Below are 57671 nucleotides of genomic sequence, written 5' to 3'. Positions count from 1 at the left end.
AAAGGTTAGTGGTCAAGCAAGGGAACGATTATTAAGAGGTAAGGAGCAAGATGAGATGAATGAAGTGACTATCAACGAAATACGGTCAGCCCTGCACGGGGCTCTTGCTGCAGCGTTTCCTCACATTACTATTCATAGTGAGGGGATCAATCAGCAACTGAATCCACCCTATTTCTTGATTAAGCTGCTGCGGTCAAGCCATCAGCAGGAGTTAGGTCGCCGCTATCGCCGTAAGTTTCCATTTGATGTACAGTACATCAGTTTGGCAGGGAATGCCGCAGAGATGTATCAAATGGCAGAGCATCTTACAAGTGCTCTTCAAACGATTAACGTATTAGGTCGTTCAGTTCCCGCAATAGGCATGCAATTCGAATTGATAGACGGTGTGTTGCATTTCTTTGTAGATTTTCAACTACTCATCTGGGCGAAGTCGCCAACAATTCCATTGATGAAAACGCAAAATTTAGAGGAGGGCATTATCTATGATTAAAAAAGAAGTTGAAGTACCGGTTTTTACGAAGTCTCAAATTATTGATTCGAATCAATTTTCTCCGAATAAAAAGGACGTGCTCCATGCAGTCCTGAAAGATGATAGCTCGTATACAGTTGAACAAGCAGAAAAATTAATCAACGAATTTGTGAAAAGGAAGGTGATGTAAGATGGCTGGAGGCGTATGGAGTATGCAAAATAAGGTGAGACCTGGCTCGTATATCAATTTTAAAGGTGAGTCGCTATCTGCTGATGGTGGCGGTACTCGGGGTATTGTTAGTTTGCCACTATTGCTTTCTTGGGGAGCTTCAAAGCAGATTGTAACGATTGAATCCGAAGCTGAAGCTTCTAAGAAACTGGGTTATCCATTAACGGCCCCTCAATTGCTAGCGGTTAAGGAAGTGTTGAAGCGGGCTAAGACATTGTTGTTGTATCGCCTTAATGTAGGAACAAAAGCAACTGCAACTGCTGGAGGCATAACGTTATCAGCAAAGTATGGCGGTGTAAGAGGTAATGCTTTGGCAGTTAAGATCACCGCAAATGTGGATGAACCGGGTACATTCGACGTGTCAACGATTCTAGAAGGTATTGAAGTAGATCGGCAAAACGTTGTCAATATCGCAGGTTTGAAAGGGAATAACTGGGTTGAATTTTCTGGAACGGGTGCGCTAGTTGCATCGGCTGGTATTCCACTCGTGGGTGGAACAGATGGTGTTACAACCGCTCAAGATTATCTTGACTATTTAGCAGTTGTTGAAGTACAAGACGTCAATACGATCGGTCTAATGGTAACAGATGCAGCAACGAAGGAAGTGTTTGCTTCCTTCTGCCGTCGCCAGCGCGAATCTGAAGGCAAGAAAGTTCAGGTTGTTATGGAGAACTACCCAACAGCAGATTATGAGGGCGTCATTAGTGTCAAAAATGGTGTCGTTTTATCTGACGGATCGATTCTTACAGCTGCTCAGTCAGTGGCGTGGGTAGCAGGCGCAACAGCTAGTGCCGCTATGAATAAATCTCTGACGTATGATGCTTATGATGGAGCGGTAGATGTGACGCCGAAATATACGAACAGTCAAATTGAAACAGCTCTCAAAAATGGCGAGTTCGTATTTACTGGAGTCGCAGGTCGTGCAGTCGTTGAACAGGATATTAATTCATTGCATACATTCAGTCCGCAAAAGGGCAAGGGATTTGCCAAAAACCGTGTTCTTCGCGTATTGGACGGTATTAATAATGATTTTGGACGAATTTTCCGTGACTTTTATCTCGGTAAAGTCAGCAACAATGATGACGGTCGTAACTTACTGAAAAGTGAATATGTTACTTATTTGAAAAATCTGCAAAACATCGAGGCTATTCAAAATTTTGATTTGCAGAAAGATATTAAAGTAGCACCAGGCGATGGAATTGATGCGGTAATCTCTGAGGTTTATGTGCAGCCAGTAGACAGTATGGAAAAACTATATATGACCATTGCGGTCGGATAAGGGAGTGAATGCTATGTTTTTTAATGAAAATGATGCAATTAGTGGGAAGCAAGCCAAAGCTTTTGTGAAAATGGGTACGAGGATTGAGGAGCTTTTTTACGCAAAGTCGTTAGAAGCAACGATTGAAAAAAATAAAATTGATGTTCCTATTCTTGGTAAAACGAATGTTGCCAAGCGATCATCTGGTTGGACGGGCACAGGGACGCTTAAAGTTTATTATGTAACTTCCATGTTCCGTCAGCTAATGTATGAATACGTTAGCACTGGTCGGGACTTTTATTTTGATCTTGAAGTAATTAATGAAGACCCGCAATCAGGAACAGGTAAGCAAACGATCGTACTTAAAGGATGTAATTTGGATAGTGTTAGCGCAGTACAATTCGATGCCACGTCAGACGATATGATGGAAGAAGAATTGCCATTTACGTTTACAGACTATGAGGTTTCAGGCCAATTTAACCCGCTAACGGGTAATTAATAGGAGGAATTACGATGAGTGATTTAAGTTTATTTTTTGCACAAAACGTAACATCAGAAGTAACAGAGGAAATTGCTGTGTCGAATCGTTTTCGTAAAAAAGATGGAGCTACAGTACTATGGAAGATTCGTAGTATGACCGAAGGTGAGAATGAGGAGTGCCGTAAAGCCTCTACTCGCAGAGTAAAAGGTAGAAACGGGCAATATACACAAGAAACGAGCACAGAAGATTATTTGGCCTTATTAGTAACAACAAGTGTTGTTCATCCCGATCTTAAAAATGTTGAGTTGCAAAAATCTTATGGTGTGATGGGAGCAGAGACATTGCTTCGCAAAATGCTTCTGCCAGGCGAATATGCAGAACTTGTACAAAACGTACAGAGAATCAATGGGTTTGATCAAGATATGAACGAGCTGGTACAGGAAGTAAAAAACTAATAGAGGAGGGCGATGGCGCAACGAATTATGCCTACTACGCCCTCCATGAGCTCCACATTTTGCCTCATGAACTTATGGAGATGGGGCGGAGAGAGCGTGCAGCAATCTATGCAATGATTGAAACACGTGTCGAGCGGGAGCGAAAAGATCAACAGAAAAGAAAGAGAAAATAGTAATGGAATTGGAGAAAGCGCCCTTTGGGCGCTTTTTTTCAACTCAGAGTATGGGAGGTGAACGCATGTCTACCGTCGCGTCAGCATTAACCATGTTTGATTCATTTGTAGATCCACTGCAGAAAGTGATTAATAGAATAAATAAAGCTAAAGGTTCCATGGAGAACTTTAAGCGAGTTCTAAAATCGCCAATTAGTATGAAAGCAGACGTATCTAGTGTTACAGAAGCGATTGATGGCGTAAAAAAACAGATTGCAAATCTCGACCCTACCATAAAGATTCAAGTCGTGTTTGATACAGCTGCGATTACTCAGTCACTATCTAGCATTAAATCACAGATTAGTTCTGGGTTGGGATCTGCTACTGTCAAAGCATCGCTTGATGCATCTTCAGCTACAAGCAGTGCCAAGGGATTAAAGGGTAAATTAGAGAAGGCGGCAGGAAACCTGTCAATACCTGTTAAGTTGAAACCACTGAATCTGGCTGAGCTCAATATAATTATAAAAGTAGCCGCGATTGTGCAAGTAGCTGCAAAGTCATTATCTAATGTCAAATCACATATCAGTTCTGGACTAGGATCTGTTGCCGTCAAAGCAACGCTTAATGCGGCTTTAGCAATAAGTAGTGCTAAAGGATTAAGGAAGAAGTTGGAGAAGGCGGCTGGCAGCCTATCAATATCTGCTAAGTTGAAGCCATTGAAACTGTCTGAACTCAATATAATAGTAAAAGTAGCCGCTATTTTGCAAGTAGCCACAAAGTCATTATCTAGTATGAAATCCCAGATCAGCTCTGGATTGGGATCAGTGTCTATAAAGACAAAGCTTAATCCAGCTTCAGCTATAAGCAGTGCAAAGGGATTAAAGGAGAAATTGGAGAAGGCAGCGGGCAGTCTGTCGTTACCTGCTAAGTTGAAACCACTGAATCTGGCACATCTTAGTATCATTGGGAAGGTCGCTGTAGTTGTAAAAGTAGCCGCAATCGTGCAAGTAGCTGCAATTGTACGTGTTATCGTTTATGCGGCTGAAGCTAATAGGCAGGTTTATGCACTTGTTTCAAAATTTCAGTCCTTATCTATTGGTATTTTGGTCAATGTTGAAGTCCAAGGAGCACTTCAAATACAAGATCAGATTAAAAGCGATCAAGATGATATAAACGATAATCTCGATAGCAGCAGTTCACTTACTGACAAATGGATTAGTAAGCTTAAGGGAGTGGGGGCAGCAATTGGCAGTGCAATTTTAGGGTTTCTAGACCTTAAAGAGATAATGAAGCAAACTGATGCTTATATGTCCAATCATACAAAGGTTGCATTCATTGCTGATAAGAGCAAAGGTGAGACGACTAATGGGTTGCAGGAAAATATCTTTGCAGCAGCAGAAAGATCAAGCAGTGATTATACAGCTACGACAAAAAATGTAGCAAAGTTCTCAAATACTGCGGGAGATAAATTTAATGGAAATAACGAAATAATCGCTTTCACGGAGCTAATGCAGAAATCGTTAAAAATTTCTGGTGCAGACTCTACTGATCAGGATGCTGGCATGGCGAATATCATCAAAATAATGGCTTCTGGTAAAATGCAGGCAGAAGATTTTAAGTCGATTAATGAAAGCTCACCCGTGCTTGCGGACGCCATTGTTAAGTTTACCGGCAAGAGCAAAAAAGAATTATCAGACAAATCCACTTCCGGCACGGTCACATCCGATACGATTAGAAAAGCGTTATTTAGTGCAAAGGATGACATTAACGAAAAGTTTAGCAAAGCACCAAAGAGTTTTGAAGAAGTCGTTGTAAGTTTTAACAATAATGCGATGATGGCATTTGGTCCGGTGTTCGAGAAGATCAGCGCATTGCTTAACTCGCCGGGAGGAACAGCTCTAATCGACGGTATCATTAGCGGTATTGAACTAGCAGGTATGGTGGCGACTGGGCTAGTGGATGCGTTGATAGGAATTGGTGAAATATTTGTGCTGTTGTATACAGCGGCGGAGCCCTTTTTGGCTATGGTAGGCGGTGCATTGATGTTGTGGGCAACTACAATGATACCTCGTTTATATTCACAATTATCAATGCTAATTGTTAGGTTGTGGCTAATGGTTCAACCAATATTAGCTACTGCAGTAGCTTGGCTTGTTGCAAACTGGCCTATTCTATTAATTGGAGCAGCTATTGGATTTCTTATCTATTGCCTTTACAAATGGCAAGATACAACAACTGAAGTAATCGGAATTATAGGTGGGATATTTGGCGTAATGTTTGCATCCCTCTATAATCAGTTCGCTTATTTTGCAAATTTCGTCTTGTCTATTGCGGAGTTTTTCGCCAATCTATGGCGTGATCCAGTATATGCAGTGAAGAAGTTAATGCTCGATATGGCTATTAATGTGATGAGTCATCTCCAAAATCTTGCAAAAGGAATCGAAACCGTACTAAACAAGATTACAGGAGCAGAGATCAATATAACTGGCGGATTTGGAAATGTTCTAAAGAAGCTTGAGGATGAAAGGGACAACTTAAAATCTAAAGAAGATGTTGTTAAACTAACACGCTTCGAGCTAAAGGATACCGGTTCTGCCTTCGATAAGGGTCAAAAAACGGGTGAAACAGTAGGGAAATTACTTGGGGACAATCTTCACCAAGGTGTAGACATGGTGAAAAATATGTTTGACAAGAAAAGTCTTGTCGAAAATTCTCCGCTAGATGCGGGGAAATCGATGTTAGGGGAAACACCAGATATTAATAAAGTAAATGAAGTAGGCCAAATAAACGAAAAGGTTGATATTAGCAGTGAGGATCTCAAAATGATGCGAGAGCTTGCAGAGATGAAAAATATTCAGAACTTCGTTTCTCTAACTCCAACCGTTTCTGTTACGACAGGTGACATCAAAAGCGGTGATGATGCTAATACGATCGTTGCTCGTATTGAAAGTATGCTTACTGAGCAAATTGCATCGTCTGCACAGGGGGTATACGGCTAATGACGGATTATGGCATATGGTTAAGTTGGAATAATCAGACGGAAGCGATTAAGCTACCTGTATTGCCTCCTGAAATCAGTGTAAGCGGTAGTGGTGATGGAGATGAGCACGAGGTTTATGGATTAGGGAAAATCAATGTGATTAAATCGCCAGGACTGTCTGAATACGTCATTGACAGCTTTCTTCCTGCTCTGGGTCATGTTGGACCATGGGTTAATACTTCAGTCGATTACGAACCTAAGCATTACATCGTTTACGAACCTAAGCATTACATCGATTACATCCAAAAGTGGCGTCAAACACTCCAACCTATTCGCTTTATCTATACGGGTGGGGGCCTTGAGATCAACACTCCGGCAAGTATTGAATCTTTTGAATGGAAAGAAGTTGCAGGTGCACCCGGTGATATTATGATAAGTCTGAAGCTTAAGGAGTATCGTTTTTTTAAAGCTCAGCGAGTTAAGGTTGTTAGTTCGAATAAGTCTACTGGGCTTATAAAAGAAGAGCAACGAGCGAATGAGCGTCTAACACCTACTACCTATACGTTAGTTGCAGGAGATAATTTGTGGAAAGTTGCAGCTAAGGTGTATGGTAACTCAAATCGGTGGCCAGAGCTTCAAAAAGCAAACGGAATTAGCAATGCTGATTTAAAACGCTTGCGGATTGGTATGGTGTTGAAAGTGCCGGGAGGTAAAGCGAATGCTTGAAATTTTAATGGATAATAAAAACGGAAACATGTGGGACGTCTCGGAAATTGCGAGCGGCTTAACTTGGTCAACGACTCGAATCGGAAGACCAGCCAGTATTGATCTAACACTTCTTCATAATGGCATGTATCAGGCTAAGGAATTTGACATTAATAACGGAGATATTATTCGTGTTAAATATGATGGGGTAAATGTTTTTTACGGGTATATATTCTCTGTTAAGAGCAATCAGGACGACATTGTAACCATTAAAGCTTATGATCAAATTCGTTATCTGCTAGTCAAGGACACTTATATTTTCAAAGAGACTACAGCTTCGTCAATCATCAAAAAAATTGCAGAAGATTTCAAATTGAAAATTGGCAGAATTGATGATACGGGCTACCTCATACCATCGATGGTTGAAGATGGGCAGACTCTGCTTGATATCATTGATAAAGCGCTCACTCATACACTTATCAATTCACAGAAAAATTACGTGTTTTTCGATGATTTTGGAGCTCTGAGTCTGAGGTTAGTGAATGACTTTGTTTCTGGCTTTTATATCGGCGATAAGAGCCTATTAACTGGTTATGACTACGAACGTGATATTGAGTCAGATACATTTAACCAAATAAAGTTATACAGGGACAATAAAAAAACGGGAAAAAGAGACATTTACCAGACTCAGGATAGTGCCAATATTGCTCGATGGGGTCTATTGCAGCTTTATGAAAGTGTAGATGAAAATATGAATGATGCTCAAATAAATGAAAAGTTAACCCAGCTCGCCGAGTTGAAGAATAAAGAAACCAAGTCTTTAAAGTTAGAAGCAATCGGCGATATTCGTATTCGGGCGGGCACCTACTTGCACGTCATTATCGGATCGTTAGGAATTAAGCAGCCAATGCTGGTGGAAGATGTTAAGCATCGATTTAATGGTGCTGATCACAAAATGACTCTGACATTGAAGGTGATATAATGCTCGAAGTAATCAAGCAGGCTGCCGCTGCAGCAGTTGGGGCAGGAGCTCCAGTAACTATTATGTTTGGAGTAGTAACTAAATGGGATCCGCTCGAAGTAACCGTCGATCAACGGTTTACACTCGATGCGGATTTTTTAATTGTGCCAGAGTCACTTACTAAGTACGAAATTGATTTGCAGCATACTCATAAGTACACCGACAGCAGTGGTAGCGGCTCAGCAGCTAGAGTTACCGAACCTGCCTTGAACGAGAAGCCTATCATAGTTCGAAAGGGTCTCGATAAAGGAGATAAACTAATTTTGCTGCGCATGCAGGGAGGACAGAAATATTTAATCCTCGATAGGATGGTGGCAACATGATACCAACAGGTGCTCAGTTGCCTTTAGAGGGTGCTGTTGAGCAGCAACCATCACACACATGGAAAATAGACTTTGAGAACGGTCGGGTACTAGGTGTAATCGATGATCTCCAAGCGATCCAACAAGCAGCAATAAAAATACTGCATACGGAAAGGTATGATCATACCACTTATAGTTTCGACTATGGCATTGAACTAAGATCGTTGCTCGGACAAAGTCCATCCTTCGTGCGAGCGGATTTACTAAGGCGTATTGAGGAAGCGCTCCTCCAAGATGAGCGCATTCGTAGTATTGCAAATCTATCTATCGAAGGGACAGGCGACCAGATGCATGTAACGTTTTCAGTGATTACTGATTTCGGCAGCTTCGATATGGAGCGGGAGGTGAATTTGAATGTATGAAGCACATACGTATGAAGTCATATTGAAACGCATGCTTGATAGAATCTCTAACGATTTGGATAAGCGTGAAGGCAGTGTCATCTATGATGCGCTAGCTCCTGCTGCTGCTGAATTGGCACAGATGTATGGAGAATTAGAAGTCAACTTGAGTCTGTCATTTGCGGATACAGCATCCGGTGAGTACTTGGAACGGAGAACTGCTGAGTTTGGTATTAGGCGTAAGTTGGCTACCAAAGCACGTCGTAAAGGAATGTTTTTTGGGACTAATAATACTACCGTTCATGTTCCTCTTGGTAGTAGGTTTTCAGGGGCATCACTAACCTATGTTGTCATTGATCGGCTTAGTGATGGTCATTATATGCTAGAGAGTGAGGCAACTGGAAGTGTAGGTAATCAAGGTTTCGGTAATTTGTTACCGCTTGGATTTGTGCATGGTCTTGAGCGTGCTGAGCTTGCTGAGATAGTCATACCCGGCGAAGATGATGAGACAGATACGGCGCTTCGTGAACGATATCTTGATTCGCTTGCCGAACAAGCTTTTGGCGGAAATGCAGCTGATTATCGTACGAAGATAGGTGAGCTTGCTGGTGTTGGTGCAGTGAAAGTGACTCCTGCCTGGAATGGTGGCGGCACAGTTAAATGTACGCTAATTAGTGCAGAGTTTTCAGTACCTGACCCATTATTGATATCGGAAGTACAGGCTAAGGTCGATCCAATCGGGAGTCAAGGCAAGGGATTGGGTATCGCACCTATTGGACATCACGTAACGATAACTGGTGCAATAGGCACTACCATAAATGTTCAGACTACATTAACTCTTGCTAATGGTGTAACTGTAGGACAAGTTCGGGAGGAAATTCAGAGTGCTATCGCTGCCTATCTGCTGACTTTGCGGCAATCATGGAAGGATATAAGTCAGCACATTGTTCGCATTAACCAAATTGAAACTCGAATATTAGCTGTATCAGGAATAGTAGATACTGCTGGGACAACCATTAATGGCTCGTCTTCGAATTTGACGTTGGAGCAGGATGCTATCCCGATATTAGGGACGGTGACGTTGCATGTCGGTTAAATTAATCGAGGAGTATCTACCGAATTTCTATGGTGGAATACGAGAGTTTATAGAGCTACTTAGCGCTGAGGATGTTGAGTTTGAATGGTTATCGACTTCCGTGCAGCAAATCCTTGACGATCAGTTTATCGAGACTTCCAGCGAGCAAGCGGTTAAGCGCAGGGAAATCATGTATAAGATACGTTCTGATCCATCAATAGAATCGCTGGAAACTAGACGTAGCAGGCTGCTTGCTCGAACTCGCAGTCGAATTCCTTTTTCAGCAGAAACACTTGAGCTAATAGCAGAAGCCTATACACATCGACCAGTAAAAGTATCTGTGGATAGTTACAGCATCGTATTCGACTTTGATTCAGCATTTATTGAGGATCCGAGCTTCTTGGAGCAAGTGGAAAAAATCATTCCCGCTCACATGCTGCTCAATCAACGAGGGTATTGGGAGTATCCGAGTAATATTGATGTTGTTGGTCAATACACCGTTCAAAATTATCCGTTCCAAGCATTTGCATCACAGACAACGTACTGTGGGACACTTTACAACGGTCCGATGGTCGTCACGATTCCTCCGAATCCTGTGTATGACAACGGCGGGATTGAGACGATAAGCTCATACGAAACAAAACACCAAGCACCGTATGCTATTTCGGGGCTTGTTTATGCTGGGACGAGTGGCGTTGCTATACCGCATATTAAATCGAGATGATAAAGAGTTTGTAGTAGGTATAGGAGAAGAATCTAAGTGGGTAGTATGGTGTGACATTGGTCTACTAATTCAAATATAGGGGAGAGGGGGGAGTAGGTTAATGGCGATTACAGCAGCAGGGCATCAAAAAATGAAAGATTGGCTGAAGAATCAATTGTCTCATGGAACATACGTATTAAACGGCACGACACACGACATGCCCATTCACACTATCAGTTTAACTGGTGATGTCATAACCATACAATTTTATTTGGATGATCGTGTTTCGGGAAGTATTACACGCTTTCGGGTAATAGACACATCTGGTGCAATATGGGATGACCAGCCTGACAGCATCAGCAAGCCAGCTGTTAACGGTTTACTTGTTACATTTAAATATACCCTTCGACGGGTCTAGGAGGATTGAGTAATGCAATATAACAAAACGGAATGGAAAGATCATATTGTTGATAACCAAGGTAATGTGGTTCAGCAGGGCACTCCTTTAAGTGCGGGGAACCTGAACAATATGGAGAAAGGTATAGCAGATGCGCACCAGCAAATGAATAATCAACAGCAAAATATCAATCGTAAGGTGAACTTAATCACAACTGACCAGGCATCTGGTGCTAACGTAGAGGTGAAGGGACGGACGCTTGTTAATTTGATTAATAATGCCGGAACTTGGCAAGAAAATGGTACAACGCACACTCAAAATGGACTTACTGAAATGAAAACTGTTTTAAATAAAGCGGGCAACGGAACATCGTTTAGAACACTTTTTATTAATCCTAATAAACATTATCTACTAATGGCAGACATGAAAAATGAAACTGCTATTCAAATGTATTTTTATATTGATGGCGGTGGCGTGATTTCGCAATATGGTGGTCCAGGTACTGACAAGAAATCTGTTTTTGAACCTATTAATGCTAAAATAAGTCCGGCTGAACTCAAAGGCTCAGATCATATTAATATACATGTCCATGTACAGGGATCTATAGGGCAATTTGGATTTATTGACAACCTACGTGTATACGAAATATCAGCTTCAGATTACGCGAAAATTAATGTTGATCCTGAACACAAGGGTGCCATGCTTGCTGAGAAGTATCCATATGTTGACGGAGTGCAGCATTTGCAGGGCGTGAGTTTCCGAAAGAGGGGAAAGAATTTATTACCACCTTTTACGGAATGGGGGTATGTTCACCCAAACGCAAAAATTATGGGACCTTATAAACTGACTACAGAAGCAACGAAAGACAATCAAAATAGCGATATCGGTGTTAATGCCCTACCTAATACAGTCTATTCGTTTTCAGGTGAGTCTTCCCACTTTGATGCTAACTACGTCATAGCTGAAAGCGACGTTGATGGGAAATGGATAAGGCAATTTAATGTAGGACTTTCATCATCATTTACTACTGGATCAACAACACATTATCTTAGAGTTATTGCAGTTACGCCATTTGCGGGAAGTTTTACTTTTACAAATCCGCAACTTGAGCTTGGATCAGTTGTTACACCATTCGCACCGCAAAATAACGACTATATCAACGTACCGACTATACTAGCCAGCAATGTAGACCGTAGTATAGCGGACGGTTACGATAGCGGATCGGGGCAAGTGTTTAAGCGTTGGCGGACGGGCGTGAAGTTAGACGGAATGCTTCCATGGAGCTTAGCCAATGGATTTATTGGATATAAATCTCTTTTTTTACCAATAAGCAAACTACCTGTGAATCCAATGTCGACAGTAGTTCATGGAGACGGCTCAACTTCTGCCATTAGATTTGACGGAAAAATAGTACCTAACGGTGATACAAACCGTTTTGCTGATAAACAATATATCCATGGTATTGACAAAAATTTTTATCTCTCCATCTCTAACGCTGATTCGGGTTGGTCGGATGCCCTTAATCCTTCCTCAAACGCGGTCAATGCAATCCTGAACGGATGGAAAGCGACTGCCAATAACGGAAGCGTTTATACCTCGTGGATATCTATCTTAACCGGGCTAGCACCGCCAACGAATACGGAAGCCTACGTATCCACTAACAAAGCCCCGAATTGGGACGCTTGGGCAACGCTAGATTACATGCTAGCCACACCAATCATTGAGCAACTAGTTGGGGATATCGGAGCGATTACCTTTCACACGGGCGGTAATATGGTTGAGTTACTGGAAGGTGTAGTTGTTCGCGAGTTGGCAAATCCTGTGTACTACCCAGAATATAAAATGCAAGTAATCAATTGTATAATCGACTCTGGAAGCTTTTTAAAAAACAAAACAACAAAATTTCTAGCAGTTTATCGAAACGGAGAACTTGATGATAAGTGGCACACCGTTTACGGGGTTGGAGGGAACGGGGGTGCTTATACTGAAATTAAGATGGCAGACTACGATCCTAAAGCAAAATATAGCGTAACCTATGAAGTCCTTGACAAACACACCTATACGGCTAGCGCTATCGATGCAACATTGACCTATCAATCATCAATTGGCGGTGCCTTCGCGCAAGCTGTGCAAGATATAGCTGAAATAAAATCTCATGATGGCGTACAAGACTGGATATTAGCGCAATACGCAGCAAGATTATTAGCATTGGAGGTGGTGTAGTATGCAACCAACATTACAAACGGTTGTAGAGTATTTAAATTCAAAGGGTATTGACGTACTCCCACAAAAAAGTACACATCAAATTAACATGGAGATGGCCACGATGCTATTAACTCTAGTGATGTCGGAAGTTGACTATTTGCGGAAACGAATTGAAACACTTGAGAAAGGAGGTGTTCCGCATGCTTAATGAAATTTACCTTGGTATGTATCGGACAGCAGTTGAATCAGGTCGTTTGCTTATTGAATTTGTACCAGTGCCATATCGAGCAGCGTTAATTGCAGAGAAAAATCCACCTGTAACTCCATCTGAGTAAAAAAAGAAGTTGAAAAATCTAGTAAGCCCCGCCAAATCGGCGGGGCTTTTATTATGGGAGGAGAATGCATGCAGCTATCAACCATTATGATGCTTATAACTGCAACTGGCATTGTTAGTACGATTACATTGGGTTGGATTGGACTTAATCGAGCGATCAAATTTAGCACAAAGTCTGACGCTGGCAATGATGCCGTTTTAAAAACCGACGTTGATTATATTAAACGCGGTGTTGATGATATGCGACTGGAGCAACGTATGCAAGGACAACGTTTTGAAGCATTGTCTGGACAAGTTATTCGTCTGGAAGAGTCGGTTAAACAAGCGCATAAAAGAATTAACAGACTTGACGGCAGTAAAGACGACATCTAAATTTGAGGAGTGATCCACTTGGATTGGAACGTTATTTATCAACTAATTGATGCAAAATTATTAATCGTTGTGGCTGTATGTTGGGTGAGCGGCTTTATCCTCAAGCAAACACCTAACGTGCCTAATTGGTCAATCGTATATCTGGTTACAGCAATAGCGTTATTTCTCACCATTTGGCTTATTGGGTGGAAAGCCGAGGCGATTATACAGGGGGTTCTTGCGGGAGCTTTTGCAGTATATGGCCACCAAATTGTCAAACAAGTAAAAGCGAGGGCTGAAGATGACTAATCAGTATAAAATAAACCACATTCCTCGATCTACACCATGTAATCGACGCCCGGGTATTGTCATGAAGGCCGAGACGCTTACGATTCATAACACAGGCAATCCAAAGAGCAATGCTGCTAACGAACGCGCTTGGTTAACAAACCCGAGCAATGCTCGAACAGCATCCTATCATATCGTTGTTGATGAGCACGAGGCTATAGAATGCTTACCTCTTAGCGAAGTTGGTTGGCATGCGGGGGATGGACATGGACCAGGCAATCGAAAATCTATCGGTATTGAAATTTGCGAGAGTGGTAATTATGCAAAGACTGTCGAGAGAGCTATCGAACTAATTGCTTCTATGCTCAAAGAGCGTGGTTGGGGTGTGGATCGGCTGCGCCGTCATTATGATTGGTCAGGAAAATTATGTCCTAGGCTGATGTATGATGAAGGCAAGTGGACAAGCTGGGAAATGTTCATTAACCAAGTAAGGGAAAAGCTACAGTTAAAGCCCAAACCATCTAATGATGAGATTAAAATTGTTGTTAACGGGAAAATGCTCGATCAGAAGGGTACGTTAAAAAACGGCGTAACAAGTGTACCAATTAGAGTACTCGCAGAGGCTTTCGGTGCGGAAGTTACGTGGAATGGGGACCAAAGAACAGTTCATATAAAGAATTGATTCGAGAAATATTTGTACAAAAAGAAAACGGGGCTGTCTACTTAACAGGGTGCATTTCACCTTTGTGACAGCCCTTCTACTTATTTGAATTCAGATCGTGCCTCTTCAAAAGCAACCATTAATGCCTCAGAATCATCCTCTGATGAGAAAGCCCAACTCATTTTATCCTCCACGATATATACAATAACCTCTTTGTTGTTGTCATCCCTTATTAAAGTAAGTGTATCGGCCTTCTTGTTGTCTTTAGGTTCAATCGTCTCAATTACTTTCGGGTTTACAAATTTCTGATCACTGGATAAAACGGCTGTAACTAGCTGGTATGCGGCTTTACTATGCGGATGAATGTTTTCCTCAATATATTTCTTCTTAGTTTCTACATCTGATCCGTTAATAAAGACCGTAACGTGCTCAAGCGCAAGTTTCTCAGCAGTGTCAAACTTTTCCATAGCATCTGCAGATTGTTCTGCTGCAGCATTTGTTGTAGTGGATGTCGTATTTGCAGAATCGACTGTTTCATAAGAGTTGCTGCAGCCTGATGCCAGTGTCAATGCTAACAATGACGCTAAAATAAGATTTTTTTCAAATTAATTTCTCTCCTATTTTCTTCGATATTTTATTTCTTTTATGACTACATATCCTAAATAGTTCCAAAATAATTATATATTATCCGACATTATTTTTGCAAACATACTAAATTTCGCCATCTAACGCATGTCGATTAATGCTCGCTGGAATTCGCATTTTTATGCATAGAAACTGTAAAGATGCTATACGTAGTGCGGGTTCTTGACGGGTGTGCTATACTCTTTTAGGTACTGTAATCAATCCAGCAACCTCATTAAAAGGGTGAACAATAATGAATAAATATTATTTTGATCATGCTGCTACAACACCTATGCATCCTGAGGTCATCAAGACGATGGTAGAGCTGATGCAAGGTCCCGGCGGCAATGGCTCCAGTATTCACGCGTACGGACGAGCAGCTAAAGGGGAGCTCAGTCGTGCGCGTGATCTTATTTCGGGAGCGATTAGCTGTAGTTCTACAGAATTGATGTTCACTTCTGGAGGTACAGAGAGTGACAATACTGCTTTAATCGGAGCGGCTAGGGCACAACGAAAAAGTGGAAAATCGCATATTATTACTGCTGCTACGGAGCATCATGCTGTTCTGCATACTTGCGAATATTTAAAGGACAATGAAGGATTCTCTCTCACAGTTCTCCCCGTTGATCGAGAAGGCAGAGTAAATCCTGAGCAAGTGAAAGAAGCGATGAGACCTGAGACAGCACTTGTGAGCATTATGCACGGCAATAATGAAGTGGGAACAATTCAACCTATTGAAGAAATTGGGGAAATTGTTCACGCTGGCAATGCATTATTTCATGTTGATGCAGTTCAAACGTTGGCCTATACGAACTATCGTTTGCGAGAGCTTCCAGTCGATTTGATGAGCTTTTCTGCGCACAAAATTAACGGCCCACAAGGTGTTGGGGCATTATATATAGCTGCTGGAACGCCATTTGAATCATTGCAGCATGGTGGATTGCAAGAACGAAAACGTCGTGCTGGGACCGAAAATGTGGCAGGAATTGTTGGTTTTGCGAAAGCCGTTGACATTTATGTGAACGAACGCGAAAATAAGCAACATTTTATGAATTCACTTCGTAAGAGATGGGTAGAGTTGCTTAATGAAGCTATACCGGATGTCGAGCTGGTTGTGAATGGTCATAATACCCATAGTTTGCCTCATATCGTGAATATCAGCTTCATTGGTGTACATACGGAGTCGATGTTGATGAATTTAGATATGGCGGGAATTGCAGCGGCCAGTGGATCAGCATGCACGTCAGGGTCATTGGAGAGATCACATGTACTTCGTGCAATGAATTTGTCACAAGAAAGACTGGATTCAGCTGTAAGATTTAGCTTTGGTTTGGGGAATACTTTGGAGGAACTAGAAGAAGCTGCTCCGATTGTTGCTCGTATCGTGAGTCGCCTTCGCAATAAGAAGTAGGAGGACTCCATCCAAGGTGATCAAACTCCAAGGGCTAATAGGTCTACCAGTTATCGTAATTCGTTCCGGCAAACATGTCGGTACAGTGAAGGATGCCTGGTTTGATGAGCATTGGGGCTTAAACGGACTTATTCTCGAATATGCGAAGTGGTTTGCAACTTCTATACGAGTCGTGCAATGGAGTGAAATCCTGAGCTGCGGTGAGGATGCGATCATAATTGCTAGTGAAGAAGCCGTAATAGCCATGAAGCCGAAGCAAATAGGACGAGCTTTTTATACTGGAATAGTAAAGTTAAAGGATTTTCCAGTTGTCACGGTTCAAGGAATACAACTTGGTTTGCTGTCAGATGTTTATATTTACCCATTTCAGGGTACACAAATAGTAGGCTATGAGCTTACTGACGGTTTTGTTTCGGATCTGATGGAGGGCCGTAAATGGCTGAAAGCGCCGAGTGATCCGGATATGGTATTGCTCGGGGAAGACGCGATTATTGTTCCTGCTGTCAGTGAAGCGGAATTGGAGCCTGTCGCAGCTTCCAATTTCACAGAATAGGGAGAAATGTATGATGATGAGATGTCCGAACTGTAATTCAAAAGATATCGGAAAAATTGGTTCCCATCAGTTTTATTGCTGGGGTTGTTTCATAGAACTGTCGGTCAATGGAGAAAAAATGTCCGTTTACCAAGTGGAAGAGGACGGCACGCTTAGCTCGCTGGATGATCTCTTTTTTGAAGATGAATTTCCAACAGAAGCACATATGAACTGACGAGCCACAACTTGATAAAATAATTCAAAGACGACCTTGTGTCGTCTTTTTTTGTTTGGATTTTCAATAAGCTCTGAAAGTTTTTTATTATTTTTGAGGATTTTTATTAGTATTCATTATTGTTTCGATTATGGTCACAAATAAAAATTAGTAAATCTTAATAACTACTAGATAATATTACCATGATTCGTATATACTATTTTTTGGACTATCAACAATTAATAGAGTCACAATTTGAAAGAAGGTGTCGAATAAAGATGAATTTGAAATGGACAAGTAAGCTGGCCTTTTTAGTTATGTTGCTAAGTATTCTTGTTGTGCCGGCTGTACAAGCAGCAGGTCTATCATTAGTTGTGAATGGAAAGACGTTGGAAGTAGATTCTCCACCTATTAAAGTAAATGGTTATGTAATGGTGCCGCTTCAATTTATTGAAGAGGCTTTCGGAGCAGACATTAAATGGAACGGTACTGATAAAACAGCTACTGTATCTTGGGATGAACTTACGCTATTGTTCACAGTTGGTAAGAAAACGGTGAAGTTGACTCAAGATGAGAAAATAACTGAAGTTCAAATAGATCAATCCCCATTATTAAAAAATGGGCGGATAATGGTTCCGGTACGTTTCATTGCAGAAACGTTTGGTGCTGTTGTTGAATGGGATAAGACAAAACAAACGGTAATTATTATAAGCAGTGAGGAAGGTCCAGCAGGACCACAAGGTCAAAAAGGGGAAACAGGTCCTCAAGGACCAAAAGGTGACACTGGCCCTCAAGGTCCATCGGGATCATCAGGTAGTTCTGGATCGACTGGCTCGAAGGGTGACAAAGGAGATACGGGTGCAACAGGTGCGAAAGGTGACAAGGGAGACCCAGGTGAAAAAGGCAAGGACGGTGTAGCAGGGAAGGATGGAGCAACAGGTCCAGCAGGCAAGGACGGTATCGATGGTAAGAATGGTGCAACAGGTCCAGCAGGCAAGGACGGTATCGATGGTAAGAATGGTGCAACAGGTCCAGCAGGCAAGGACGGTATCGATGGTAAGAATGGTGCAACAGGTTCAGCAGGCCCAGCAGGCAAGGACGGTATCAATGGTAAAAATGGTACGACAGGTCCAGCAGGCAAGGACGGTAATGATGGTAAGAATGGTGCGACAGGTCCAGCAGGTAAGGACGGTATCGATGGTAAGAATGGTGTAACAGGTTCAGCAGGTCCAGCAGGCAAGGATGGTAACGATGGTGCAACAGGTCTAGCAGGCCCAGCAGGTCCAGTAGGCCCAGCAGGCCCACAAGGACCTCAAGGTATTCAAGGTCCACAAGCGTCAACAATTATTCCGTTCGCTTCGGGTGATCCAATTAGTCTGACAACCATTAATGGAGGACTATCTGGGCAGTATGCTGCTTTAGGTTTTGGGAATTCAGTTAGTGGTCTGCAAAAGAACGGTAATGGAGTTTTCGACATTACATCGCAAAAAAACTTTGCATTTACTGCACCTAAAAATGGTGTTATAAGATCGTTGTCAGCATTTTTTAGTACTTATACGGCTCAAGCTTTATTGGGTACTTCGGTATCCATCAATGTAGAACTATATCAGGCAACTTCAACCAACTTGTTTACCCCGGTATCTGGTACTTTGCTAACATTATTCCCACAGCTAACAGGCATTGTCTCAATTGGTGCAATGTCCGAAGGTACTTTGAATAACCTCAACATTCCAGTAACGGCAGGCACTCGTTACATGCTCGTTTTTTCTGCAACTTCAACCGGATTACAATTAAATAATTCGATTAATGGTTATGCTAGTGCTGGTATTGAAATTACGCTCTAGTAAATAAATCACGTCCAAGCATTGTACACTGCTTGGACGTTTTTTTATATGTGAAAGAAGGATGATTGGGTAAACTTGTACATATACTGAACTAGCAGTGCATTGACTTTGCAAGAGCAGGATATAGGCATGAGCAAGGTGAAGGTGGATGTTCGGAGGTGCAAGGAATGGAACGTTTTACGAAAAGCCGATTTTTTGTGTGGCTTATCTATTTCATTTTGAGTCTTATCGCGATTTATTTTTTGATGCAGCTTAAGCCTTTAATTGTTACCATATATGATTTTCTCAAAGCGGTGTTGGCACCTTTTATTATTGCTATGATTATTTCCTATGTGCTTAATCCGATCGTAACTTTGCTCCATGAGAGAAGGGTGCCAAGGACGATTGCTGTATTGCTCATTTATGCTGTTTTTTGTGGTGCTATTACGGTGTTATTGGTCAATTTAATTCCGATGTTTGTCAATCAAGTGCAGGAACTGAATCGCCATATTCCAGAACTGTCTATGAAGGCACAGAACTTGGTTACTGATATTAATAACACCTCATTCCTGCCAGAGAGCTTTCGGGATGGTGTTGATAAGGCATTAATCGGATTGGAGAAGAAGGTATCTGAAGCGTTGTTCGACTTCGTAAACAATATTGGCAAGGTACTTAGTTTCGTGTTCATTGCCTTTATTATTCCGTTCCTTGCATTCTACATTCTGAAGGACTTTGATGTGTTCGAGCGAACGGTTATTACTTACGTGCCTAAGTCGCATCGCAAAAACACAGTGAGATTAATGAAGGATATTGACCACGCACTGGGAAGTTACATACGGGGTCAATTTCTCGTTTGTCTTATCGTTGGTGTGTTAGCCTACTGCGGATATTTGCTCATAGGAATGCCTTATGCATTACTTCTTGCTGGCATTGTTGCGATTACGAACGTTATTCCCTATATGGGTCCATTCTTTGGAGCAGCGCCTGCTCTTCTTATGGCTTCCACTGTTTCGCTAAAAATGATGATATTAGTAGCAGTTGTTAATACAGCATGCCAAATACTCGAAGGCAACGTTATTTCACCTCAAGTCGTAGGAAGGACGCTCCATATGCATCCTTTGCTCATCATCTTTGCATTGTTGGTAGGTGGAGAAATTGCGGGCATCGTAGGCATGATTCTTGCTGTTCCTATTTTTGCAGCTTGCAAAGTAATCGTGCAGCATATGTTTGCTTATTACGTCCGCCGAAAGATCATTTGACAGCCCTGTGGACGGTAGATATAATTTGAACATATATGTACACAAATCGTTGACGAAATGAAGTAAGCCATTGCCCGTCAGCCAGAGAGAGTGCTCCTTCGCTTTACAGCCGTGTAGCGGTAAGCGATGGTTGAAAGAGTGCTCATGGCGAAGAATGGCCGAAAGCTCTTTTCGGAGTGTGAATGAACTTCACCGGTTAGGCCCGTTATCGTCTAAATAAGGAGATTGCGTTATTTTGTGCGTAATAACCAGGGTGGTACCGCGAAACTAATTCGTCCCTGTCTATGACAGGGGCTTTTTTCTGTATTTTAGACCAAATCAATTTAACTTTGGAGGAGATTACGTATGAAAGCTAGTGAAATTAGATCAAAATGGCTGGCGTTTTTTGAGGAAAAGGGTCACAAAATTGAACCAAGCGCGTCACTTGTCCCACATAACGATCCATCTTTGCTTTGGATCAATGCAGGAATGGCACCCCTTAAACCGTATTTTGATGGACGTGTTATACCTGAAAATCCAAGAATTACAAACTCGCAAAAGTGTATCCGTACAAACGATATTGAAAACGTCGGCAAAACGCGCAGACATCATACATTTTTTGAAATGTTGGGCAACTTCTCCATTGGCGATTATTTCAAAGAGGAAGTTATTTCATGGGCATGGGAATTTCTAACGGACAAAAAGTGGATTGGCTTCGATCCTGAACGGCTGTCGGTAACAGTCTATACAGAGGATGAAGAAGCTTACCGTTATTGGAATGAGAAGATTGGTGTACCTGCGGAACGTATTTATAAGCTTGAGGAAAATTTCTGGGATATTGGCGAAGGTCCTTGCGGCCCTTGTACTGAAATTTTTTATGATCGTGGCGAAAAGTACGGTGATTTATCCGATCCTGAATGCTGGCCTGGTGGCGAGAACGAACGCTTCCTAGAAGTATGGAATCTTGTATTCTCCCAGTTTAATCATAATAAAGACGGCAGTTACACACCGCTACCAAACAAAAATATTGATACAGGTGCTGGACTGGAGCGCTTCGCATCCATTATTCAGGACGTAGATTCCAACTTCGATACGGATTTGTTCCGTCCGCTTATCGATCGTACTTGTGAGATTGCTGGTGTAACATACAAAACGAATGAAGAGCATGATGTTGCTCTTAAAGTTATTGCTGACCATGTACGTACGGTTGCTTTCTCTGTTGGTGACGGCGTTATGCCATCTAATGAGGGACGTGGCTATATTATTCGAAGATTGCTTCGTCGTGCTGTGCGTTACGGAAAAATGTTAGGTGTGGATCGTCCGTTCTTGTTCGAGCTAACTCCAGTTGTAGGCGAAGTAATGGGCAGCTACTATCCTGAGGTTGTGGAGAAACAGGAGTTTATCGAGCGCGTAATTCGTACGGAGGAAGAGCGTTTCCATGAGACATTGTCTGACGGATTGATTCTTTTGTCTGAGTTGGTGAAGCAAGCAAGTGGAGCTGGTGTTACTTCAATTAACGGCGAAGATGCATTTAAACTTTATGATACGTTCGGATTCCCGTTTGATCTAACAGAAGACTTTGCTGCGGAACATGGAATGAGTGTTGATCGTGAAGGTTTTGATGCAGCGATGGAAGCTCAGCGTGATCGTGCTCGTGCAGCTCGTCAAGATACAGGCAGCATGAAGGTGCAAGGCGGTCCACTAGCTACTTTTACGGATAAAAGTGAATTTGTTGGCTATAATGAATTGGTATCTGAGTCAAAAATTATTGCAGTTATGTTAGATGAAGCATTAGTTGACATTGCAGGTCTTGGCAGTCAAGTAGCGATTATTCTCGATCGGACACCTTTCTATGCAGAAAGCGGCGGTCAAATCGGTGATAAAGGTACGATAGTTGGAGATGGATTCGAACTTCAAGTTGAAGACGTAACAAAAGCACCACATGGTCAAAGTGTTCATCATGCAATTGTTGTATCCGGAACGGTAACCTCGGGCGGAACTGTAACAGCTTCGGTTGCAAGATCAATTCGTGAAGATATTATTAAAAATCATACAGCGACGCATTTGTTGCATAAAGCACTTAAAGAAACGCTTGGTGATCATGTTAATCAGGCTGGTTCGCTCGTTGAAGGCGAACGTCTACGGTTTGACTTCTCTCACTTTGGCGGTATCACTGCAGAAGAACTAGCTACAATCGAGCGTAAAGTAAATGAGCAAATTTGGATCGGCACAGATGTGAATATTTCGAATAATTCCTTAGCTGAAGCTAAAGCTATGGGAGCGATGGCTCTTTTTGGTGAGAAATATGGCGATGTTGTACGCGTAGTACGTGTAGGAGATTACAGCCTTGAGCTGTGTGGTGGTTGTCACGTAGGCAACACATCACAGATCGGACTGTTTAAGTTATTATCTGAGAGTGGTATTGGCTCTGGCGTACGCCGGATCGAAGCTGTTACCGGTAAACATGCATATACGTATTATGAAGATCAAGTAGAGCTTCTAAAGCATTCTGCTGCGTTGCTTAAATCAAATGTGACTGAAGTGCCTAAACGTATCGAAGCAATCTTCGGACAAGTAAAAGAACTTTCACGTGAAAATGAATCGCTACAAGCTAAGTTAAGTCGCATTGAAGCAGGTTCGCTAGATTCGCAGGCAATTAAAGTCGGTGACATTACAATACTTTGTGCAAAAGTTAATGCTCCTTCAATGGATGCTCTTCGTGGAATCGTCGATGAGCTAAAGTTGAAACTTGGCTCTAGTATTATCGTATTAGGTGCAATACAGGACGACAAAGTGAATCTTGCTGCAGCAGTGTCAGCAGATCTAGTGAAGAAAGGCTTCCATGCAGGCAACATTATTAAGGAAGCTGCAGTCGTATGTGGTGGCAATGGCGGCGGAAGACCAGATATGGCACAAGCTGGCGGTAAAGATATTACTAAGCTTGATGAAGCGCTCAAACTTGTAGAAGAACTGGTTGTGAGTAGGGCTAATGTGATATGATAGTGCTAGGCAACATTTTTTTGGATGTGTTTTAGAAAGCGAGGTGCTGTTGATGAGTTCTATGGACCAAACAATGAAGTTTAACGTGAAGGCTGAGGGGGTGGAGGCTTCTTCGGGAGATATTCTTCTACAAGTGCATGAGGCACTTCTGGAGAAAGAATATAACCCAATTAACCAGATCGTTGGGTATTTGCTGTCCGGTGACCCCGCGTATATTCCGCGGCACAACAATGCCAGAAGCTTAATTCGCAAGAAAGAACGAGACGAATTGATTGAAGAGTTGGTCCGGTTTTACTTGCAACATAAGAACCAGTAATGTAGGGAGCCAAGCAGTAAATGAGAGTAATGGGATTAGATTACGGAGATCGCAACATTGGAGTGGCAGTTAGTGATGCTTTCCGATGGACGGCTCAAGGGCTTACTGTCGTTGAGAAGAGACGTGACGGCGGGGAGCTTGATCGAATCGCTGAACTCGTAAAGGAACATGAGGTTTCCGAGATCGTTATTGGTTTACCGAAAAACATGAATGGCACCATCGGCCCGCGAGGTGAAATTAGTATCGCAGTTGCCGAACAAATCAGGCAGAAGTTAGATATACCTGTTCACCTTTGGGATGAAAGGCTGACAACGGTAGCTGCCGAGCGAACGCTCTTAGAAGCGGACGTCAGCCGGAGGAAGAGAAAGCTAGTGATAGACAAAATGGCGGCAACGTTCATTTTGCAAAATTATCTCGATTCTAAAACGAAAAGGTGAGGGAAACGATGACAAAGGAAGATTTGCAATATGAAGAGCCGGAAATTATTTATATTCCGGATGAAGAAGGTAATGAAGAGGAATTCGAAGTCATCATGAAATTTGAAGTGGATGATTCGGATAAAAAATATATGATGGTAGTACCTCTTATCGGAGCAGACGACGAGGAAGATGAAGTTTATGCATTCCGTTATGAGGAAGAAGGCGACGATCTTAAGCTTTATACGATCGAAGATGAAGAAGAGTGGAATATGGTCGAGGAGACGTTTAATACGCTTCTTGGCGAATTGGAGGAGCAAGAGTAATGTCTGAAAGCTCTAACATTCCAAAGAGACAAAGTCACTTGAAAGAAGCGTTCGGCAATGATGTTGAACTCATTTCCGAAGAAGGTGTTACCGAATTGTTCAGCATCAAAGACGAGTTTCAAATTGGCGATGTTCTTTATGCAGCGCTTCAAAACGAAGCAATGCGTGGAGAAGATGAGGTAGAGCTCTTCCGAGTTATTCTTGGTGGAAGCGAACCCCAGCTTGAAACGATCGAAGATGATGAAGAGTGGGAAGCTGCTTCGGAAGCGTATGATGACCTGCTTTTCGCCAATGACGAGAGACCTTAGTATGAATACCCGTAACGAGATTTAAGGCATACTTTCTTAATAGTTGAACCAAGAGGGCGGCTTACAACCGCTCTTTTTCACGGAAACTTTCAGAAGAGGGTGTAGAGGGTTGGATAAGTCAGAAGAGAAGTTGGAAAATAATGAAAAAAAGAAACGCAAAAGAACTCAAGTTGGCCCGAAACGTTGGAAAATAACGATGTGGGTTATTATTAGTCTGCTCAGCATTATGGCGATTGTTGCCGGAAGCGGGGCTTATTATGTTTGGAGTAAATTACAGCCAACGCCAAAGGGCGAAGTTACGCAAGTAACGATAAAACGAGGGATGTCTGCTAATTCTGTAGCTGACACACTTGAGGAAAATGGGATTATCAAAAATGCATTTGTGTTCAGCTATTATTTGCAATTAAAGGACGAAGGTTCACGTTTTCAAGCAGGGTTGTATGAACTTGCGCCGGGTATGGATAAATCGGATATAATCGCCAAACTAAATGCTGGAGAAACAGTCGAAGCTGAGACGATCAAATTTACGATTCCTGAAGGCTTTACCCTTTTGCAAATAGCAGACAAGCTTGCTGCCGATGGCATTGTCGACAAAGCTAAGTTTCTTGAGCTTGCTGAAAGTGATCGAGTATGGGGAGATGCGGAATCTGTTCGTGCTGTAGCGGATCAAAAAAACTTGCATAAACGATTAGAGGGGTACTTATTCCCTGAAACATACCAGCTCAAAAAAGAAAGTACAGAAGAAGAGATCATTACTCGAATGTTAGTGGAAACGGATCGAAAACTCGGAACTTTGCCTGATGACTGGCAAAATGTTTTAGAAGCGTCCGGTAAATCACTTCATCAAATATTAACGATTGCCTCACTTGTTGAACGTGAAGTTGTCGTTGACGAGGAGCGTGCACTAGTTGCAGGCGTTATTATGAACCGATTAGCAGAACCAATGCGACTTCAAATCGACGCAACTGTACAGTATGCGCTTGATACACCAAAAGAGCGACTATTCCATAAGGATTTAGAAATTGATAGTCCTTATAATACGTATAAAGTAGATGGATTGCCACCTGGACCGATTGCAAGCCCAAGCTTAGCATCGATTGAAGCGGCGCTATTTCCCGAAAAAACAGATTATTTGTATTATGTGACGAAAAAAGACGGCACGCAAACACATCTATTTGCAAAAACGTATAAAGAACATCTTCGCAATATAGAAAAAAGCAACCAATCCGCTCAATAACAGCATGAGGTAGTTATAAGTCAAATTATGAGGGAGAACAACTATGTCGTACAAGCCCGAATTGCTCACGACCGCTGCGTCTATCGAGGAACTGGAGCGTTTAATAGCTGCAGGTGCTGATGCGTTTGTTATCGGTGAAGCTCGTTATGCATCACGTCAAGCAGGACAATTTACGCTGGAGATGATTCAAGCAGCGGTTCTGCTTGCGAAGCCGAAGGGCGTTCGCATCTATGTTGCAATCAATAATCTTATTGATCATGCGGCGCTAGAAGGAATGCCGGAATATATAGCTGCACTTCATCAAGCAGGTGTTGATGCAATCGTATTTGGTGATCCCGCTGTGCTAATGGCAGCAAAAACATCTGCGCCTGGTATGGCATTACACTGGAATGCCGAAATGACATCTACGAATTATGTAACTGCTGAATATTGGGCACGTAGAGGAGCTACTAGATACGTCATTGCACGTGAGCTCAACATGGAGCAGATCGAGGATACGAAAAGTAAATCCAAGCTGGAGCTTCAAGTACAAGTTCATGGTATGACGAATATTTACCACTCCAAACGTTCGCTAGTAAATAATTATTTCGAGCATCAAGGCGAATCTGAGCACTCTGTAGATGTTGATCAAAAGCGTGGTCTATATATTATGGAGGCCGAGAGACCGGAAGAGCGTTATCCAATCTATGAGGATGCTAATGGAACCCATATTATGAGCTCAGATGATGTATGTATGCTGGAAAATCTGCATGAGCTTATGGTAATTTCTGTTGATAGCTTAAAAATAGAAGGAATAATGAAGTCAATCGATTATAATGAAACTGTTGTAAAAGCTTATCGAACTGTCATTGACGCCTATTTGGCTGATCCAGAAGGTTATTCCTTCCAAGATGAATGGCTCGATCCGATTAGAAAGATTCAAGACCCTAAGAGAGAACTAAGCTACGGCTTCTTTTATAAAGAACAAGTCTATTAATCAATTGTGTGCAGGAGGTGTTTGCAGGTATGACTAGTACAACAAAATCTGCGCCACGCTATACAGGTAAGCGGAATCGATTGGACCGACCTGAACTACTAGCTCCAGCTGGTACTCTGGAGAAACTGAAATTTGCAGTACACTATGGTGCTGATGCAGTTTATATTGGTGGACAAAAGTATGGTCTTCGTTCAAACGCTGGTAATTTCAGCTTTGAGGAGATGAAAGAAGCTGTTGAATTTGCTAATCGTTATGGCGCCAAAGTATTCGTTGCAACGAATATATACGCACATAATGAAGATATTAGCGGCTTGGAGGACTATTTGAGAAGTCTTCAAGAGGCTGGTATTTCTGCTATCATTGCTGCTGATCCGGTTATTATAGAGACGTCACAACGTGTTGCGCCGAAGGTTGAGGTTCATCTAAGCACGCAACAGTCTACGATGAACTGGCAGGCTGTGCAATTTTGGAAAAATGAGGGTTTGCCGCGGGTAGTTCTAGCGCGCGAAACGAGCTTCGCAGATATTGCCGAAATCAAGAAACATGTTGATATTGAAATAGAAGCATTTATCCATGGTGCAATGTGTTCATCTTATTCTGGACGTTGCGTATTGTCTAACCACTTTACTGATCGTGATTCTAACCGTGGCGGCTGTTGCCAGTCTTGTCGATGGAAATATGATTTGTTTGTGGACGATGCGCCTATGTACGAGCAAGGTGAAGATCAATTCACAATGGGTTCCAAAGATTTATGTATGATTGAATATTTGCCTGAACTAATTGAGGTTGGCGTTGACAGCTTCAAGATCGAAGGTCGAATGAAAAGTATTCATTACGTTGCGACGGTTGTTAATGTGTATCGTCAAGCGATCGATGCTTATTTCGCTGATCCAGAACATTTCGAAGTGAAACAGGAATGGATTGATGAGATGAACAAAGCAGCGAATCGTCCGCTTAATACAGGCTTTTTCGTTGATACACCAGGCGTGGAAGATCATATTTATGAAGAAGAAGAAAAAGCTGCTCCTTATGATTTTGCTGGTATCGTGCTTGATTACAATGAAAAAACTGGATTCGCTACATTGGAACAACGCAACAACTTTAAAGTTGGTCAAGAAGTAGAGTTTGTTGGCCCAGGCGGCACGTTCTTTAAGCAGACGGTTACTGAGTTAACAGATATGGATGGGCAAGTGCTTGATGTAGCAAGGCATCCACTTCAACATGTACTTCTTCGTACATTAAAGCCAGTTAAAGCTATGGATATGATGCGTAAACGTATTCGCTAATAAACGATAATATAGGGCAGTCTTAGAGGTCTGAAAAGGATCTTGGAGACTGCCCTTTTTATTTTGCGCTTATGATTAAAGTAGCATAAATTAATCGTACTATATTTTTTAAAGTAAGAATTGACAACCTGACTCTAATATCAAATAATAGAATTATTCAATTATCCAAAATTCGACATGCTTCGCTAACGCTAGAGGATGCATATTTGATCTACCAAATCAAAGGCGGTGTTATCCATCATGGCTAATAAATACAAGGGAATATTGAAATTGTTCTCAAGAAAGAAAGTAGGTGGATCTAGTGATGGGGACAAGCACTCTATCGCCGAAGGATCGACCAAAGGACAAACGGGTATTAAGCTGTTTTTGAGTGCAGCTAAGAAAGCAAAACATATATGGAGAGAATCCAACGTTTCAAACCCGTTGAAATCAGTTGGTATGAAGCTGTTCATCGTTATATTTGGAAGTATAATAGCTTGTGTATTGACTGTGGGATTATTGGCGTATTACGAAGCTAGAACAATGGTAGAGAAAAAAGTATCAGAAGCTAGTTTGCAAACAATTAATCAAGTTGCCAGCAATCTCGACGTAATATTTAAAACATATGAGGACTTATCTCTTCAGTTATTAGCTGATAAGGAATTTCACAGTTTAGTTAGAGATATTACCGATGTGGACGATTATGTGAGGTTCGAAGCTACAAGAAATCTGAATGAAAAGATTCAGGGATATACAATTGGCAATAATACAATCGAAGGTATGTTGCTCATTCCTTTGAGGGAAGGACTGCATGTCGTATCTTCGGGCTCAGCATTGAAAACAAGAGCTGAAGCATTGGCCAAAACCGATTGGTTCCAAAAAACAATTGAATTAGACGGAAAAGTAAATTGGATAGCACCCCATGCAAACGGAATATCCATGGAAAGCAGTACGCCTACAATGGCTTTAAGCCGGTTACTGAAAAATGGGGTTTCTAGTGATGCTTCTTATGTATTAATAATGGAAATGGAAGCGGAAGTTATAAGTAATAGATACAGTGAAGTTAAATTAGGCGAACATAGTGAAGTATCGATTATTGGCTCAAACGGGAATTACATACTTGCCAATGATTTATCGATGATTGGGATGCCGGCAAAAGTAAATTTACCAACTACGGGTGTTGAAGCTGAAAGTGGATCACCAACGTTAAAAACGACAGATGGTGTAGAGGTGCTGGCTGGTTATAAAAAACTTGCATCAATGGATTGGAAGCTCGTTGGGACGATTCCAGTAGAAGAGTTAGTTAGAGATGCCGAAGCTATTCGTGAATTGACGTGGCTTACTGCAATAATAGCTGCGATTATTGCAATTGGAATAGGAATGTTAGTTATCTTTGCAATTGCAAGACCATTGGTTAAGATCCGCAATCTTATGAATGAAGGAGCGGAAGGAAATTTAACGATTCGCTCGACGATGCAGGGACGTAAGGATGAAATTGGTGAATTAAGTGTTAGCTTTAATCGAATGATGGAGCAGATTACTGCACTAGCCATTCAGACGACGCGTTCCGCAGATGATGTTTTGTTGACTGCAGCTAATTTAACTGATGCATCAAGGAAAACTTCCATTTCTGCAAAAGACATTGCAATTGCAACCGAAGAAATTGCAAGTGGAGCTACGAATTTGGCGATGGAAGCGGAGAAAGGCAATATTTTTACAGTACATATAAATGAACAAATGAAAAAGGTTTTAGATGCAAACCAAGATATGATTCTATCAGCAGCAGAAGTTGAAAAAGCGAGTGTTCAGGGTGCTTCCTATATGGGAGTTCTTATTGAGAATACAGGTATGACCGAAGATATGACTCGTGCGATGGTTGAAAAGGTAGATGCACTTAAAGAAAGCACTGGATCAATCGTGAAAATATTGGATGTTTTAAACAGTCTAACGAAGCAAACAAATATTTTATCGCTGAACGCAGCGATAGAAGCCGCGCGAGCAGGAGCTGCTGGTAAAGGGTTTATGGTCGTCGCAGATGAGATTAGAAAGCTGGCTGATCAATCAAGGCAATCTATTGATGTTGTAGCAAACATAACAAAAAAGATTAGCAATGAAATTGATGAAACGGTTCGTGTATTATCAGATGCTTACCCTATGTTCCAAAAGCAAATAAGCTCTGTTAAAGAAGCTAACGGTATATTTGTTAGTGTTCAGAGCCAGATGGGGCAATTTGTCCAAAAGCTTGATGGAGTAACGAATTCTGTAAGCGACTTGGAACAATCTCAAACGATACTTTCAGCTGCAATGACTAATGTGAGCTCGGTAGCTGAGGAGGCTTCGGCAACTTCGGAGGAAGTGGCTTCTCTTAGCAGTGAACAACTAAACATTAGTGAAAGCCTAGTTGATTTGTCCCAGAAACTAGATGCCGTATCGCAGGGGCTTAAACAATCACTAGCTCAATTCAAGATCCAATAGTAGTACTTTATAATGAAAAGAACTAGTTCATATGAATTAGTTCTTTTTTTTCATTTTCCTATTATGAAATCGATGAAAGTGGTCGATAAAATTAGAAGCTTGGTTCTATTTTGAATAGAATATGCCTGAATTACAATATTGCAGATATTATACTAGAAGGGGTGTCTTGCATCATGTTAGATTCTAAGAATCTATCAGGGGGAAACAAAGGTAAGAAGCAACCGAATAAGCAACTATTGAAATTATTACAGGTTGGAAAAAAGTTTTTGACAGCAGTAAAGGGTTTGGCAGCAGGACTTAAAGGAACTAAGTTGTCGTGGCCTTCTAAATCAGTTGGATTAAAACTATTTCTTATTATTTCCGTAAGTATTATCGGATGTGTCCTTACAGTAGGTCTCATATCGTATTCTCAGGCAAAAAATATTGTAGAAGAAAATGTTTCTGAAGCAAGCTACCAAACGGTTAAGCAGGTTACACAAAATCTAAATAATGGATTCGGAAACTATAAAAACTTATCGTTACAACTCATTATTGATACTGATATTCAGACAAACCTAGGCATACTTGCAAGATCAAAAGATAGTTATGAGACATTGCAAGCAACACGTGGCGTATCTTCTAGACTTTCTAACTACATTATCGGGAATAGCACAGTTAACGGAATTGCGCTTATCCCATTAAAAGCAGATGGAGCTATTCTAACAGGAGGCGCCGCATCTGGACCTGCTGCTGCCAAACTTAAAGAGTTGCCATGGTTCAAAGAAGTATCCGAAATGGAAGGCGATGAAATGTGGCTGGAACATCAAGAGGAAGGTTTACTTGTTCCAACAGCCAGTTACTCTTTTGGATTAGCAAGACTAATAAAAACACAAGGGAGTAAAGATGACGTTTACATAATGGTAATCGAAATATCGATGGATGCGATTAAAAAAAGATATGAGGATGTGAATTTAGGCAAAGGAAGTACATTATCAATTGTTAATAATTCTGGTAACTATGTCGTTGCACACGATGTGGATCTAATTGGAAAGCCAAGTAATGTAGCTTTACCTACTGAAGGTGATGAGGGGAAAACTGGACGTTTGAAACTAAACACGGATAAGGGAGTACCTGTACTGGCTGCTTATCATACATTTGAGTGGATGGATTGGAAATTTGTCGCTACGCTCCCTGTAGATACGCTGGATGAAGACGTTAGTGTCATTGGAAGTGTAACGATGATAATAGTATTGCTTTCAGGTATTATCGCGATTGCTATTAGTATTGTTGTTATTAAAACAGTTGCAAATCCTTTAGTCATGCTGCGTAATTTAATGGTAAAAGGGGCAAGCGGCAATCTGACTGTTAGATCACCAATAAATAAGCGGGCGGATGAAATTGGTCAACTCTCCGATAGTTTTAATGAAATGATGACGCAAATAACGAATCTTGCAAAGCAGACGACTCTTTCGGCAGATGAAGTTTTGTTAACTGCAACAGATTTGACTGATGCATCTAAGAAAACGGCAATTGCAGCAAAAGAAATATCTGTAGCAACCGAAGAGATTGCAAACGGTGCAACAAGTCTTGCTGTTGAAGCCGAAAAGGGCAGCGACTTGACTAATCAAATGAATAGTCAGATGAAAGAAGTTATTTCGTCAAATGGGCAAATGACACAATCCGCTATTGAAGTTGAGAACGCGAGTAAGCAAGGAACAGCGTATATGAATCAACTTATTCAGAAAACAGGGATGGCAGAAGATAAAACACGTGCGATGGTAGAGAAGGTAGATGCTCTTAAAGAAAGCACGGGTTCGATTGTGAAAATATTGGACGTACTAAATAATTTGACGAAGCAAACCAATATTCTTTCACTTAATGCGACAATAGAAGCAGCAAGAGCGGGAGCAGCAGGCAAAAGCTTTATGGTCGTTGCAGACGAAATTCGCAAGCTTGCTGATCAATCTAGACAATCGATCGATGTAGTTGGACAAATTACAGCTAAAATTCAAGGAGAGATTGAGGAGACCGTTGGAGTCATGTCCGATGCTTATCCTATATTCCAAGATCAGATTACATCCGTCAAAGAAGCAAATCAGATTTTCTTATCTGTCCAAGGTCAGATGAGCCAATTCGTTGAAAGTCTTGAACTTACGACACGATCAATTGGAGATCTTGATAGGTCACAGTCAGTATTATCAGATGCTATGACAAGTGTCAGCGCTGTTGCAGAACAATCTTCAGCCACTTCGGAAGAGGTTGCTTCTCTCAGCAGCGAGCAACTTAGCATAAGCGACGGCTTAGTGAAGCTTTCTGATAAGCTGGATTCTGTATCAAGAGGATTAAAGGAATCATTATCGAAATTCCAGATTAATGAATAAAGACAATGGAGCTGCTTTCCCTAGGGAAAGCAGCTTTTTTCATTTTGATAGGAGAAAGATCCCCTATAGGCTATGTTTGTGAAGCAGATTATTTTGGCAACACTAGTGTAATAGTATGTTATCCGTATTGGACGAATAAAAAAGCGAAGAATTAACTTAAATCACATAAAAAAGAGCTTAGTAAGGATGTGCAAGGAGTGATCAAACGAGCCTTATTAGCAGGTATTTTCATTAGCTTAATTATGATTTTTTTTATAGGCAGATTAGCGTGGTTACAATTACTTCCCGGAACAGTAACCTCTACAGCCCCAGTTGCTCATGTAAGGGATAATTGGAAGCGATTAGCTGTTACACAACGGCAGCGCAGCTTAGTGCTGGATACGGGCAGAGGAGATTTTGTTGACCGTTACGGTAAACCGATAACTGGTGAAACCTATATGACAGCAGCAGTGTTTCCTATACGCTTTGATATGCGCGGTTCGGATGATGGATTAGCTGCTCTTGCTAAACTGTTGAATGTTTCAAAAAGTGAACTTATCAGTCGTTTGAATGCTATCAGTGAGCCAGAGTTTTGGCACGAGGATAATAATGAAAATCCTATCCGCCTATCAGCCCAAAAAGCAGAACAAATAAATGAGCTTGGGATCGAAGGTATTCGTGTATTGCCTTATAGAAATCGTTATTTACCCGGTTTTGAAGCTAAACATATGATCGGTTTTACAAGTCAACATCCTGAATGGCTCAAAGAAATGCATAGCGATGATCTTACTTTTGGGAAAAGAAAGCTTACTGAGCAGGTGGGTGGAACGGGGTTAGAAAAATCGTTGGATCATTTGCTTCATGGGATAGGAGAAACGTCTGTTTCGTATTTTTTGGATGGGCGAAATTCACCTATGCATGGGCTAGACTTGCGTGTCGTCCAACCTTCTAATCATTATTATCCATTACAAATTGTAACTACAATCGATTTGCAATTGCAAAATGAAATTGAGGTTTATGCAGATCAGCAAGGTTTGCAGGAAGGTGCTATTGTCGTGTTGGATGCACATTCTGCTGATATTGTAGCAATGGTGTCCAGGCCAAAGCTTACACCTGGGGAATTTTCCTCAGGAGATGGAACGGAATGGGTAAATCACGCGCTGAAAGCAGTGGAGCCCGGTTCAATCTTTAAGCTTGTAACAGCAGCATCAGCAATTGAAAATGGGGTAGTTAAGCGGCATGAGAAATTTCATTGCAACGGTGAGTACGGTAAGTATGGGCTATCATGCTGGAAACATGGCGGACACGGCAACATTACGTTATTGGAGGGACTTGCTCAGTCCTGCAACATTGTATATGCAACACTTGCTGAACGACTCCAAGGAAAACAACTGGAGCAGACAGCCGAAGCCCTTGGCGTAAACGGGCTCATCGGCTGGCACAGTGACAAGGCGTATGGTCCTTTTCCTAAGCCATTTAGGCTCTTAGAGGAGGAAGAGGAGGGTAGAGTGTTCTTGACTTCTATGAAGAAGAGAGATAACGGCGTGGAGAATAAAAGAGATACGGGAGTTAGTGAAGATCAAATAGATAAAGGCATCATGGCGCAGAGTGGCATAGGGCAGCGTGATGTACGAATGTCGCCACTCCAAGCGGCGAATTTAATGGTTACGCTGTTGAATGGAGGGCACGTAATGGAGCCGCGCCTAGTCCGTGAAATCCGCTATGCCGACGGCCAGCGGATGACAGCTCTTCGCGCACGCGAAGTTGCTCGTGGCCATGGCCGAATAAGGTCGGCCACTGCGCGATTACTGCTGCGCGGCATGGAGGCGGTCGTCGACCATGGTACGGGTCGATCGATCCGCCAAGGGCATTGGGCTGTGGCCGGCAAGTCCGGCACCGCCGAGACCGTCAAAGCAGGGGCCGCCCGCAATCACCAATGGTTTGCGGGCTATGGCCCCTTGCAAGCACCGCGATATGCCGTCGCGGTGCTTGCAGCAAATAGGTCGCCTGGCAGCAGCCATCAGGCGACCAAATTGTTCCGCGGCGTCATGGATATCGCCGCCGCCCATCATACCATTAAGTCGTCGAAATCGCCGACCTAACGATCGAAATCTCTGATCTAACGATCACAATCATCGCCCACACAAGTATTAACATCTACAGCTGTTATCGGCGCATTCCATCCTTTCAATGCGCGAATGGAGCTGCGAATAATAAAAGGCTTCCGAGTATCATCCTTTTTGGGATGAGAATTCGAAAGCCTTTTGTTCATATTGAAGGGCAATTAAGTACATGCCTTCGCATCAACTATTAAAAGAAACGTAAGTCTATCCTTCTACGGAGTCTTTTGAATCTATCTAGATCGATTAGTTTTCTTTTTTGTTTTGATCTAACAATGACTCCGACAAAGTTTCGTTATCATTATTCCCCACATCTGCATCAGTTGCAGTTTCGGACGGCGTATCATATTCACCAATTGGAGCATGAACCCACCGATGGAAGTAACCTTGATCGTAAAGTGATTTTAAAAGAATAACAAGGATTGGAGATAAGATAACACCTGCGATTCCGAATATGGAAAGTGAAATGATCATAAATGCCAGCATCGTGAAGGCAGATACACCAAGTGAATCACCAGTGATCTTTGGCTCCAATATTTGCCTAGTCAACGTCACAACAACCAACAGCACTGTAAGCCATATCGCTAGTGAAACTTGTCCTACAATAAATAAATAGATAATCCATGGGATAAATAGGGCGCTAACACCGAGTAACGGCAATATATCGAGTATTGCTGCAATAACTGATATAACAAAAGCATTGTCCACACCAAGTGAAACGAGCGCGATTAGAATAACAATAAACGTAATCGAAATCATTTTGGCCTGTGCTTTAATGTAGAGGGCGATTCCTTTAAACACATTATTTCTAAGAAAGAAAAATGCACTTTTAAATGTTTTTGGTGTTTTATTGGATGCGGTCTGTTTCCAGGTTGTAATTTCAATACTTAAGAAATAGGCTAATACTATACCGATTATAAAATTAAAAATAAAGGTTGAGAACGATGTAGCATAACCGACCATGCTATTCAAAACTTTTGTTCCAAATTTCTCGAAGTTTTTGGAAGCACCTTCAAAGAGATCTTTAGCAGTTTCAGCAATATCCAGATTACCTGGAAGGCTTTCGAAACGTTTGTCTAAATCTCCAGTAATTGCGCCAATCTGCTCCACTAGCACTTCTTGGTATTGAGGCAGTTTTTTTGCTATCTCTGTTCCTTGTTTTGTAATAAGAAATGCAGCACCAGAAAATGCGGCAAGTATCGTTAAACTGAATACTAAAACGGATATGCCAGAGGCAATCGATTTTTTGATGCCCCACTTATTAAGCTTTCTAGCCAGTGGTTCAATAAGCAAAAAAATAACAAAGGAGAATATAATAGGTGTAGCTATCTTATAGAAGTAGCTAAAGGCAAGCATAGTTAGATAAACAGTGAGTGCGATGAGCGCAATATCAAATGCGGTTCTCCAATATTTTTTGTAAAATGGCAGCATGTGCTTTCCCTTCCTCCAGTGCATAATCTAGTTTTCATTGATAAATCTTTCCTATAAGATTGTACTATAGATTTCAGGAATTGTGCCTTTTTTTTATTTGGATATGCTACAATTAGAGGTATTGTAATTGTTCTGAACCGCTAATTATTCGTCGACTAATTCATACAATGGTGGGGAAAACATAATGGAAAATTTAATTCTTTGGGGTTTTTATGTCATGACGTTTTATGCTTTTCTCCCCGGCCTGATCAGCCGTACCTTCGGATTTCGTGTATTTAAGAAGGGTAGGGTGAAAAAGGAAATTGCTCTTACGTTCGATGATGGACCCGATCCAACATACACTCCGCTGCTACTTGATTTGCTTGCTCGATATAATGCGAAAGCTACTTTTTTTGTAGTAGGATCACACGCAGAAGAGCAGGGTGAATTGCTTCGCCGAATGCAAAAGGAAGGTCATGTAATCGGTATACACAATTATATCCATAAATCGAACTGGCTTATGCGTCCTAAATCGGTGAAGCGTCAAATAGAGCGGACGAATGATATCATCGAGCAAGCTGTAGGAAAAAGATCGATCTATTATCGACCGCCTTGGGGAATTATTAATGTATTCGATTATTCCAATCTAGGTTATTTACAAATCATTTTGTGGTCAGCTATGTTTGGCGATTGGCGTATACGTCTCGGTGCAGAAGGGCTCAAGCGTCGTATGATGAAGAAGCTTCGTCCGGGTGAAGTCATGTTGCTTCACGACTGTGGAATGACGTTTGGTGCGAATAAGGATGCGCCCCGCAATATGTTGATTGCACTTGAAGCTTATTTGGCTGAAGGAGAGAAGCGCGGATACACATTTGTTGGGATTGATGAAATGATCAAGCTGACAGATGCTGAACGTGCAATACATCAATCTGTATGGAAGAAGTTTATTATTTCAGCATGGCTGCTATGGGAGCGTACGTACCACTCACTTTACCGCTTGAAACAAGTAGGTGAAGCCAAACCTCCAACTTTTCACTACCGAATTACAAAATATACCGGTGATTCCGTTCAATTTGCTGAAGGGGGAGGTATCACTAAAGGGGATTCTGTTGTTGAGCTGCATTTAGATAATAAGATGCTGTCTGGAATAGCTGCGGTGTCAAAGTCGCCACTTGCTACTGGCATCCGGATGTTGCGTGAGATTGAGAAAGCACTACCTCAGCTTGCAAATGAGCTCATAAAAGACCCATTAGCCAACGATATTAAAGCTGTATATGGCGTAACGATGATTCATCGGGGGGCAGATCGACTTGGCTTTAAAGTTATTGAACTTCCGGATGGCTTGTTCGCTCGATCAACTCGTATTTATTTGAGTATATTGTTGAAAGTGTTAACCAATACGAAGCAATATAAAAATAGTCGAACACGAAGGAATCGCAAAGATGCGATATCTCCTCGTATGTTGCTTATGCCTGTGGACAAAATTCGATCATATGCTACTGTTGAAATTAATCTGTTACAAAATGAGGCAGAACGCATTGCTGAAGCTGTAGATCGAAAGATTAATGTTGTTGCTGATGAAGCTAATTCGTTAGGAACAAAAACGACGGCAATTTAACGAAACATGAGTAACCGTCTTATAATAGTGAACGTTGTATACTGCACAAGTGAGGGCTGTTCCAAATGGTGTAAACACCAGTGGAACAGCCCTTTGTATGGACATAACGAAATAATGGTTGCTTCATTACGAATTGACTTTTTCACATATATCCTTTATAGTTTGACTAACGAACGGTAGGTAGAGGGGGCTTCATATGACTGCAAATCGGATTAAAGGAATTGCGCTTTCTCATTTTGCACGATTTGGTTATGAGGGTACATCACTGGCAAATATTGCAGCAGATGTCGGGATTAAGAAGCCTTCTATTTACGCACACTTTAAAGGAAAAGAAGAATTGTATTTTGCCTGCTTAGAGGAAGCTTTAAATAAGGATATGTTATATTTTCAGCAGCAAGCAGAACAGGGACAAAACATCGAATTCAAACAAATTCTTCATAATATATTAACTGGATATGCACAACGATTTGGTGCTAATGAAGAAGCAATGTTTTGGTTGAGATCATCCTATTTCCCACCTGATCCCTTTCGGGAACAAATTGTGGAGAAGGCTAATCATCATATTACAGCTATAGGCAAGCTTTTACTTCCATTATTCAAGGATGCGAGCGATAAGGCGATAATAAAAAACATTGAAGCCAGTACAGCATTAGAAGCGTATTTATGTCTATTCGATGGTGTTATGGTTGAATTATTATATGTAGGATATGAACGATTTGAATTACGGCTATCAGCATCATGGGAAGTGTTTAAGCGTGGTCTTTTCTAAGGGATCGTGACAGCAACGTAAGTTGACGGGCTGCATACGCAGGACGTCATTTTTTTACATCTAGACTAACGACTGGTAGGAAGGAAGAGTTATATGGAATGGATTTATGTAATCGTCGCAGGATTTATCGAAATTTTTTGGGTAATTGGTTTGAAGAAAGCATCAACGCCATTAGAATGGGCGGGCGTTATAATAGCAATTGCTATTAGTTTTATTTTATTATTTAAAGCCTACAAGAAGCTCCCTGTTGGAACGGTATATGCTGTATTTACTGGACTTGGAGCAGGCGGTATCGTACTGACGGAAATATTCGTTTTTGGCGAGCCGTTTTCAATTGCCAAAATTTTATTAATAGGTCTTATTTTCTTCGGCGTAATCGGGCTTAAGCGAGTAACCGGGGACAAAAAAGAGAAGGGGGCCGAGTAAAATGGCATGGATCTTTCTAATTATAGCGGGTATTTGTGAAGTGGCTGGAGTTATTTTTATGAAAATTGCTAGTGAGAGAAAAGGCTGGGCACCTAAGCTAATATTAATTATGAACTTTGCGGTCAGCTTCTATTTCTTGTCACTCGCTATGAAAACTTTGCCGATGGGTACTGCTTACGCCATCTGGACAGGAATAGGAACGGCAGGTAGTGCTCTACTCGGCATTCTGATCTTTAAAGAGTCTGCTGAATGGCGTCGCTTATTTTACTTAAGTTGTATTTTGAGCGGTGCGATTGGTCTAAAATTAATAAGCTAATTGAAAGACAGTTGCTCACCAATGTGGCAACTGTCTTTCTATATTGTACGGATTCTAAACGATATTATAATCGAACCTCAATCTTAGTTCCGCTACCCACTTCACTCGTAATTTCAATTTGGCCGCCATGTGCCGCAATGGCATCATTGGCAATTGCCATCCCAAGGCCAGATCCTTTATGGAGCTCACCCGTGTTTGTTCCACGATAATAGCGGTCAAATAGTTTATCCAGCTCTTCTTTTGGTATTCCATAACCATTATCTTCAATTGTAATAAGCATCTTATCGTCATGCTGAATACTCACAATAATGTGAGTGTCTGGACTGTTATGGACGATGGCATTGAAGATAAGATTGTTAAATGCTCTGCGTAGGAGCGTTTCATCTATTTCCATGTCTATTCGCTTCTCATCACATTTGAGCTCGATATGCCGTTCGGCATATTGAGGATCATTAAGTATATCGATGACAACATCACGAAGCAGTCTAACGAGATTGACTCTTTTTTTATGTAGTATCAATTGTTTATTTCGAAGTCTTGTTGTTAAGCTTAAATCCTCCATAACCTCTTTCATATACAGGGATTTTTTTTGAATAATATGCGCGTATTCGTGTATTTCCTCATTGGTAAACTGATAATTCGGATCAGCCATTAATTCGGCATAACCTTGGATAGAAGCTAGAGGCGTCTTAATATCATGTGAGATGTTGCCAAGCCATTCCTCTCTCATTTGATCTAACCTTCTGCGATCAGCTTCAGTTGCCTTCAATTGCTGGGAAAGAAGATTTACGTTATGGAATACATCCTTATAAATTCCTTTCACAGCGTAATGTATATCGTATTTCTTGCCAGCAAGTCCTCTAACACCTTCAATAATTAGATTAAGTGGCTTGCTTAGTCTGCTGCTAAATAAATAACCGATCAATAAGGCGACAAACCCATTAATGCTAATAAAAAATAAACTGCCTACTTTAAACATATAGAGTATGTTATCAAAATCTAATGTAACAATTAATCTATTAATAGTCCGATCGACAATTCCTATAAAATAGCTGTATTCGATTTGACCAAGCTGCTGACTGCCTATAAAGACGTTGGTATCAACATTGACTTCACGATATTTATACATTTGAATAATGTCTATAGGCGTATATTTCTTCTGTACCCCGTCTGGTAGTCTGTAGCTGTATACTTCTTCGCCATTCTCTTGTAGTACTTGGATCCATGCATTATTGGCAGCGAGCAATTGCTTGCCTTCCTCACTAATGGACACTTGGCCCTGGCTCATTATTACATGCTGGGCAAACTCTCTTGTAAATTGTTCTTTATTTGACTCAATAATTTTGAGAATGGGAGCGTCATGGGTAGCATGGGTAGCATGGGTAGCATGGGTAAAAAGCATAATAACGAATACAATTATGTTTAGAACGATTACGAGCATAATTGCTATAACGATGGATAATAAATAACTGCCTGTTACTCTCCATCTCATTGTTGTTCATCCTTTGCAACGAGCTTGTAGCCTAGCCCCTTTACTGTAACCAAATAGGTTGGATTTGATGGGTTAACTTCAATTTTTTCTCGCAATCTGCGAATATGAACCATAATGGTATTGTCAAAACCAATAAATTCTTCTCCCCATACATGGTCGCATAAGCTTTCTTTACTAATGATACGATTAGCATTTTTCATAAAATGAGCCATCAAGCCAAGTTCCTTCGGCTTTAATTCTATAACGTTGTCTCTCATCCGAAGCTGTGCTTGACTCTTATCTAATATAAATGGACCTGCGGTCAGAAGTGAAGGTTCTATAACCTCTTGTGTAAACCCTGCTCTTCGCAATTGTGCTTTAACACGATATGCAACTTCTTTCGGGCTAAAGGGCTTCGTAATATAATCATCGCCCCCGATAGCGAGCCCTAACAATTTATCAATCTCCTCGTCTTTTGCAGACAGGAATAGGATTGGTACGTTTGACAGCTTTCTTATTTCTTTGCATACTTCATAACCTTCCCCATCCGGCAACATAATGTCGAGCAGTACAATATCAGGCCTATGTAGTTGAAACTGTGAGAATCCATCTTTGACTGTAGTTGCAGTATAAACGGGATGAATACCTTCTTTGTTCAGCACCATAGAAAGCAGTTTTAATAGATCCTCTTCATCATCGATAATAAGAACACTTTTGTTAGTGTTAGACATAAGCTTCCTCCAGTACTAATTCAAAATGATTACAAAAACTTAGCTACCTGTAAGGAACAGATAGCTAAGTTTTTCACAAATAGTATTCAATTATAACAACAGTCGAAGCGTGTGTAAAAATTAAGTCCTTTTAGGATTTTTTCCATATGTCATAAAACGCCATACCATCTCTAGCGGCCCCATCTTAAAGAAGTTGAACCAGATGTAGCTAGTGACGATATGAATGGCAAATATAATTGGAGCAATAACGACGATATCTGTTGCAGATACGACATCAATGCCGATCAAAGCCATAAGTGCAAGTCCAATAAAACTTTGGGCAAAATAATTGGTAAGTGCCATCTGCCCTACTCGTGCTATTGGCATTAACAATCGTCTTATGTAACCATTTTCTAAAATAGTGAAAAGGGTAACTAAATAAAGCAACACGGTAGGAATTGTACCAATACCAATGATTTGATCTATTAATTCTGAATTTTGGATAGATGCTTTCCATATCCAATAAGAAGAAAAAACGAAGAGGGGTAGTGTTATTATCCCGATCCATTTTAAATACGATTTTAATCGTTGGATTTGCCGGAGCCAATTCGCTTTAGCTGAAAGAAAACCTGCTAAAAACATAATAAAAATTAATGTTGCATCCGTACCGATCAACGAGGCTACATCGTATATTAATCCTGATGTAAAGCCTGAAAGTAAAATAATAAGTGAAAATACGTAAAAAGCAGTTATGCTAAGGAGCCATATGACAATTGTGCGATTAGTAGCCTTGAAAAAAGGAATTAGAAATAAGCCAATGATCGCATATATCGGTAATATCGTTCCCGGGAAAAAGAAAACTTGAACAACTCCAATTAAAAATAAGGTTAGCAATCGACGTGCAAATAGCAATCGCGGCTTATCTCCTCGAAGTTCTGCTCGGGAAGCAAAGATATAAAAGCCAACACCAAACAAGAATGAGAAAATTGAAAAAAACTTTTTCTGAATGAGAACGTCGATGGATGCGTTAATGAGACTATTTATGCCAGTAGTATCAGGCATAGGTCCACCTTCAACTAGAACTTTATAACCTGCTATATTTATAAACAAAATACCGAATAAGGCTAACCCGCGGATAATATCTAATGAGACAATTCGATCGTGTTGTTTGATAGACTTAATCATTGTGTTCTGCTCCTTCTCCATTATTTTTTAATTGACTTGCTGCAGCTTCTGGAATCTCTTCAACTGTTACTTCTTGGTATGATTGAACGATTTCTTTATCTCGAATAAATAGAGTTAAATAAGCATTTTTGCGAAGCTGCTTTTCGCTTGTGAAGACGTAAGTTGCTTTATTGCCATCTTTATCGAAGGCAGGCAAGTTGTATTCATAACTAGTTACTGTCTCATTCGCAGATATTTTAGTTGTTTTTGCCTTTCCATCCGTCGTAATTTCCAAGTAATATAATTCTGTACCCAACCGATTAATATTTACATTTTGTGTGATCAGAATAAAACCAATAAATAAAGCCGCCATAATAACAGCTATTGTCCCAAAAACTTTCATGTTTATTTGCCCCTTATCTTTTGTGTGATAGGACTAATTATAAGTTCCGTATCTTACACCTTGTTGTGGGCAACCTTACATAAACCTTAAAACGAAAAAGGCACTGGCCTAAACGCAGATTAATCTGCGTGAAGGACAGCGCCTTACCTTTATAATAGGGGTGATTTACATCTTCATTACGCCGCCAGTGCTTGCGGATGTAACGAGATGAGCGTAACGTGCTAGGTAACCACGTTTGATCTTAAGCTCGAAGCCAGGCCATTCAGCACTGCGTTTCTCAAACTCTTCGTCGCTAATAAGCATATTCATTGTGCGGTTGTTCATATCAATCTCTACTATGTCGCCATCGCGTACAAATGCGATTGGTCCGCCTTCGGCAGCTTCAGGGGAAGCATGACCGATACTGATTCCGCGAGATGCGCCTGAGAAACGTCCGTCTGTAATAAGAGCAACTTTCGCTCCAAGTCCCATACCAACGATTTGTGAAGTTGGTGCAAGCATTTCTGGCATACCAGGGCCGCCTTTTGGTCCTTCATAACGGATAATAACAACATGACCTTCTTTGATCTTGCCGTTTGCAATTCCTGCAAGTGCATCGTCTTGGGAGTCGAAGCAAATCGCTGGACCTTTGTGATAGCCGCCAACCGATTTGTCGACTGCTCCTGTTTTAATAATTGCACCGTTAGGAGCAAGGTTTCCGAAGAGAACAGCAAGTCCACCGCGCTCCGTATGAGGATTGTCAATCGTATGAATAACATCGGTATCTTGAATCTCACAGCCAATTACGTTTTCACGAAGTGTTTTTCCAGTTACGGTCATACAATCACCGTGCAGAGCACCTTCTTTTTTAAATAGTTCATTAAGAACGGCACTTACACCACCTGCATTGTGTACATCTTCAATATGGTAATCGGAAGCAGGAGCAATCTTCGCAAGATGCGGAACACGTTCTGCCACTTCATTAATACGTTCAATTGGATATTCGATGCCTGCTTCATGTGCGATAGCAAGCGTGTGAAGTACAGTGTTCGTGGAGCCGCCCATCGCCATGTCAAGTGCAAAAGCGTTGTCGATCGCATCCTTCGTCACGATATCGCGAGGTTTGATGCCAAGATCGATAATCTTCATTAGTTGACGAGCAGATTCTTTAACGAATTCGATACGCTCTGGTGCTACAGCAAGAATGGTTCCATTGCCCGGAAGTGCAAGTCCAAGACCTTCTGCCAAACAGTTCATCGAATTTGCTGTGAACATGCCGGAACATGATCCACATGTAGGACAACCATATTGCTCAAGCTCAAGCAATTGTTCGTCATTTATTTTGCCTGCTTGGTGAGCGCCAACACCTTCAAAAACGCTTGAAAGTGAGATCGCACGTCCATCGGAAGTTTTACCCGCTTTCATAGGGCCGCCGCTTACAAGCATTGTAGGAATGTTGACGCGAAGAGCGCCAAGAATCATGCCGGGAGTAATTTTGTCGCAGTTAGGGATACAAATCATGCCGTCGAACCAGTGAGCGTTCACAACAGTTTCTACAGAGTCAGCAATTATTTCACGGCTTGCTAATGAATAACGCATACCGATGTGACCCATTGCAATACCGTCGTCTACACCTATCGTATTGAATTCGAAAGGGACACCGCCAGCTTCACGAATGGCTTCTTTTACAATCTTCCCGAATTCTTGCAAATGTACGTGACCAGGAACGATGTCAATATAAGAGTTGCAAACCGCTATAAAAGGTTTGTCGAAATCTTCTTCCTTAACTCCAGCTGCACGCAGCAAGCTGCGATGCGGTGCGCGGTCGAAGCCTTTTTTGATCATGTCAGAACGCATTCTTTTGGCCGCCATAATTGTAGTACCTCCCTTAAAATAGTCGGAACGTTGAAACGCCCGATTCACTCATCAATAAATAATCAATTCTGATCATTTTATCATACTGGACAATTGTTGGCTATCATTAGAACGGGGAATACTAGAATTGAGTAAACTATTTAAATAAATCTTAAAAATGCCTTAAGCTTTGTGATATTACGTCAAGAACCATTACACTCTTGCTGACGTTCATGTATAGTAAAGGCATAGAATTCAAGGGGTTTATAGGAGGATGAAATTGTGGAACGTCGTGTATTAATTGTGGATGATGAGCGTGAAATCGCTGAGCTAATAGAAATATATTTAAAAAATGAAGGATTTGCTACTGAGGTCGCCTTTGATGGCGAGCAAGCACTGGAAGCTTATGAGAGACAGGCTTTCGATCTTGTTATTCTAGATATAATGATGCCGAAGATGGATGGACTTGAAGTGTGCAGACGACTACGGAAGGACGATCATGTGCCAATATTGATGCTAAGTGCCAAGACGCAGGATATGGATAAAATAATGGGGCTAATGACTGGTGCAGATGATTATATGGTGAAGCCGTTTAATCCGCTGGAATTGCTAGCTAGAGTAAGGTCGCTTTTACGTCGTTCTTACCAATATAGCAAACCAAATGACGGATCGGATAACGACAGGGAGCAATCTGCGAGCAAAGAACTTCGATTAGGCGCATTACGGATCGACAAACTTAGCCATACTGCTGAAGTAGATGGACGCTCTCTCCATCTTACTTCAACTGAATTTGGCATCCTTCATCTACTTGCAAGTCAGCCTGGGCGAGTGTTTAGTGCGGAAGATATTTTCCAGCAGGTGTGGAAGGAAAAATATTTTGAGTCAAATAATACGGTTATGGTTCATATTAGCAAGCTGAGGGATAAGCTGGAGAAGGAACTTGGCGAGAAGATGATTGTAACGGTGTGGGGGGTTGGCTACAAGGTTGAAGGATAATGTCGTTTTTCGATTAGTACTGCGCTCCTTTGTAAACTTATTTCTTAGTGCTTTGCTTGCAGTTGTTAGTATTGCGTTAGTGGAGATGATTATTAAATTTTTTGTTAGAAATTTTTATCAATTCTATCCTATAAAACGATTTGCTCGAACGATCGTGAATGCATTTCCTGGGGAGTTAGGAATTTTTGTTATTGCGTTCGTGTTGTTCCTATTCTATTACTTAGTCATTCAGTGGATATACTTCAGCTACTTTGGGAAAATAAACGATTCTGTTCGGCGCATCGCAGATGGTCAGCTAGAGATGAATTATAAAATCAGCGTTAGAAGCACGAATACGTTCAGCATTATTGCAGGTAATGTCAATCGGCTATCAGACCGTCTGCAGCTTGCGCTGGTAGATGAACGAAAATCAGAGCAGACCAAAAATGAGCTAATAACGAATGTATCGCATGATCTTAGAACACCGCTTACGTCGATTATTGGTTATTTGGGTCTTATTGAGCAGGACCGTTATCGTGATGAGGTAGAGCTTCGGCATTATGTACAGATTGCTTATGAGAAGTCTCAACGATTACATGAGTTAATCGATGATCTGTTTGAATATACACGCATGAGACATGATACGGTAACGCTTAAGCAGGAGAACTTTAATTTGGTTGAATTGATTGGACAGCTGCTTGTGCAATATCATATGCTGCTTAAAGAAGCGGGGATGAGCAGTAAGCTGCATTGTGACGTAACCTCTATTCAGGTGAAAGGGGATACAGCAAAGCTTGTTCGAGTATTTGAAAATCTAATTTCCAACGCTATGTCCTACGGGAAGGAAGGCAAGCTGATAGAAATTAGAGTGAGGGAAATTGGAAGTGAAGCGGTTGTTGAGGTAACTAATTATGGAGATGCAATACCAGCCATAGATCTTCCTCATATATTCGACCGTTTTTACAGGGGAGATAAATCGAGGACGCAATGGTCTGGCGGATCAGGTCTTGGTCTAGCTATTTCCAAAAGCATTGTAGATATGCATCATGGATCGATAGATGTGACGAGTGATTCTCTACAAACGGTATTTAGAGTTACATTACCGCGACTTTAAAGTGAAATTAAGGTATTTTTATGATTACGTTACAGTCTCCTTAAGCTTAAGTCTTTATACTCGTAAGAGTAGAAGGTGAGCGAGAGGAGATTTTTTTGTGACAAAAATGAGATTGATTTATAAACATAGACGGGGACATTTTGGCCTATATTTGGCAACATTTGTTGCGATAGCTACGATTATTTTTTTGGGAGATAAAGTACTTAAAAATTGGCTTCCTGCTGAAGAAATGGTGATTCATTCTGCTGCTGCCATATTGATAGATGCTAGTTCAGGGAAGGTCATTTATCAGAAAAATGCAGATGAGGCTCATCCACCAGCAAGCATGTCTAAGATGATGACAGAATTAATTGTTCTGGAAGGCGTTCTTGAAGGAAGGTTAAGCTGGAATGATCGAGTGTCAGCAAGTCATTATGCTGCTCATATCCCCGGCACGAGAATGGGGCTTAGCCAAGGCGATCAACTTACGGTGAGAGAGCTGTTTGATTCCATGACTATTTATTCTGCCAATGATGCAGCAGTTGCACTTGCAGAGCATATTGGTGGTTCGGAGAAGGCTTTTGTTCATTTGATGAACGAGAAGGCTGCACGGATTGGTTTATCTATCAAGTCCGTATTCGGAAATGCCTCCGGATTAAGTAAAGAAGATATTGCGAGCTATCATGAGTCGGCACATGAACAAGATACGATGATGACTGCAAAAGATACAGCAATGCTGGCCGGGTACTTGATGGGGAAATTTCCTGAAGTGCTTGAAGTGACAAGTAGAGGAAGTGTGAGGGTGTCCACTAATAAAAAGTCACTGTCCGCTACGAATTTAATGTTGGAGAATAAGCCGTACGAGTACGTTGGAAACGATGGACTAAAAACAGGATACACACCTAATGCCGGATATTGCTTTACTGGTACAGCCAAACGTGATGGCAAACGATTAATTTCCGTTGTAATGGGCGCTGATTCCAAAGATACTCGATTTACTGAGACGAAGAAGCTTTATGAAATGGGATTTTCACAATAAAGTTACACTGACTATGAAAATAATGTAAGGAAAATCGTTGACGCTTGAAAGTAGCACGTCTATACTTTGTTCAGGAAAATCGGATCTTGAATCGATAGATTGGGGTGCTGCGGATATGGAAGAAGCGAGAGAGCAAAAACTAATTATTATGAAGCAATTAGATGAAGCATTCCGTGAAGTTAGAAAGCTCATACTTGCTGAATGGAATCGGACGAATAAGCAAGCGCTTGGTATGTCACATGGTAGAATGCTAATTAATCTTCACGAAGCGGGGCCACAGAAATCTACATCGTTAGCAGAAAATCTATCTATTACTAACGGTGCTATTACAGGTGTAGCGGACAGGCTGATCGAGTTAGGTTATGTAACACGTGAGCGCAGCGAACAAGATCGCCGAGCAGTAGTACTTAAGTTGACTGAAAATGGCGAAGCAATGGTACAGTCGATGCTTAAGGTTCGCGAGAAAGTGATGTTGAAGTTATTTCATGGCTTAAGTATCGATGAGATGGAGCAAGGACTCGACCTTTTTCGTAAAATGAGCAAAAACATGGTTAATGATGGCCGATAATTCGTATTTTTGTTGTAAAAACCTGACGTTCTAAAGTTTTTATTGCATTAATGTTCGGATCGTGTAGAATAAAGTAGAAATATGTCGGAATTATACGGATTGACAAATCCCTATAAAACTACTAGGATAAATAGGAATTAAAACAATCATTTTTTAAAAAAGAATTAAGGGGAGATCAGCATGAAAAAACATCTAGTATTACTGCTTACTTTGGTAATGGCGATTAGTGTAATCGCAGCATGCGGAAACAATACTGCTGGCGGTGATGAGAAGAAAAAGCGCATCGCACTAGTACTTCCTGAACAAATTGGTGTTAACCCGTTTTTCTCTTTAATGGATGAAGGCTTTAAGAAGGCAGGTACTGAGTTTGGCGTAGAAGTGAAAACAATCGAATCGACTGATCCAGCAGGTTTCGAGCAAAACCTACGTACGACTGTTGCTGAAAATTATGATCTAATTATTACTGCAACGTTTCAAGCAGAAGATGCGCTTAAAAAGGTAGCTGCTGAAAACCCAACAAAATCATTTGCAGTTATTGATACAGTAGTAGATTTACCGAATGTTCGCAGTGTTGTATTCCGTGAACATGAAGCAGCGTTCTTACTTGGCGCAACAGCAGGTCTTTCCACAAAAACAAATAAGGTTGGGGCAGTTGTTGCAATCGACGCTCCACTTCTTAGCAAGTATACATCGGGTTTTGCACAAGGTTTGAAGCTAACGAATCCAAATGCAGAACTATTCATTAACTACGTTGGTAGTTTCGATGATTCAGCGAAGGGTAAAGAGTTAGCTGTCCTTCAGCACTCCAAAGGTGCTGACTTTATCGCAGGAATGGCAGCGGTAGGTGACCTTGGCGTATTCGAAGCAGCGAAAGAACTTGGCTTCTACACATCAGGACAAGATGTCGATCGTACCGAAATCGATCCTGAACATGTTGTTCTATCTCAACTAAAAGGAACAGATGCAGTTGCATACGAAACGGTAAAAGCTTTTACATCTGATAAGTTCGAATTCGGATTAGCAGACTATGGATTGAAGGAAGATGGTGTAGGACTTACGTTCGTTACCAAGGAAAGTAAATCGGCACTTAGCCCGTTCATAGGTCAAGAAACAGTTGATAAAGTAAAAGCAATCGCAGAAGATATTAAGTCTGGTAAGGTAGTAGTTGAAAACCCTCTAGCTAAATAATCCAAATTACCGGCTGCTATCATGCAGCCGGTTTGCTTGTTTGAAAGGAGTTTCAATATGTTGCTGCAAATGGAAAACATAACAAAAAACTACGGAGCAGTAAGGGCGAATAGTGAAGTATCCTTTAACTTGCGTAAAGGAGAAATCCATGCACTTGTTGGAGAGAATGGCGCAGGGAAAACGACGCTTATGCGCATCCTTTATGGCATGGAAACTCCTACTAGCGGTGAAATTAAACTAGATGACAAATCCATATCACTTGCCAGTCCTACCGATGCTATCAAACACGGAATTGGGATGGTACATCAGCATTTTATGTTGTTTTCTTCCTTTTCGATTGCTGAAAATATCGTAATTGGTAGAGAACCAGCTAAGGCGATAGGTTTTGATCGTAAAGCAGCGGCAATGGAAACAGAGCGGCTTGCCAAACAATATGGTATGCCTGTTGATCCGTGGAAGAAAGTGGGGGATTGCTCACTTGGTGTTCAGCAGCGTGTAGAAATATTAAAGGTGCTCTATCAAGGAGCAGAAATTATTATTTTGGATGAACCGACAGGCGTTTTAACACCGCTTGAAGTTAAAGAGCTGTTAATTGCCATTAAGGCGCTTGCTGCACAAGGGAAAAGCTTTATTTTAATTAGTCATAAGCTTCAAGAAATATTAGAGGTTGCGGACCGAATTACTGTTCTGCGCGACGGTAAAGTTTCAGGAACAGTAAATGCAGCAGATACGGACGAAGAGCAACTCTCTAAGTTAATGGTCGGCAGAGATCTAGTTAAACTGTCAAGGAACAATAGGACTCGAGGGAAAGCAGTGCTCGAAGTATCCTCACTTACGGTAAGAGGAACGAAGACGAAGCCACTCCTTGATGAGGTCACCTTACAAGTTAATGAAGGCGAAATTGTCGGAATTGCTGGAATATCTGGCAATGGACAGTCGGAACTTTTACAGGCTATTTCTGGACTCATGAAACCGGATGCAGGTTCTATTAAACTATTAGGACAAGACATTACAGGTGCTTCGGTACTGAATATACGCAAGCAAGGTCTTGCACATATTCCAGAGGATCGTTATCAATGGGGCGTCTCCAAAGAGGCTACTGTGATGGAAAATGGTCTTATGGGACATACGGAAAAACATCAGAAATACGGTGTTATGCAAGGTGCAGGCATTCGTAAGATGGTATCAGAATGGGTGGAGCGATTCGGAATCAAGACGGGCTCACTACACACAAAGTCACAATATTTATCAGGCGGGAATCTTCAAAAGCTGATCGTTGCCAGGGAGCTCGCACAACATTCACCCTTCCTAATTGCCGCTGAACCAACAAGGGGTGTAGATGTTGGTGCTATGGAAATTATTCATACAGAGCTACTTGAGAAGCGGGATGGGCAAGGCGCAATTTTGTTAGTTTCGTCTGAGTTGACAGAAGTTTTGAAATTATCAGATCGTATTTATGTTATGTGCGAGGGGAAAGTCGTTGGCGAGATGATGGCAGAAACTGCGACTGAGGAAAGAATTAGTTTGTTAATGGCAGGAGGTAAAGAAGTTGGTTAAGCTCAAAGGATTTCTGCGCTCGTTGTTACAGCCGCTTCTAGCTATTATTGTTGGACTTGCTGTTGGCGCAGTTGCTATCGTTATCGTTGGCGGATCTATTACGGAAACATATGCAGAAATGTGGAAGGGCGCATTTGGCAACTTTTATTTCATTACGAATACGCTTAGCCGCGCAACACCGATTATTCTCATCGGTCTTGGTGTAGCACTTGCTTTCCGTGCGGGCTTCTTTAATATGGGATCGGAAGGGCAAATGGTGTTAGGTGCTTTAAGTGCTGCATTAGCGGCTATTTATGTACCAGGACCAGGTTGGCTAAAAATTATTGCAGCCTTGTTCGCGGGAATTATTGCCGGGGGAATATGGTCGGCATTTGCCGGCTGGCTGGACGCAAAATTCAGAATGAATTTGCTTATAACGACACTATTGCTCAATTACATTGCCATTTTTTTTGCATCATATATGGTAACGTATCCTTTCAAGGACAATACAGGTTCTGCCGCATTATCACAAACGATAATGTTGGATCAACCCGCTTGGCTGCCTAAATTGTTCTCTGGTTACAGTTTGCATGTTGGGTTTGTGTTAGCTGTCGTTGGAGCAATTATTTTATATGCCTATTTAAAACATACCGTCAAAGGATATGAGATTCGAATGCTTGGCGGGAATCCATTGTTTGCAAGTTATGGCGGGATTCAGCGTGGCAAGCTAATGATTGCAAGTATGTTCGTCAGCGGGGGATTAGCTGGTCTAGCCGGCTCCGTGGAAGTACTTGGCACACAATATCGTTTTATTGATGGTGCGTTAACTGCACCGGGATATGCATGGTCTGGGATAATGGCGACATTGCTAGCAGGCTCACATCCGCTAGGAACGGCAGTTGCCGCAATTTTACTTGCAGCACTGCAAACGGGTGGAATGGGTATGGAACGAAATACGGAAGTTCCTCTTGAAGTATCCAGTATTATTCAAGCAGTTTTGATATTGTTTGTTTCAGCTAAATTAACTTTATCCTTTATAAAACGCAAGAAAGCGGGGGCGAAAGATGGATCAGCTGTTTGATGTTTCGTTATTTGCCTCTGCACTTCGAATGGTAACTCCGATTCTCCTTGCGGCACTTGGCGGAGCTATATGTGCGCGGGTTGGATTGTTCAACGTGGGACTCGAAGGACTAATGCTTGTAGGCGCATTTACAGCAATTGTCGGTAATTATATGACAGGAAACATTATTTTTGCTGTATTATTTGCAATGATTTGTACGCTTGTATTCTCACTTCTGTTCGCCTATATGAGCATTCATTTAAGGGCTAATGTAATCGTTGTTGGTATTGCGCTCAACTTTCTCGCATTAGGACTAACAACGTTTGCATTACGAGCAATCTTTGATGTGAGGGGAGCTTTTTATGATAAAGATATGACTGGTTTACCTAAATGGGATATTCCATTCGTTGAGAACATTCCTTGGCTTGGTGATGTGTTGTCAGGTCATTCCGTTCTCGTATACCTTTCTATCGTTATCGTTCTTGGACTTCAATACTTCTTATTTAAGACGGTAACGGGATTCCGTCTATTAGCAGCTGGAGAGAATCCAACTGCCGCACGAAGTCTTGGCATTAAAGTATCTCGTTTGCAATACGGTGCTGTTCTACTTTGCGGTGCATTGTGCGGCTTAGCCGGAGCGCAGCTTTCATTAGGAAATGTGACGATGTTTACAGAAGGAATGACGTCTGGACGCGGTTTTATTGCACTTGTTGCTACGATGCTTGGGCAATCTAATCCGCTTGGGGTTGCGGCTGCGAGCTTCCTATTTGGCTTTATGGAATCACTTAGTATTAGGCTTCAAGGTTTTGCTTTGCCGACCCAATTTACGTATATGGTGCCTTATGTCGTAACCATCGTAGCGATGTTTTTCTTCAAGGACAAAGGTTATTTGGAAGAAGCGCGTAAGTCGAACGAAAGCTCGCGTTAATCGGAAAGTTACTTGCCTATCATAATGACATGTAGAGGAGTGAAAATATGCACAACAAAGCAGATCGACTCAAACGGGTATCGCCAAAGCTAGCGGAGGTTCCAGAACATATTGCACATCGTGTTCCTCCAGGTCAGACGGTTACGGAACGTTTTCCCATTTTGCACGAAGGGGAAGTGCCTAAGTATGATATGGCTGATTGGTCACTCCGTATCTTTGGAGAAGTAGAGCAGGAACTTACCTTCACGTTCAATCAACTGATGGATTTAGCCCAGACGAAGATCGTTTGTGACATTCATTGTGTAACAAGGTGGTCTAAGCTCGATACGGAATGGGAAGGTATCCGTTTTACTGATCTCTTGTCTTTGCTTAATGTAAAGTCGGAAGCACGTTATGTCATGATTCACGCAGATGAAGATTACGATACAAACGTTCCGCTAGAAGATCTCATTCGGCAAGATGTTATTCTTGCTCATCGCTTTGACGGGGAGCCGCTATCAGATAAACATGGTGGACCAATGCGATTAATTGTGCCTCATCTTTATTTCTGGAAAAGTGCTAAGTGGATTAGAGGTATCGAGTTTATGAAGGAAGATCGGCCAGGTTTCTGGGAGCGGAACGGCTTTCACAATTACGCTGATCCGTTCGAGGAGCAGCGCTTTACGAGTGAAGAAAATAGTATGCCTGAAGACGAATGGCTACAAAAGGAGTTTGATTAACGATGTATTTGCCTATATTGCAGCTTCAATCAGAAGATTTACCATCTTATGCTCTTGTATGCGGTGACCCTAGACGTGCTGAAGTCATTTCTCAAAAGTTAACGAATGTTAGAGAGCTAGCATTTGCACGTGAGTATCGAACATTTGTTGGGGAATATAATGGCGTTCAGTTAGCAGTTGTTAGCCACGGGGTAGGCTGTCCGGGAGCTGCTGTATGCTTTGAGGAACTGATTAAAGGCGGAGTGACAACGCTAATTCGCGTTGGGACCGCCGGATCTTATTCTGCCGATCATCCGGCAGGCAGTCTAGTCGTAAGTACTGCTGCAGTACGTGCTGATGGCCTGACCCGTCAGCTTGTACCAGATGGATTTCCAGCAGTTGCTGACGGAGATATCGTAAATGCTTTGTTAGAAAAAGCGCTTGAAAGCGAAGGTGTTGTGAAAAAAGGAATCACCGTTACATTGGATGCTTTTTTTACTGGTGTAGTTGAGATCCCTCACAAACAATATAAGGCGTCAGGTGCGATTGCTGTAGAGATGGAAATAGCAGCACTTTACATCATAGCAACTCTTCGCGGTGCACGTGCAGGAGCTATTCTAGCGATAGACGGATATGCGGATTCCGACTTAGCTGCCGAATACGATCCGCATACTAACGTAGTTGCCAATGCGATAGAAAGAGAGATCGATGCGGCGCTTGGCGCAATCGTTAAGTTAGCAAATTAATTATTATTAACGCGGAGCGTATTTTAACGTTATCGCTTCCAACTTCGCATTAGGCGGGCTCCAAGCAGGGGGCCCGTATTTTTTTATATAACCAAGTTTATTTAGAGCATCCATTGCAGGTAATTCCTCGTCCATCGTACGGAACAACTCCCAGCACGCGACGACATCATTTAGAGCACGATGTCCTCCAATAAGCGGAATGTTGTAACGATCGCACATATCTTTTAGTGTATGCGGATATACATGACGAGCTCTGCTAATCGTAAGTGTATCGATAAAGTCGTTTTTAAAGGAACGCCCAGCAATTCTCATTAAGGAATGATGAAGGAAACTAAGATCAAACTGTGCATTATGAGCGACGAGAATGTGATCGCCAAGCATTCGGTTCAAAATGCGAAATGCTGTGTCCTCATCCATTCCAAATGTCGTCATCTCTTTAGTAATTCCTGTTAACTCAGTTATCTTTGGTGCTAACGTGCCATCGAATTGGACGAGAGTGCTGAATTCGCTTGCTACTTCACCATTAACAACTCGGATTGCTGCCATTTCTATGACACGGTCATTTTGTGGATCAAGTCCACTCGTTTCAAAGTCGAACACTGTGAAGGATTTATTTTTTAATGATTGCATAAGAGTCACCACTTTGTCTGGTCATTTTTGTTATCCGTCTAGTTTCTATTGTACAGGTAATGTTATTTCTCTTTCAATAGGGACGGGATGAGCTATAATTATGGCAATTATATTTTGAAGCTATTAAATGAAGGGAGATACGCTAGATGGAAGTAATAGCGTTGGGAGAGTTGTTGATCGATTTTACGCCTCATGGTATGTCAGAGCAGGGGCAGCCGCTTTTTGAACGGAACGCTGGAGGTGCTCCAGCTAATGTTCTTACTGGACTAGCTAGGTTAGGCCGCGAAACGGCTTTTATTGGAGCTGTGGGCAACGATGAGTTTGGTCGCTATTTAGGAGAAACGCTTAAGGAAACCGGAATAAATGTTGATGGTCTTACGTTTTCGGATGAAGCACAGACGACACTTGCCTTCGTTCATCTAGATAAGGATGGGGATCGATCATTTACATTTTATCGCAAGCCCGGTGCTGACCAAATGCTCCGTACTGAGGATGTTGACTATTCGAAAATCGCTGGCGCTAAGTTGTTTCATTTCGGCTCTGTCTCTATGACACATGAGCCTTCGAGAACTGCAACTCTTGCAACAGCCGCGTATGCGAAGAGTCAGGGGCTAATCGTTACGTTCGATCCGAACGTTAGATTGCCATTATGGAATAATGCTGAAGAAGCGAAGGTTGAGATTGTGAAAGGTATGGAGATTGCTGATATCGTAAAGCTCTCCGAAGACGAACTGGAATTGTTGACAGGTGAGAGCGATCTGGAACGTGGAGTGGATCTGTTGATGGAGCGCTTTAACATAAAGCTACTGTTAATCACATGTGGAGCGAACGGAAGCTATTGCCGTACATCAAAACAATTTGGGAACGTGAGAACGAGTCATGAAGGCTACAAGGTTGAAGTAGTTGACACCACCGGTTGCGGAGATGCGTTCTTTGGTGGGGTAATACATTGTTTATTGCGTGAAGAAGCTCCAGCTGCTCCAACTTGGAGCAAAGACAAACTGGACAATATGCTTATATTCGCTAATGCTATGGGTGCACTTGCAGCTACTCGCAAAGGTGCTATATCATCATTGCCAACGCCAAATGAAATCGAACGGTTTATGAGTGGAGAGTATGTAGGGTAACGGGGAATATATCTTGGCGAACCGTCCAAACGGAAAGAGTTCGTGTTCCTATTTACTACTTTCTTGTACCAAGGAAAATGTATAAAGGACTCCTGGCAAAGTTAAGCTTTTGTCAGGAGTCCTTTGTATGTTGATCAACTTAGCAATTGATTTGGCAACGAAAGAGGTAGAAAGTATCGCTTTATAAACGGAATTATTAGGGGATAGCTTCTGAACGATTAAGGAGATAATTGTTCGCTCTGAAAGTAAGTTCATAAATTTTTTTGAAATTACTGAAATGAAAACGAAAAATTGGGGATAGTAACTTTGGTAGCAACAATTCATTCAGAAAAGGAAGGTGCAGGCTAGTGGAAAATACACAAAAGAAAGTTAGCTGGCGCGTGGTTAAATACTTAAGCGTGGCTGTAGTTACGCTGGCATTAATGTTTAGTCTGCCAAACACAACCTTAGCGGTTGGAAAGAAAGCAAAAGGCCCGGAAGTATACGTAATTCAAGGAATGCTCAAATCATTGGGAAGTTACGGTGGACCTATAGATGGACATTATGGACCACAAACAGTAAGAGGAGTTAAGTATTATCAAAAAACACATGGTCTACCGATAACAGGATCAGTAGATGCAAAAACGTTACAATCCATTAGCTATTCGTATTCGACTGCAAAAGCAGCTGCGAAAGCGAAATCTAAAGGAAACGGCAAAGGTAAAGGCGCTGGACAAGGCGGCGGCGGTGCAGGCGGCGGAGCTGGTGGCGGTGCAGGCGGAGGAGCTGGTGGCGGTGCAGGCGGCGGAGCTGGTGGTGGCGCAGGCGGCGGTGCAGGCGGAGGAGCTGGTGGCGGTGCAGGCGGCGGAGCTGGTGGCGGTGCAGGCGGCGGAGCTG

General features: G+C 41.7%; 60 protein-coding genes. 51 read left to right on the top strand and 9 right to left on the bottom strand.

What is annotated here, in order from left to right:
* Positions 1-55: 55 nt before the first annotated feature.
* The 19 genes from MFF31_RS00295 (at position 56) to MFF31_RS00210 (ending at position 14488) form a co-directional block, all read left to right on the top strand.
* Positions 56-490 (top strand): phage tail terminator family protein, encoded by a 435-nt coding sequence (locus MFF31_RS00295; RefSeq protein WP_238186190.1) that lies wholly within the window; start codon positions 56-58, stop codon positions 488-490.
* On the top strand, positions 483-659 hold the full coding sequence (locus tag MFF31_RS00290; protein ID WP_238186189.1) for a YqzN/YkzM domain-containing protein: 177 nt from the start codon (positions 483-485) through the stop codon (positions 657-659). The genes MFF31_RS00295 and MFF31_RS00290 overlap by 8 nt, the downstream gene beginning before the upstream one ends.
* 1 nt (position 660) lies before the next feature.
* The gene (locus tag MFF31_RS00285; RefSeq protein ID WP_238186188.1) at positions 661-1977 is read left to right on the top strand and encodes a phage tail sheath family protein; all 1317 of its coding nucleotides are present in this window, start codon (positions 661-663) and stop codon (positions 1975-1977) included.
* Positions 1978-1990: 13 nt separating this feature from the next.
* The gene (locus tag MFF31_RS00280; RefSeq protein WP_238186187.1) at positions 1991-2455 is read left to right on the top strand and encodes a phage tail tube protein; all 465 of its coding nucleotides are present in this window, start codon (positions 1991-1993) and stop codon (positions 2453-2455) included.
* A 14-nt stretch (positions 2456-2469) separates the two neighbouring features.
* Positions 2470-2892, top strand: coding sequence for a phage tail assembly chaperone (locus MFF31_RS00275; RefSeq protein ID WP_238186186.1), 423 nt, complete (start codon positions 2470-2472; stop codon positions 2890-2892).
* A 238-nt stretch (positions 2893-3130) separates the two neighbouring features.
* Complete coding sequence (locus tag MFF31_RS00270; RefSeq protein WP_238186185.1) at positions 3131-6043, top strand: tape measure protein; 2913 nt, start codon at positions 3131-3133, stop codon at positions 6041-6043.
* Positions 6043-6750, top strand: a complete 708-nt coding sequence (locus MFF31_RS00265) for a LysM peptidoglycan-binding domain-containing protein (RefSeq protein ID WP_238186184.1) — start codon at positions 6043-6045, stop codon at positions 6748-6750. The genes MFF31_RS00270 and MFF31_RS00265 overlap by 1 nt, the downstream gene beginning before the upstream one ends.
* Positions 6743-7711, top strand: a complete 969-nt coding sequence (locus MFF31_RS00260) for an XkdQ/YqbQ family protein (protein WP_238186183.1) — start codon at positions 6743-6745, stop codon at positions 7709-7711. Before MFF31_RS00265 ends, MFF31_RS00260 begins: the two co-directional genes overlap by 8 nt.
* Positions 7711-8073, top strand: coding sequence for a DUF2577 domain-containing protein (locus MFF31_RS00255; protein ID WP_238186182.1), 363 nt, complete (start codon positions 7711-7713; stop codon positions 8071-8073). Before MFF31_RS00260 ends, MFF31_RS00255 begins: the two co-directional genes overlap by 1 nt.
* A complete protein-coding gene (locus tag MFF31_RS00250; protein WP_238186181.1) occupies positions 8070-8474 on the top strand; it encodes a DUF2634 domain-containing protein in 405 nt (134 codons plus the stop codon). Before MFF31_RS00255 ends, MFF31_RS00250 begins: the two co-directional genes overlap by 4 nt.
* On the top strand, positions 8467-9549 hold the full coding sequence (locus MFF31_RS00245; protein WP_238186180.1) for a baseplate J/gp47 family protein: 1083 nt from the start codon (positions 8467-8469) through the stop codon (positions 9547-9549). Before MFF31_RS00250 ends, MFF31_RS00245 begins: the two co-directional genes overlap by 8 nt.
* Positions 9539-10252 (top strand): putative phage tail protein, encoded by a 714-nt coding sequence (locus MFF31_RS00240; RefSeq protein WP_238186179.1) that lies wholly within the window; start codon positions 9539-9541, stop codon positions 10250-10252. The genes MFF31_RS00245 and MFF31_RS00240 overlap by 11 nt, the downstream gene beginning before the upstream one ends.
* A 100-nt stretch (positions 10253-10352) precedes the next feature.
* On the top strand, positions 10353-10649 hold the full coding sequence (locus MFF31_RS00235) for a hypothetical protein (RefSeq protein WP_238186178.1): 297 nt from the start codon (positions 10353-10355) through the stop codon (positions 10647-10649).
* A gap of 12 nt (positions 10650-10661) precedes the next feature.
* Positions 10662-12851, top strand: a complete 2190-nt coding sequence (locus tag MFF31_RS00230) for a hypothetical protein (RefSeq protein ID WP_238186177.1) — start codon at positions 10662-10664, stop codon at positions 12849-12851.
* Between the two features lies 1 nt (position 12852).
* On the top strand, positions 12853-13041 hold the full coding sequence (locus tag MFF31_RS00225) for a hypothetical protein (protein WP_238186176.1): 189 nt from the start codon (positions 12853-12855) through the stop codon (positions 13039-13041).
* Positions 13034-13168: a hypothetical protein gene (locus MFF31_RS25125; protein ID WP_282570400.1), complete on the top strand. Its 135-nt coding sequence runs from the start codon at positions 13034-13036 to the stop codon at positions 13166-13168. The genes MFF31_RS00225 and MFF31_RS25125 overlap by 8 nt, the downstream gene beginning before the upstream one ends.
* 68 nt (positions 13169-13236) lie before the next feature.
* Positions 13237-13539: a hypothetical protein gene (locus MFF31_RS00220; protein WP_238186175.1), complete on the top strand. Its 303-nt coding sequence runs from the start codon at positions 13237-13239 to the stop codon at positions 13537-13539.
* A gap of 18 nt (positions 13540-13557) precedes the next feature.
* On the top strand, positions 13558-13827 hold the full coding sequence (locus MFF31_RS00215) for a phage holin family protein (RefSeq protein WP_238186174.1): 270 nt from the start codon (positions 13558-13560) through the stop codon (positions 13825-13827).
* Positions 13820-14488: an N-acetylmuramoyl-L-alanine amidase gene (locus MFF31_RS00210; protein ID WP_238186173.1), complete on the top strand. Its 669-nt coding sequence runs from the start codon at positions 13820-13822 to the stop codon at positions 14486-14488. Before MFF31_RS00215 ends, MFF31_RS00210 begins: the two co-directional genes overlap by 8 nt.
* Before the next feature lie 80 nt (positions 14489-14568).
* Here the strand turns inward: MFF31_RS00210 and MFF31_RS00205 are convergent, their stop codons facing one another.
* Positions 14569-15036, bottom strand: coding sequence for a hypothetical protein (locus MFF31_RS00205; protein WP_238186172.1), 468 nt, complete (start codon positions 15034-15036; stop codon positions 14569-14571).
* Between the two features lie 308 nt (positions 15037-15344).
* Between MFF31_RS00205 and MFF31_RS00200 the strand changes: the two genes are divergently transcribed.
* The 16 genes from MFF31_RS00200 (at position 15345) to MFF31_RS00125 (ending at position 35069) form a co-directional block, all read left to right on the top strand.
* Entirely contained in the window at positions 15345-16502 is a 1158-nt protein-coding gene (locus MFF31_RS00200; protein WP_238186171.1) for a cysteine desulfurase family protein, read from the top strand.
* A gap of 16 nt (positions 16503-16518) precedes the next feature.
* Positions 16519-17055, top strand: a complete 537-nt coding sequence (locus tag MFF31_RS00195; RefSeq protein ID WP_238186170.1) for a PRC-barrel domain-containing protein — start codon at positions 16519-16521, stop codon at positions 17053-17055.
* A gap of 13 nt (positions 17056-17068) precedes the next feature.
* Positions 17069-17269, top strand: a complete 201-nt coding sequence (locus tag MFF31_RS00190) for a hypothetical protein (RefSeq protein ID WP_238188426.1) — start codon at positions 17069-17071, stop codon at positions 17267-17269.
* Between the two features lie 257 nt (positions 17270-17526).
* Positions 17527-19092 carry an exosporium glycoprotein BclB-related protein gene (locus tag MFF31_RS00185; protein WP_238186169.1) on the top strand — a complete coding sequence of 522 codons (1566 nt, stop codon included), beginning with the start codon at positions 17527-17529 and terminating at the stop codon, positions 19090-19092.
* 167 nt (positions 19093-19259) lie between these two features.
* Positions 19260-20330 (top strand): AI-2E family transporter, encoded by a 1071-nt coding sequence (locus MFF31_RS00180; protein ID WP_238186168.1) that lies wholly within the window; start codon positions 19260-19262, stop codon positions 20328-20330.
* A 345-nt stretch (positions 20331-20675) separates the two neighbouring features.
* On the top strand, positions 20676-23309 hold the full coding sequence (alaS, locus tag MFF31_RS00175) for an alanine--tRNA ligase (RefSeq protein WP_238186167.1): 2634 nt from the start codon (positions 20676-20678) through the stop codon (positions 23307-23309).
* Between the two features lie 52 nt (positions 23310-23361).
* Positions 23362-23625 (top strand): IreB family regulatory phosphoprotein, encoded by a 264-nt coding sequence (locus tag MFF31_RS00170; protein WP_238186166.1) that lies wholly within the window; start codon positions 23362-23364, stop codon positions 23623-23625.
* A 20-nt stretch (positions 23626-23645) separates the two neighbouring features.
* Positions 23646-24062, top strand: a complete 417-nt coding sequence (gene ruvX / locus MFF31_RS00165) for a Holliday junction resolvase RuvX (protein ID WP_238186165.1) — start codon at positions 23646-23648, stop codon at positions 24060-24062.
* 8 nt (positions 24063-24070) lie between these two features.
* Positions 24071-24367, top strand: a complete 297-nt coding sequence (locus MFF31_RS00160; protein ID WP_238186164.1) for a DUF1292 domain-containing protein — start codon at positions 24071-24073, stop codon at positions 24365-24367.
* Positions 24367-24675, top strand: coding sequence for a DUF1292 domain-containing protein (locus MFF31_RS00155; protein ID WP_238186163.1), 309 nt, complete (start codon positions 24367-24369; stop codon positions 24673-24675). Before MFF31_RS00160 ends, MFF31_RS00155 begins: the two co-directional genes overlap by 1 nt.
* A gap of 196 nt (positions 24676-24871) precedes the next feature.
* Positions 24872-25912, top strand: coding sequence for an endolytic transglycosylase MltG (gene mltG, locus MFF31_RS00150; RefSeq protein ID WP_238188425.1), 1041 nt, complete (start codon positions 24872-24874; stop codon positions 25910-25912).
* A gap of 43 nt (positions 25913-25955) precedes the next feature.
* Positions 25956-26888 carry a peptidase U32 family protein gene (locus tag MFF31_RS00145; protein WP_238186162.1) on the top strand — a complete coding sequence of 311 codons (933 nt, stop codon included), beginning with the start codon at positions 25956-25958 and terminating at the stop codon, positions 26886-26888.
* Positions 26889-26917: 29 nt separating this feature from the next.
* A complete protein-coding gene (locus MFF31_RS00140; RefSeq protein ID WP_238186161.1) occupies positions 26918-28174 on the top strand; it encodes a peptidase U32 family protein in 1257 nt (418 codons plus the stop codon).
* 240 nt (positions 28175-28414) lie between these two features.
* Positions 28415-30628 (top strand): methyl-accepting chemotaxis protein, encoded by a 2214-nt coding sequence (locus MFF31_RS00135; protein ID WP_238186160.1) that lies wholly within the window; start codon positions 28415-28417, stop codon positions 30626-30628.
* Between the two features lie 173 nt (positions 30629-30801).
* Positions 30802-32988 (top strand): methyl-accepting chemotaxis protein, encoded by a 2187-nt coding sequence (locus MFF31_RS00130; RefSeq protein WP_238186159.1) that lies wholly within the window; start codon positions 30802-30804, stop codon positions 32986-32988.
* A gap of 197 nt (positions 32989-33185) precedes the next feature.
* Positions 33186-35069, top strand: coding sequence for a peptidoglycan D,D-transpeptidase FtsI family protein (locus MFF31_RS00125; protein WP_238186158.1), 1884 nt, complete (start codon positions 33186-33188; stop codon positions 35067-35069).
* A gap of 17 nt (positions 35070-35086) precedes the next feature.
* On the opposite strand, the gene MFF31_RS00120 is transcribed toward MFF31_RS00125, so the two are convergent.
* The gene (locus tag MFF31_RS00120; protein ID WP_248565366.1) at positions 35087-35239 is read right to left on the bottom strand and encodes a hypothetical protein; all 153 of its coding nucleotides are present in this window, start codon (positions 35237-35239) and stop codon (positions 35087-35089) included.
* A 94-nt stretch (positions 35240-35333) separates the two neighbouring features.
* Positions 35334-36518, bottom strand: coding sequence for a sporulation integral membrane protein YtvI (ytvI, locus tag MFF31_RS00115; protein ID WP_238186157.1), 1185 nt, complete (start codon positions 36516-36518; stop codon positions 35334-35336).
* 184 nt (positions 36519-36702) lie between these two features.
* On the opposite strand from ytvI, the gene MFF31_RS00110 reads away from it, so the two are divergent.
* The 4 genes from MFF31_RS00110 to MFF31_RS00095 all read left to right on the top strand — a co-directional run bounded on the left by MFF31_RS00110 (position 36703) and on the right by MFF31_RS00095 (position 39626).
* Positions 36703-38115 carry a polysaccharide deacetylase family protein gene (locus tag MFF31_RS00110; RefSeq protein WP_238186156.1) on the top strand — a complete coding sequence of 471 codons (1413 nt, stop codon included), beginning with the start codon at positions 36703-36705 and terminating at the stop codon, positions 38113-38115.
* A 196-nt stretch (positions 38116-38311) separates the two neighbouring features.
* On the top strand, positions 38312-38884 hold the full coding sequence (locus MFF31_RS00105; protein WP_238186155.1) for a TetR/AcrR family transcriptional regulator: 573 nt from the start codon (positions 38312-38314) through the stop codon (positions 38882-38884).
* A 93-nt stretch (positions 38885-38977) separates the two neighbouring features.
* Complete coding sequence (locus tag MFF31_RS00100) at positions 38978-39310, top strand: DMT family transporter (RefSeq protein ID WP_238186154.1); 333 nt, start codon at positions 38978-38980, stop codon at positions 39308-39310.
* 1 nt (position 39311) lies between these two features.
* The gene (locus MFF31_RS00095; RefSeq protein ID WP_238186153.1) at positions 39312-39626 is read left to right on the top strand and encodes a DMT family transporter; all 315 of its coding nucleotides are present in this window, start codon (positions 39312-39314) and stop codon (positions 39624-39626) included.
* A gap of 64 nt (positions 39627-39690) precedes the next feature.
* Here the strand turns inward: MFF31_RS00095 and MFF31_RS00090 are convergent, their stop codons facing one another.
* The 5 genes from MFF31_RS00090 to ilvD all read right to left on the bottom strand — a co-directional run bounded on the left by MFF31_RS00090 (position 39691) and on the right by ilvD (position 45225).
* Positions 39691-41118: a sensor histidine kinase gene (locus tag MFF31_RS00090; protein ID WP_238186152.1), complete on the bottom strand. Its 1428-nt coding sequence runs from the start codon at positions 41116-41118 to the stop codon at positions 39691-39693.
* Entirely contained in the window at positions 41115-41828 is a 714-nt protein-coding gene (locus MFF31_RS00085) for a response regulator transcription factor (RefSeq protein WP_238186151.1), read from the bottom strand. The genes MFF31_RS00090 and MFF31_RS00085 overlap by 4 nt, the downstream gene beginning before the upstream one ends.
* Positions 41829-41948: 120 nt before the next feature.
* Positions 41949-42992, bottom strand: a complete 1044-nt coding sequence (locus MFF31_RS00080) for a DUF418 domain-containing protein (RefSeq protein ID WP_238186150.1) — start codon at positions 42990-42992, stop codon at positions 41949-41951.
* Complete coding sequence (locus MFF31_RS00075; RefSeq protein ID WP_238186149.1) at positions 42985-43374, bottom strand: YxeA family protein; 390 nt, start codon at positions 43372-43374, stop codon at positions 42985-42987. The genes MFF31_RS00080 and MFF31_RS00075 overlap by 8 nt, the downstream gene beginning before the upstream one ends.
* A 165-nt stretch (positions 43375-43539) precedes the next feature.
* Positions 43540-45225 (bottom strand): dihydroxy-acid dehydratase, encoded by a 1686-nt coding sequence (gene ilvD / locus MFF31_RS00070; protein WP_238186148.1) that lies wholly within the window; start codon positions 45223-45225, stop codon positions 43540-43542.
* A 264-nt stretch (positions 45226-45489) separates the two neighbouring features.
* Between ilvD and MFF31_RS00065 the strand changes: the two genes are divergently transcribed.
* From MFF31_RS00065 to MFF31_RS00020, 10 genes are all read left to right on the top strand, one after another.
* The gene (locus MFF31_RS00065) at positions 45490-46203 is read left to right on the top strand and encodes a response regulator transcription factor (RefSeq protein ID WP_238186147.1); all 714 of its coding nucleotides are present in this window, start codon (positions 45490-45492) and stop codon (positions 46201-46203) included.
* The gene (locus MFF31_RS00060) at positions 46181-47296 is read left to right on the top strand and encodes a sensor histidine kinase (RefSeq protein WP_248565365.1); all 1116 of its coding nucleotides are present in this window, start codon (positions 46181-46183) and stop codon (positions 47294-47296) included. Before MFF31_RS00065 ends, MFF31_RS00060 begins: the two co-directional genes overlap by 23 nt.
* A 106-nt stretch (positions 47297-47402) precedes the next feature.
* Positions 47403-48314, top strand: a complete 912-nt coding sequence (locus tag MFF31_RS00055) for a D-alanyl-D-alanine carboxypeptidase family protein (RefSeq protein WP_238188424.1) — start codon at positions 47403-47405, stop codon at positions 48312-48314.
* A gap of 37 nt (positions 48315-48351) precedes the next feature.
* A complete protein-coding gene (locus MFF31_RS00050) occupies positions 48352-48882 on the top strand; it encodes a MarR family winged helix-turn-helix transcriptional regulator (RefSeq protein ID WP_248565364.1) in 531 nt (176 codons plus the stop codon).
* A 180-nt stretch (positions 48883-49062) separates the two neighbouring features.
* Positions 49063-50070 carry a BMP family lipoprotein gene (locus MFF31_RS00045; protein WP_238186144.1) on the top strand — a complete coding sequence of 336 codons (1008 nt, stop codon included), beginning with the start codon at positions 49063-49065 and terminating at the stop codon, positions 50068-50070.
* A gap of 57 nt (positions 50071-50127) precedes the next feature.
* Positions 50128-51627, top strand: coding sequence for an ABC transporter ATP-binding protein (locus MFF31_RS00040; RefSeq protein ID WP_238186143.1), 1500 nt, complete (start codon positions 50128-50130; stop codon positions 51625-51627).
* Positions 51620-52687, top strand: coding sequence for an ABC transporter permease (locus MFF31_RS00035; protein ID WP_238186142.1), 1068 nt, complete (start codon positions 51620-51622; stop codon positions 52685-52687). Before MFF31_RS00040 ends, MFF31_RS00035 begins: the two co-directional genes overlap by 8 nt.
* A complete protein-coding gene (locus MFF31_RS00030; RefSeq protein ID WP_238186141.1) occupies positions 52671-53594 on the top strand; it encodes an ABC transporter permease in 924 nt (307 codons plus the stop codon). The genes MFF31_RS00035 and MFF31_RS00030 overlap by 17 nt, the downstream gene beginning before the upstream one ends.
* 47 nt (positions 53595-53641) lie before the next feature.
* Positions 53642-54313: a sulfite oxidase-like oxidoreductase gene (locus MFF31_RS00025; protein WP_238186140.1), complete on the top strand. Its 672-nt coding sequence runs from the start codon at positions 53642-53644 to the stop codon at positions 54311-54313.
* 2 nt (positions 54314-54315) lie between these two features.
* On the top strand, positions 54316-55038 hold the full coding sequence (locus MFF31_RS00020) for a nucleoside phosphorylase (protein ID WP_238186139.1): 723 nt from the start codon (positions 54316-54318) through the stop codon (positions 55036-55038).
* A gap of 6 nt (positions 55039-55044) precedes the next feature.
* Here the strand turns inward: MFF31_RS00020 and MFF31_RS00015 are convergent, their stop codons facing one another.
* Positions 55045-55668, bottom strand: a complete 624-nt coding sequence (locus tag MFF31_RS00015) for a 3'-5' exonuclease (RefSeq protein ID WP_238186138.1) — start codon at positions 55666-55668, stop codon at positions 55045-55047.
* A 146-nt stretch (positions 55669-55814) separates the two neighbouring features.
* Here MFF31_RS00015 and MFF31_RS00010 point away from each other — a divergent pair, with 146 nt between their 5' ends.
* Positions 55815-56795 carry a carbohydrate kinase family protein gene (locus MFF31_RS00010; protein ID WP_238186137.1) on the top strand — a complete coding sequence of 327 codons (981 nt, stop codon included), beginning with the start codon at positions 55815-55817 and terminating at the stop codon, positions 56793-56795.
* A 347-nt stretch (positions 56796-57142) separates the two neighbouring features.
* A partial coding sequence (locus MFF31_RS00005) for a peptidoglycan-binding domain-containing protein (RefSeq protein WP_238186136.1) occupies positions 57143-57671 on the top strand: 529 nt, incomplete at its 3' end.

This window comes from Paenibacillus sp. L3-i20 (assembly GCF_022180385.2).
Classification (GTDB): domain Bacteria; phylum Bacillota; class Bacilli; order Paenibacillales; family Paenibacillaceae; genus Pristimantibacillus.
The sequence above is the reverse complement of the archived record's forward strand: the minus strand, read 5'-3'. Positions and strand labels throughout refer to the sequence as shown.

Excerpts from the sequence above, each read along its gene's own strand:
- MFF31_RS00295 (WP_238186190.1), top strand. The coding sequence starts at position 56 with ATGAATGAAGTGACTATCAACGAAATACGGTCAGCCCTGCACGGGGCT.
- MFF31_RS00290 (WP_238186189.1), top strand. The coding sequence starts at position 483 with ATGATTAAAAAAGAAGTTGAAGTACCGGTTTTTACGAAGTCTCAAATT.
- MFF31_RS00285 (WP_238186188.1), top strand. The coding sequence starts at position 661 with ATGGCTGGAGGCGTATGGAGTATGCAAAATAAGGTGAGACCTGGCTCG.
- MFF31_RS00280 (WP_238186187.1), top strand. The coding sequence starts at position 1,991 with ATGTTTTTTAATGAAAATGATGCAATTAGTGGGAAGCAAGCCAAAGCT.
- MFF31_RS00275 (WP_238186186.1), top strand. The coding sequence starts at position 2,470 with ATGAGTGATTTAAGTTTATTTTTTGCACAAAACGTAACATCAGAAGTA.
- MFF31_RS00270 (WP_238186185.1), top strand. The coding sequence starts at position 3,131 with ATGTCTACCGTCGCGTCAGCATTAACCATGTTTGATTCATTTGTAGAT.
- MFF31_RS00265 (WP_238186184.1), top strand. The coding sequence starts at position 6,043 with ATGACGGATTATGGCATATGGTTAAGTTGGAATAATCAGACGGAAGCG.
- MFF31_RS00260 (WP_238186183.1), top strand. The coding sequence starts at position 6,743 with ATGCTTGAAATTTTAATGGATAATAAAAACGGAAACATGTGGGACGTC.
- MFF31_RS00255 (WP_238186182.1), top strand. The coding sequence starts at position 7,711 with ATGCTCGAAGTAATCAAGCAGGCTGCCGCTGCAGCAGTTGGGGCAGGA.
- MFF31_RS00250 (WP_238186181.1), top strand. The coding sequence starts at position 8,070 with ATGATACCAACAGGTGCTCAGTTGCCTTTAGAGGGTGCTGTTGAGCAG.
- MFF31_RS00245 (WP_238186180.1), top strand. The coding sequence starts at position 8,467 with ATGTATGAAGCACATACGTATGAAGTCATATTGAAACGCATGCTTGAT.
- MFF31_RS00240 (WP_238186179.1), top strand. The coding sequence starts at position 9,539 with ATGTCGGTTAAATTAATCGAGGAGTATCTACCGAATTTCTATGGTGGA.
- MFF31_RS00235 (WP_238186178.1), top strand. The coding sequence starts at position 10,353 with ATGGCGATTACAGCAGCAGGGCATCAAAAAATGAAAGATTGGCTGAAG.
- MFF31_RS00230 (WP_238186177.1), top strand. The coding sequence starts at position 10,662 with ATGCAATATAACAAAACGGAATGGAAAGATCATATTGTTGATAACCAA.
- MFF31_RS00225 (WP_238186176.1), top strand. The coding sequence starts at position 12,853 with ATGCAACCAACATTACAAACGGTTGTAGAGTATTTAAATTCAAAGGGT.
- MFF31_RS25125 (WP_282570400.1), top strand. The coding sequence starts at position 13,034 with ATGCTTAATGAAATTTACCTTGGTATGTATCGGACAGCAGTTGAATCA.
- MFF31_RS00220 (WP_238186175.1), top strand. The coding sequence starts at position 13,237 with ATGCAGCTATCAACCATTATGATGCTTATAACTGCAACTGGCATTGTT.
- MFF31_RS00210 (WP_238186173.1), top strand. The coding sequence starts at position 13,820 with ATGACTAATCAGTATAAAATAAACCACATTCCTCGATCTACACCATGT.
- MFF31_RS00200 (WP_238186171.1), top strand. The coding sequence starts at position 15,345 with ATGAATAAATATTATTTTGATCATGCTGCTACAACACCTATGCATCCT.
- MFF31_RS00190 (WP_238188426.1), top strand. The coding sequence starts at position 17,069 with ATGATGAGATGTCCGAACTGTAATTCAAAAGATATCGGAAAAATTGGT.
- MFF31_RS00185 (WP_238186169.1), top strand. The coding sequence starts at position 17,527 with ATGAATTTGAAATGGACAAGTAAGCTGGCCTTTTTAGTTATGTTGCTA.
- MFF31_RS00180 (WP_238186168.1), top strand. The coding sequence starts at position 19,260 with ATGGAACGTTTTACGAAAAGCCGATTTTTTGTGTGGCTTATCTATTTC.
- alaS (WP_238186167.1), top strand. The coding sequence starts at position 20,676 with ATGAAAGCTAGTGAAATTAGATCAAAATGGCTGGCGTTTTTTGAGGAA.
- MFF31_RS00170 (WP_238186166.1), top strand. The coding sequence starts at position 23,362 with ATGAGTTCTATGGACCAAACAATGAAGTTTAACGTGAAGGCTGAGGGG.
- ruvX (WP_238186165.1), top strand. The coding sequence starts at position 23,646 with ATGAGAGTAATGGGATTAGATTACGGAGATCGCAACATTGGAGTGGCA.
- MFF31_RS00160 (WP_238186164.1), top strand. The coding sequence starts at position 24,071 with ATGACAAAGGAAGATTTGCAATATGAAGAGCCGGAAATTATTTATATT.
- MFF31_RS00155 (WP_238186163.1), top strand. The coding sequence starts at position 24,367 with ATGTCTGAAAGCTCTAACATTCCAAAGAGACAAAGTCACTTGAAAGAA.
- mltG (WP_238188425.1), top strand. The coding sequence starts at position 24,872 with ATGTGGGTTATTATTAGTCTGCTCAGCATTATGGCGATTGTTGCCGGA.
- MFF31_RS00145 (WP_238186162.1), top strand. The coding sequence starts at position 25,956 with ATGTCGTACAAGCCCGAATTGCTCACGACCGCTGCGTCTATCGAGGAA.
- MFF31_RS00140 (WP_238186161.1), top strand. The coding sequence starts at position 26,918 with ATGACTAGTACAACAAAATCTGCGCCACGCTATACAGGTAAGCGGAAT.
- MFF31_RS00135 (WP_238186160.1), top strand. The coding sequence starts at position 28,415 with ATGGCTAATAAATACAAGGGAATATTGAAATTGTTCTCAAGAAAGAAA.
- MFF31_RS00130 (WP_238186159.1), top strand. The coding sequence starts at position 30,802 with ATGTTAGATTCTAAGAATCTATCAGGGGGAAACAAAGGTAAGAAGCAA.
- MFF31_RS00120 (WP_248565366.1), bottom strand. The coding sequence starts at position 35,239 with ATGAACAAAAGGCTTTCGAATTCTCATCCCAAAAAGGATGATACTCGG.
- ytvI (WP_238186157.1), bottom strand. The coding sequence starts at position 36,518 with ATGCTGCCATTTTACAAAAAATATTGGAGAACCGCATTTGATATTGCG.
- MFF31_RS00110 (WP_238186156.1), top strand. The coding sequence starts at position 36,703 with ATGGAAAATTTAATTCTTTGGGGTTTTTATGTCATGACGTTTTATGCT.
- MFF31_RS00105 (WP_238186155.1), top strand. The coding sequence starts at position 38,312 with ATGACTGCAAATCGGATTAAAGGAATTGCGCTTTCTCATTTTGCACGA.
- MFF31_RS00100 (WP_238186154.1), top strand. The coding sequence starts at position 38,978 with ATGGAATGGATTTATGTAATCGTCGCAGGATTTATCGAAATTTTTTGG.
- MFF31_RS00095 (WP_238186153.1), top strand. The coding sequence starts at position 39,312 with ATGGCATGGATCTTTCTAATTATAGCGGGTATTTGTGAAGTGGCTGGA.
- MFF31_RS00090 (WP_238186152.1), bottom strand. The coding sequence starts at position 41,118 with ATGAGATGGAGAGTAACAGGCAGTTATTTATTATCCATCGTTATAGCA.
- MFF31_RS00085 (WP_238186151.1), bottom strand. The coding sequence starts at position 41,828 with ATGTCTAACACTAACAAAAGTGTTCTTATTATCGATGATGAAGAGGAT.
- MFF31_RS00080 (WP_238186150.1), bottom strand. The coding sequence starts at position 42,992 with ATGATTAAGTCTATCAAACAACACGATCGAATTGTCTCATTAGATATT.
- MFF31_RS00075 (WP_238186149.1), bottom strand. The coding sequence starts at position 43,374 with ATGAAAGTTTTTGGGACAATAGCTGTTATTATGGCGGCTTTATTTATT.
- ilvD (WP_238186148.1), bottom strand. The coding sequence starts at position 45,225 with ATGGCGGCCAAAAGAATGCGTTCTGACATGATCAAAAAAGGCTTCGAC.
- MFF31_RS00055 (WP_238188424.1), top strand. The coding sequence starts at position 47,403 with ATGAGATTGATTTATAAACATAGACGGGGACATTTTGGCCTATATTTG.
- MFF31_RS00045 (WP_238186144.1), top strand. The coding sequence starts at position 49,063 with ATGAAAAAACATCTAGTATTACTGCTTACTTTGGTAATGGCGATTAGT.
- MFF31_RS00040 (WP_238186143.1), top strand. The coding sequence starts at position 50,128 with ATGTTGCTGCAAATGGAAAACATAACAAAAAACTACGGAGCAGTAAGG.
- MFF31_RS00030 (WP_238186141.1), top strand. The coding sequence starts at position 52,671 with ATGGATCAGCTGTTTGATGTTTCGTTATTTGCCTCTGCACTTCGAATG.
- MFF31_RS00025 (WP_238186140.1), top strand. The coding sequence starts at position 53,642 with ATGCACAACAAAGCAGATCGACTCAAACGGGTATCGCCAAAGCTAGCG.
- MFF31_RS00020 (WP_238186139.1), top strand. The coding sequence starts at position 54,316 with ATGTATTTGCCTATATTGCAGCTTCAATCAGAAGATTTACCATCTTAT.
- MFF31_RS00015 (WP_238186138.1), bottom strand. The coding sequence starts at position 55,668 with ATGCAATCATTAAAAAATAAATCCTTCACAGTGTTCGACTTTGAAACG.
- MFF31_RS00010 (WP_238186137.1), top strand. The coding sequence starts at position 55,815 with ATGGAAGTAATAGCGTTGGGAGAGTTGTTGATCGATTTTACGCCTCAT.